The sequence below is a fragment of the Pseudophaeobacter leonis genome (assembly GCF_002087335.1).
GTDB classification, from domain to species: domain Bacteria; phylum Pseudomonadota; class Alphaproteobacteria; order Rhodobacterales; family Rhodobacteraceae; genus Pseudophaeobacter; species Pseudophaeobacter leonis.
On sequence record NZ_MWVJ01000016.1, the window covers coordinates 1 to 56,002 of the forward strand.

Here is a 56,002-nt window from a genome sequence, read left to right on the forward strand (position 1 = left end):
CTCGCTGCCCGAAATCTTTACCGGCGCACTGGTGGCCATGGGTGTCTGTTGGGGCACGGTGGTCGCTGCCGAACTTGTGGCAGCGCAGAAAGAGGCTGGCATGATGATTATCGCCGCGTCCAAATTTCAGCTGACCGATATCGTTATCCTCGGCATCGTGCTGATCGGCATTATTGGCTACGGCATCGATATTCTGATGCGCAAAGCCGAAAATTTCCTGGTGCCGTGGAAGGGACGCAGCTGATCCCATCCGCACATTTTGACTGTCCTGCCTATTTGGACTGTCCTGCAATGGCCCCTGATTTCAGGGGCCATTTCTCCTTGTGCAAAGACAGCCAACGGCCTGCGATGCCCGATAACTGCGCCTTAAGAGGTTCAAGGCTATGGTTCGAGCCAAAGCAGCTGATTTCGCAGATTATAAAGACAGGAAATTTCACAAAGTGGCAGAGGTGGAGGGGCAATCTAACAGATTGAACGAAGCCGCACAAAATGTGGCGTTTGGCTTGCAGCGTGGCGCGTTAGAGCCTCTGTGGCTCGCCTGTGTGGCCATCTGCATTGATCTTCCCGTCTTGATGCTGGCATTTTGGTTCGCGCTGTATGGCGCCAGCCCGGCTGAACAGTTAACCCCAGTGATTGCTGCCGGATGGGCCGCCTGGGGGCTCTCAGCGTCGTAACGATTATGGCGGTGACCGGCGGCTACAGCAGTACAATCATGGCCAACCGAACCACCTTTATCACCCGCACAGCTCTGTCTGTGATCGCCCCACTGCTTGCCTTTCTGGCGCTGGCTCCGATTGCCAATTACAGCGCCACCCTTTTGTCAGCGGTGATCAGTCTGGTCGTGGCGATTTTCCCTACACGCTATGGAGCGCAGATCATCGTCAGATGGATCGTCGAAACCGGATTGATCGCGCCGGGCGGTGATTGCCGGGGGCGGACAAGAGGCAGACCGCCTCATCCGCAGCCTTGGCGCGCGACAGGTCAATGATATCCGCCTCTATGGCATTTTTGATGACCGCGAAGACGCGCGCTCCCCCAAACAGATTTTGGGATGCCCAAAAATCGGCGGATACGACGACCTTGTCGCCTTTGTCCGGGCGTCTGAAATTGATCTGGTCATTATTGCCCTGCCCTGCGCGGCCGAAAAGCGTATCAAATGGCTGTTGGACGAGTTTCGCATCCTGCCTGTTGAGGTCAGACTGTCGAGTTATAGCCATGACTATGCCTTTGCCCGCCCCGGCCAGGTCGCCTTTCTTGAGGGGCTGAAACGAAGTTTTTCACCCAAATGCCGCCTGATCAAACGTCTTTTTGACGTCTTCTTTGCGCTTGCAGCCCTGGCCTTGTTATGGCCGGTTTTGCTGATCGCGGCAGTCGCGATCCGGCTCGAAAGCTCTGGGCCGATATTGTTTCGCCAACTCCGTCATGGCTACAATAACCGGACGATCGAGATCCTCAAATTTCGCTCAATGTATGCGGAGATGGCCGATCCCATGGCGCGGCAGGTGGTGACAAGTGGCGATCCCCGGGTGACCCGGGTTGGTCGCTTTTTGCGACGCAGCTCGATTGATGAGTTACCGCAACTTTTCAATGTTTTACGAGGGGATCTCTCCCTGGTTGGTCCCCGGCCACATGCGGTTGAAGCCATGTCCAGTCAGCAGGAACGCTTTACCAAAATCGTTGACGGCTACTCTGCCCGCCATCGCCTGCCGCCAGGGATTACCGGATGGGCCCAGATCAACGGCTGGCGGGGCGGGATAGATGACCCGCAAAAGCTCACGGCGCGGTTTGAACACGATCTGTTCTACATCGAGAACTGGTCGTTCTGGCTCGACTTGAAAATCCTGTTCCGCACCCCGCTGAGCCTGTTGTCCAGCAAAGGCGCCTATTGAGCGCTCTGCCATCGCCATCCCCCGGCCAATGCGCTATCAGCGAGGCAGAACAGGATGGTTTCAGGGGCTGAAGAGCGGCCTTTCATGGGAAAGCAGACTTGGGTAAGATCGCTTGCAGCAGGCAAGACAGACAAGAATGAAGGCCGCATGACACAAAAATCTGTCGAGCTACGGGTCGATTTCGTCACCGGCGCAGTTGCGCACCGCCTGAAGTTTGGCGGCGGACGCGGGCAGGATATCGCCAAGGCGATGGGGCTGCGCGCCGGCAAGACTCCCTCGATTGTGGATGCAACTGCGGGCCTGGGGCGCGACTCGTTTCTGTTGGCGTCCTTGGGGGCGCAGGTCACATTGATCGAGCGCTCAGCGACAATGCATGCCCTGCTGGCGGACGGCATGGAACGCGCGATGCTCGAAGGCGGCCAGTTTCGCGACATCATCAACCGTATGACCCTGCTCAAGGGGGATGCAAAAGATCTGATCCCAGAGCTGGCCGCCGAGGCCATTCTGATCGACCCCATGCATCCGCCGCGCAACAAATCCGCCCTGGTAAAGCGAGAGCTGCGCCAGGTTCGCGACATTGTGGGCACCGATGAGGACGCCGCGGATCTGGTCAAAGTTGCCCTCAAACACGCCCGTAATCGCGTGGTGTTGAAATGGCCGGCCAAGGCCGACGCCATCGCGGGGCTGCAAAAATGTAGCCACCAAATCAACGGCAAGACGACACGTTATGACGGCTTTATGGTAGGATAAACTCTGCCTGTTATGGCTCTGTACTTACACCAGCCATAGCCTCACCCTGCCAGCTCGCCAGTTCCGCAGCCTGAAGACCGTATTGCTCAAAAGGCGGAATAGTGGTTTGTCTATACACGGCCAGGGTAAAAACGGGGACTGGAAAAGTGGACAATGACGACGCCAAGATCGAGGGCCGCCTGCATGGCGAGCAATTAGAGCCTGAACATCCCGATACGATGTTCCAGCGTTTGATCTATATGCTGCTGATTGCAGTCATGATATCGGTGGCGCAAACGGTGCTCTGGGTGGCGACGCTTGTTCAGTTTGTCGTCATGATGGTCAACAACAGGCAGGCAAACCCACGCCTGGCCGATTTTGGCACCGATCTGGGAATTTGGATCGCCAAGGCCGCCCGGTTCCAGACCGCTGCCAGCAACGTAAAGCCCTGGCCCTGGACCGATCTGGACTGATCTGGACTGATCTTGCATGGGCACGGGACGAAGAGCGACCTTTTGGCGCCCTGCCCGTCTGAGATCTCCTTTGATACAGCTTGCCCTGCCTAGGATGCGCCCCGCAAAGACGTAGACCGGTAATCGCCCGCATCAAACGCACCAAGAAACAAATATGTTTCCCTTTTGTTCTGGCTGGTTATATTAGCCCTGACAACCAGTTTCAGGGGGGTAGCAATGTCCGATCAGCAGCAAAAATATCAGCGCCTCAAATCCCTGCATGCGCAGGATCAGGCCTTTGTCATTCCCAATGCATGGGACGCAGGATCGGCGCGTTTGCTGGAGAGCCTGGGCTTTGAAGCCCTTGCCACCACCAGCGCAGGCTACGCGTTTTCCAAAGGCAAGCGTGACTCCATTGCGGGCCTCAGCCGTGATGAGTTGCTTGCGAATGCGGCCGAAATTGTTGCGGCAACGGATCTGCCTGTCTCTGCTGACCTCGAAGATGGCTTTGGCGTGACACCCGAAATCTGTGCGCAAACCATTCGTATGGCATCAACGCTCGGACTGGTTGGCGGATCAATTGAAGACGCCACAGGTGACGCTGCCTCTCCGATTTATGATATAGAGCAATCGGTTGAACGCATTCAGGCGGCTGCAGAGGCAGCAGCGGGCCTGCCGTTCATTCTGACGGCACGGGCCGAGAACTACCTTTGGGGCAAGCCCGATTTGAACGATACAATCAAACGGCTGCAGGCATTTTCAGAGGCCGGAGCAGACGTTCTCTATGCGCCAGGCCTTCCCGACATCGCGGCAATCAGGACCGTCTGCGCCGCCGTCGACAAACCGGTCAACGTGCTTATGGGGCTGCAGGGCAACACCTATTCAGTGGAGCAGCTGTCAGAGGCAGGCGCGCGCCGTATCAGCGTTGGAGGCTCCTTTGCACGGGCGGCAATTGGCGCTTTGATGCGGGCGGCCGAAGAGGTCAGAACCTGCGGCACATTCACCTATGCTGCAGACGCAATCCCGGATTCTGTTGTCAGCAAATTGATGCTGCAGACCAGCGCTATCTCGCGCCGCTGACGCCACGACCAAAGCGGGGACGTGCTTTGCCCGCCAGGCCTTTGGCCCAGAGCAGGGGTCGGTCAAAGTTATACATATCCAATGCGCAAGTTGAACACATATGGCTTGAAAGCCTTGCCAATCACATAGATTGAGATTGCACCTGAAAGACCCATTTCAGGCCGTTGCACGCCCTTGTAAGGCACCTATTCCTTCCAAAATCCCACCGAGGAAACCTCCATGACGGACTCTACAGAAAACACTGAGAAGGTTCACTATATCTGCCAGACATACGTCGAAAAGGCAGGCCCCGGCGCAGGGATGCTCAGTCTGAAAATAGACAAGCAGCTTCAGTACACCTCAGAGCAACAGGCACAAGAACGCGCCGAACGGGAATTTCGCTCAGACGGCTGCGCAGGCGCGGATGCCTATATGGTCGTCGAGGACCAGAGTTCGGGTGAAGTCGGAGCACCAACCTTCCTGGTGCGGCTTGGGAATGTTCCTGAATTTGATGACTTCTAGCACAAAGCGCCTGTCAGAATTGTGGACTGCGCCCAGATTATCAGTGGGTCGCGCAGATCCCGCATAGCGGGTACTTCCATGTGCCAGCCTTGCTGAAATAGATCACGGCCTGTGGCAAAAGAGGCTCCTACCCCCTCCTAAAGGCAGTGGTAACGCTGCCTGACTGGGCACTTTGTTGCCCAGAGCAGCTGGAAAAACTGGTTAAGAGTCGCGAAGCTGTCGCCAGATTTCACATACTTTTCTTGCTAAAAATGAGGCATACGGAGAGATTTGAAGCCATATAATATGCAAACTTGTCAGAATCGTATAGGTCAGGGTTAATAAACTTGCCCACCCTATAGGCACGCACCGCCCAAAAGGCGGTTTAAAAAAACCTTTGGGAGGAAACCATGGAATTTTTAAGGAACACGGCACTCGGCCTGACCCTTGGCGTAGCCAGCGCATCCTTTGCGGTATCTGAAAGCCACGCAACGGAACTGACAATCGCGATTGTTAACAACGGTCACATGATCAACATGCAGAAAGTTGCCGAAGCCTACACGGCCGATACCGGGGTCAGCCTGAATTGGGTTTCCCTGGAAGAAGGTGTTCTGCGTGAGCAAGTCACATCTGACACCGCAACCGGTGGCGGCCAGTACGACGTTATCAACATCGGCATGCAAGAAGCCCCAATCTGGGGGGCCGCAGGCTGGATCGAGCCTTTGAACTTTGGTGCTGAGTACGATGTTGACGACATGCTGCCCGCCATGCGCAACGGGCTGTCGCATGATGGCACGCTTTATGCGGCACCTTTCTACGGTGAATCCTCCATGGTGATGTACCGCAAAGACCTGGCCGACGCGGCTGGCGTCACGGTTGGCGACAACGATTCATGGGACAACATCAAGACGGCTGCGGCGGCAATGCATAACCCGGATGCCGGCGTTTATGGTGCCTGCCTGCGCGGCAAGCCCGGCTGGGGCGACAACATGGCCTTTGTCACCACGGTTGTGAACTCCTTTGGCGGCGCCTGGTTCGACAAAGACATGCACCCCACGCTTGACAGCGACGAATGGAAAGCGGCGATCAACTTTTATGTCGACCTGCTCGGCACATATGGCCCTCCCGGCTCTGAGGGGAATTCCTTCAACGAAATCCTTGCCCTCTACAACGAAGGCAAATGCGGCATGTGGATTGACGCCACAATCGCGGCATCCTTCCTCGAAGTAGATGGCGTTGCCTACGCGCAGTCGCCAAATGCCGGCAATCCAGTTGGGGCAAACTGGCTCTGGGCCTGGGCCATGGCTGTGCCAACCGGATCACCAAATTCCGAAGCCGCCCATGCCTTTATCGAATGGGCAACCTCCAAAGCCTACATTCAGGCCGTTGCAAACCACCCTGATTTTGGCTGGGGATCCGTGCCAACAGGCACGCGTGCCTCCACCTATGCCTACCCAGAGTTCCAGGCTGTTGCTGGTTTTGCCGCCGCAGAGATGGCCGCCATTGGATCTGCCGCACCTGAAGCCACAGACCTCAAGCCCTATGTTGGGGTGCAGTTCGCGTCGATCCCAGAGTTTCCGGAAGTCGGCTCTGCTGTTGCCCAGGAAATTGCAGCCGCACTTTCTGGTGCAAAATCCGTAGACGAAGCCCTGGCGGCATCGCAAGCGGCGGCTGACGCCATCATGTCCGAAGCTGGCTACTACTAAGCCTCGGCGCATCACACTGGCCTATCAAACTGGCCCGGCAGACAGCTACCGGGCCAGCCTCCTCTCTCCTCACCTCCCCCTTTGTTGCAACGGAAAGGCACCCAATGGCCAACAGATCACTTCCGCGCTTGCTGCAAACCCCAGCCGTTGTGCTGCTGCTGCTCTGGATGCTTGTCCCGCTCAGCATGACGCTTTATTTTTCTTTTATTCGCTACGTTCTTAATAGCTTAAGCCGCCCTGAGTGGACAAAACCAAGCCTGAGCAACTGGCGTGGCCTGGGCAACTACGAATATGTTTTGTTCAAGGCCAAGGACTTTTGGTTTGCCATCGAAAACAGCCTCTTCATCGTTGGCAGCATTCTTGTTCTGACCGTCACGCTGGGCCTCGCCCTTGCCATGCTGGTGAACCGCAGCTTTCCGGGCCGTGGCATTGTGCGGGTGCTGCTGATCTCGCCGTTTTTTGTCATGCCTGCGGTCAACGCCGTGTTGTGGATCAATATGATCCTTGATCCGGTGCTGGGGCTGAATGGCATTGCAGTTGCCGGTCTGAATGGCATCATCGACGGGCTGCGCGACTTTCCCGTGTTGGGCAGTTTCTTCTCGCTCTGGCCAGAGTTTGAACCCATCTCATTCCGCGCCACGCAATCCTCTGCCTATGCCGTCATCATCATGGTGACCTGGCAATGGACGCCCTTTGCCGTGCTGATCTTTATGACCTCGCTGCAGTCCGAGGACGAGAGCCAAAAAGAGGCGGCTATTCTGGACGGCGCCAACGCTTGGTCGCGGTTTCGCAATCTGACCCTGCCCCACCTCGGACGTCCCATCGCGATCGTCGTGATGATCCAGTCGATTTTTCATCTCTCGCTTTACGCAGAGATCGAAATTGTCAGTCGCGGCAATGGCAACAAGAACCTGCCCTATCTGATTGGCGAATTCAGCACCAACAACATTGGCGCCGCAAGCGCGACCGGCATTCTCGCAGTCATCCTTGCCAACATCGTAGCGATCTTTCTGCTGCGCATGGTTGGCAAAAGCCTGATGGATTAGGAGACATATAATGGCTCTCTCAGCACAAACCTCCACTTTCTCCAGGATCTTCTGGCCGCTGCTGGCCTGGGGTATCGCACTGATCTTTTTCTTTCCCATTTTCTGGATGGTTTTCACCAGTTTCAAAACGGATGCCGATGCGGTCAAGCCCGAGCACCTGTTCGCGTTCAAACCGACCCTGGAAAACTACCTGAACATGACCGAGAACTACGACTATTGGCGCTTTGCTGCCAACTCGGTCATCACCTCGGTCTTTGCCACTGTGTTTGCCCTGATCGTCGGTGTCCCCGCCGCCTATGCAATGGCCTTTAATCCCAGCCGCCACACCAAGGACATTCTGGTCTGGATGCTGTCGACCAAGATGTTGCCTGCAGCTGCGGTGCTCTATCCGATGACATTCCTGACCAAGAATTTCCTCGGTATTTTCGACACGCATTTCCTGGTGATCTTTGTGCTCTGCCTCATCAATCTGCCGATCGTGATCTGGATGCTGTTCACCTATTTTAAAGAGATCCCGAAAGAGATCATTGAGGCCGGAAAAATGGACGGCGTCAGCACCTGGGGTGAAATCAAGGCTATTCTTATCCCGCTGGCATGGGGCGGCGTTGCCTCTACCGCACTGCTGACATTCATCTTTTGCTTGAACGAAGCCTATTGGACCGTGCGCCTGACAACCACCGAAGCGGCCACGTTGTCCAAATTGATCGAAGGCAACCGTGCCCCCGAGGGTCTGTTCTTTGGCCGCCTTTCGGCTGTGTCCACCGCAGCCGTTGGCCCCATCATCGTTTTGGGCTGGTTCTGCCAGAAACAACTGGTGCAGGGCCTTACCTTTGGAGCGGTCAAGTGAGCTTGCCTGCCTTTCGTGTCCACACCACAGACGCCGCAAATATGTTGAGATAGGTCATGTCAATCATTCAGCCCGAAATCGAAATTGTTGACCGGAACCGGCATTCTCTGCGGTATCTTGAGCACGGCTGGCCGACCGAATTGTGTCGCTGGCACAGTCATGCGGAATATGAGCTGCACCTGATTGTTGCCACCCGTGGCAAAGCATTTGTGGGCGACTACATTGGGGATTTCTCGCCGGGGACGCTGTTTTTGACAGGGCCAAACCTGCCGCATAACTGGATCACGGACGACGTCTGGAAAACCCCGGTCGACACCCGTGATATGCTGGTGCAGTTCAGCCAGTCCAGCGTCGACAGCCTGGCAGCCGCCTTTACCGAGTTCCGCGAGCTGCGCCAGATGCTCATGACCGCGCAGTCCGGTATTGAATTTCTCAACTTCAACCCAACCTTTGCGCGCGGCCATATGGAAGCAATCCGTGACAGCAAAGGCCCGGAACGCATTCTGGCCTTCATCCGGTTTCTGGTCCGGCTGAATGAACATGCCGAGCGCAAACTACTGTCTGTGGTCAATCACCTGCAGCCTGAAGGCAGTGGCAAGCAAGCCAAAGTAGGACAGGTGATTGACCACATCGTGCAGAACTTTAGCGAGGATATTTCCATTGATGCCGCAGCAAATATGGCGGGCATGACACAGGCCACCCTCCCGCAATTTTCAGGCCACCACGGGGCATCGGTTTGTGGAATTTGTGAACCGTGTCCGCATCGGGCAGGCCTGTGGCATGCTCTATGCGACCGATGATCAGGTGACGGTAATCTGCTACCAGGTCGGGTTTCAGAATCTGGCCAATTTCAACCGCCAGTTCCTCAAAATGAAGGGCATGACGCCGACCGCCTACCGGGAAATGGCTCAGCGGGATCTGACACCTGCACCGGAGGCTTCCTCATGAACACTGTAAACATGCCGCGGATTGCGGCATCGACATATGAGCAGGCTGACTGCGCAATCGGAGTTGTGCACCTGGGCTATGGCGCCTTTCACCGCGCACATCAGGCCGTCTATATCGACAGCTATATGGATCAGTCGGGGGATTTGAACTGGGGCATTGCTGCGGTCAATCTGCGCGCAGCAGAATCCGCAACATTCGCCGAACACCAGGCCGACGACAAAGGCTACCTGCTGAAATCCGTGGCTCCAAACGGAGAGGTTGCGCTTGCGCGGGTGCGCAGCCATGTCGCCTTTGCTGACTGGTCAGCAGAGCGCACCGCAGCCGAGGGCTTTCTGTCCCTCCCTTCGGTTAAGCTGGTCACGATCACAGTGACCGAAAGCGGCTACTATACCGATCCCGACGGCGCGCTGGATCTGGCTGACCCTGTCATTTCGGCTGAGATTGCAGGCAAAATTGCGGGCAGCCAGGGCACAAGTGTCTACGCCTATTTGGCCTCTGCACTACAGGGGCGCAAAGAGGCAATTGACGCGCCGGTAACGATCTGTTGTTGCGACAATATTCGCAGCAATGGCAAGATGTTACAGCGAAATTTCCTGGCATATCTCGCCGCCCGTGGGCTGGATGATCTGCGCAACTGGGTTGCCGAAAACGCAGCTTTCCCTTGCTCTATGGTCGACCGGATCACCCCGCGCGCGACCCAAGAGCTCGCGCAAGATCTGTCGCAACTGACCCAAGAGCCCGTGCAGCATCCGGTGATGGCGGAGGCCTTTGTGCAATGGGTGCTGGAAGATCGATTTGCCTCTGACATGCCCGACCTGGCCTCTGTGGGCGTCACCGTGACCCCGCATGTTGACCCCTTTGAGGAAACAAAAATCAGAGTGCTGAATGGCGGCCATACCTGCCTGACCTATCTGGCAGCCTTGCACGGCATTGAAACCTTTGATCAGGCGATGTCGGTGCCGGATCTGTTTGATCATTTCTGGGCCTATGAAACCACAGAGGTGCTGCCTGCGCTGACGCTTGATCTGCCGTTTTCAAAAGAGGCCTATCTCGACAGTATTGCGGCGCGGTTCAAAAACCCGGCGATTGCCGACACCGTGGCCCGGATCTGCGCCGATGGGGTTGCAAAGTTTCCGATTTTCATCCGTCCGACGCTTGAAGGATGTTTGCGCCAAGGCACCCTGCCCCGGCATGGTATCCGAAGCATCGCCAGCTGGTATGTCTTTGCCCAACACGTGCGCGCCGGAAAGATTGCCTTTGACTATGCAGAGCCAAGCTGGCCGCTCCTCGTATCCATATTACACACCGACACGTTCATTCACTCGAAACAGTTATGGGGCGACCTGCCGGCGCACTATCCCGAATTTGCAGATGCACTGCGTGCTGCGATCAAAGAAATGGAACAATCATGGCCAATTTGACCATCCGCAATCTGCGCAAATCCTACGGCAACATCGATGTGATGCACGGGGTTGATCTTGATATCGAAGACGGCGAATTTGCGGTCTTCGTTGGCCCCTCTGGCTGTGGCAAATCTACCTTGCTGCGGATGATCGCCGGGCTGGAAGAGATCACCTCCGGCTCTGTCGCGATTGACGGGCAAGAGGTGAACGAGATCGCCCCCGCCAAACGTGGCGTCGCCATGGTGTTTCAGTCCTATGCTTTGTATCCGCACATGAGCGTCTACAACAACATGGCCTTTGGGCTGAAGCAGATCAAAACGCCCAAAGGATGAGATCGATCAAAGGGTGAAAGCTGCCGCAGAGGTGCTGCAGATCACCGACTATCTCGACCGCAGCCCGCGCAATCTGTCCGGTGGCCAGCGCCAGCGCGTGGCGATTGGGCGCGCGATTGTCCGCGACCCCAAGGTGTTCTTGTTTGATGAGCCCCTGTCGAACCTGGACGCCGCCCTGCGGGTGCAGACCCGCATCGAGATTTCCAAACTCCATGAGCGGCTTGGCTCGACCATGATCTATGTGACCCATGATCAGGTCGAGGCGATGACCCTGGCCGACAAGATCGTTGTGCTGCGCGATGGTCGCCTTGAGCAGGGGGGCTCGCCCACGGATCTCTATGACCATCCAAGCAACATGTTTGTTGCCGGGTTTATCGGCAGCCCCAAGATGAACTTTTTCACAGCCGACGACCTGCGCCCCGGCCAGGTTCTGGCTGCAGATGAGACCATGGGCATCAGGCCCGAACATCTTTTGCCCTGTGACGCAGACAAAGCCACCCTCACCGGCACGATAGAGCTGCTGGAGAACCTGGGAGAATATGTCCTGGCCCATCTGGTGCAGCAAAGTGGCACGTCTTTTGTCGCCAAGATTGAGCGATCAGACGTGCTGAAACCCGGTCAGGAGCTGTCGTTTTACGCGCTGGAGAAAAATGTTCACCGCTTTGACAGCGCCACTGAGCAGCGGATTTAGGAGCGCGAAAATCACAATGATCCTCTGTTGCGGCGAAGCCCTGATCGACATGATCCCCTCGACCTCACGGACTGGCGAGGCCTGTTTCATCCCAAAATCCGGCGGCGCTGTGTTTAACACGGCCATTGCCTTGGGGCGCCTTGGCTCTGATGTCGGGCTGTATACAGGCGTGTCGGACGATCTGTTCGGCAAACTGTTGCAGGCTGAATTGCACGCAAGCCGCGTCAAAACCGACCATCTCGTCTCGCGCAAGGCCCCCAGTACATTGGCATTTGTCGAGCTGACGGAAGGCCAGGCGACATATACGTTTTATGCCGAAAACTCTGCCGACACATCGCTCACCGCTGCGGATATTCCACAGAATCTAGAGCAGGTCAGGGCGATGTTTTTTGGCGGCATCAGCCTGTGCACAGAGCCTACGGCCTCGACCCTTCACAGTTTGATGCGCAGCCGGTCGGGCGACTGTCTGACAATGATCGATCCAAACATCCGCCCGGCTTTTATCACCGACGAGGCAGGCTACCGCGCCCGTTTGCATGACATGATCGCTCATAGCGACATCCTGAAACTCTCTGATGAAGACCTGGACTGGCTGGCTCCCAACCAGCCGGACACCGCAGAGCAATTAGAGCAGCTGATCGGGGAGCGCGACACATTGGTGTTTGTCACCAAAGGCGCGCAGGGCGGCATGGCATATCGTGGCGCCAAATGCATCGCGCGGGCGCCGGCGTCGGCGGTTTTGGTGGCCGACACAATCGGTGCAGGCGATACCTTCAACGCAGGCATTTTGCATCTGTTGCATGCGCGCGGCGCCCTGAACAAGGATTTCACGTCTAACCCTGACAGCAAGACAGTCGAAGAGGCTCTGAAGTTCGCAATCAAAGTGTCTGGCGTCACGGTCTCACGATCTGGCGCGAACCCACCCTGGGCACATGAAATCTAGCCGGTCCAGTTTTTAACGAGTTGCAGTGTTAATAGTTTTTAACGTGTTCAAGTGTTTATAGCTTTGCTCGACTGCAGTGCCAAAGCAGCGCCTCCTTTTGCAAGACAGGACGCAGAAGCCATTGCCCCAGCCCCAGCCCCAGCCCCAGAGTTGGCTCTCTGGGGCTGGGGCAATGTAAAATCAAAACTTCGCGTCAGGCCAGCCCTCTTGTCAGGCCAGTCCTGTTGTCAGGCAAGTCCTGTTGTCAGGCCAGTCCTGCTATCAGGCCAGTCCTCGTACCGGACGGTCGTTCTCAATATTGAACCTCATGCCATCCAGCAACTCCTCAAGGTCGGGGCGCGCTGCGGGGCCGTTTGAGATATCAACCAGCATCAATGTGCCGTCGGGGCGCAGTCCAAAGGCCCCCGGCTCGGCAAACAGATCCGAGGTTTCCGCCTCAGACAGGGGCTCGGAGACATAAAGCCCCAGCGCGCGCATCTGCGGCACCGTCAGCCCATAGCAAAGATCAAAATCCCAGTTGAATTCTGTCTTGTCCGCCACAGCCTTTACCTTGCTGTCGCAAGAGACAACCACCACGTCCATCACTGCCTGCCACTGGGACAAAACCGCGTTCAGCTTATTCAGGAAACGCTTGCACCTGGGGCAGTGACGACCACGGTAGACAAAAACCATGGTCCAGCGGTCTTTGGCCTGCCCAATGGTGCATGTCTCGCCATTGACCGTTTGGAATTCCATTTTCCCGATAGGTTCACCAACCCTTGGTCTGTGCATAGTCATCTTTCGCCCTGCCATGTTCGTTGCGGTTAAACGAGGTCCAGCCCCGCACACAGGGCACCTAGATGCCCAGCGCAAGTTGTTGAAAACATAAGGTCCAGACTAGCTGGCAAACCCTGCAATCGGCTGCTTGCCCCTTGGTTTCATCTGTCGGCCTTCTCAGGGTTGGATCTGCGCCCATAGGGCTGCGGTGGTTAGGCAGAGCAGTCTGTTTATGAGAACAGCATACCGCCGTTGATATCCACGTTGGCACCCGTCACAAATGCGGCATCATCCGAGGCCAGAAAGACCGCCAGTTTGGCCACGTCCTGCGATGTCCCCTCGCGTTTGAGCGGGGTCACATTGGCCACATGGGTGCGGACTTCGGGTTTGGTAAAGATGTTGTGGAAATCAGTATCGATCATGCCGGGGCACAGCGCGTTCACCCGGATTTTTGGCCCCAGCTCCTTTGCCAGACCACGTGTCAGTGTCATCAAAGCGCCTTTTGAGGCGGCATAGGCCGTCGCACCTGGCCCACCGCCATCGCGGCCCGCCTGCGACGCGAAGCCAACAATCGAGGCGCCCTCAGACATATGCGGCAGACACGCGCGCACCGCCGGCATAAAGGAGGTCAGGTTGATATCCATCACCGCCTGCCAGTGATCCAGGGTCGTCTCTGCCATCGGCACCCGCGCCAGAATGCCTCCCGTTACGTGGATCAGACTGTCGACCTTGCCGTAAGTCTCGACGGTCTTTACCACCAGGGCTCTGACATCTGCTTCCTTGGTCATGTCCCCCTTCAGCGCGACGGCCTGCCCGCCCATGGCCGTAATTTCGGCAACGGCGCTTTCGGCCCCTTCCGCGCTTGCGTAGTAATTGATCACAACATTTGCACCACGACGGGCCAGCTCCATGACGCAGGCCCGCCCGATGTCACGCCCACCGCCGGTCACAATCGCAGTTTTACCCTGTAGATCCATTTTTTTTCCCTGCATTCTTTCCGGGCAAGCGGTGCAACAGCACCCGGTGGCCCATTCAAAATTGACAAAACCTGCGTCTCACCCCAGTCCGCCAGCCCGCCCGGCAGACAGCTGGGAGGCACTGGCGGACATTTTGGGGTCACTGGGAGTCACAGGCACCTCATGACGTCTGTAGCCAAAAACCAGCGCCCCATCAATACAAATTATTACAAATATTTCTGCCCTGAAGCGCCCCCCCCCGCAATGCGCCCAGATGATCGCGGCCTCTGCGATCAACCAGCGCACCACAGTAAGTGGGAGAGTTTTTCCTATGAATATTAGGATATAAGCGCCACATCAGCGCTACAGTCAAAGTCCGTGACCTGCGAAATCAAATCAGCACCGCTGACGTCACGGGACGGCGATGGGTTGACACCCCTCGTGAGAATTTACAAAAAATAACAAGTGAATTTTGATAACGGCTGCCAAATCTGAGCCTGCTCAAGCATCACCACCCCGGACACACCCGACACCTGACTGACATCCGCTCAAGGCGAGGAGCGCCTGTGACAAGACCACCAGCGAGAGTCATTTGTGCCGGATCGCCACGATTTTGTAGCAGCTGATCGGGCGGCTGCGACCAAGGTGAGCTGACTATCCCTCAAACACCCGCTTGCGCGCGCTTTCCACGTGCAGGCGCATCGCAGCCCGTGCCGCATCGGCATCGCCAGCCTTGATGGCATCAAAAATCTGGTAGTGCTCGCGCTGAACCAGCTCAAGCCGCTCTTGCGGTTTGGTCAGCGACAGATTGCGTGTCAACTTCAGGCCCGTCAGGATATTGGCCTTCATCGAGGTCCGCGCCACAGTGAAATACTGGTTCCCCGAGGCGGTGCAGATGGCTTCGTGAAAGGCCTCATCCAACTCCACCCCCAGCGCGCCCTCTTTGATGCACCGATCCAGCTCTTCAAGCTGAGAGCGCATTTTCACAAGATCCGCCTCTGTGCGTCGCTGGGCCGCGAGATAGGCCGCCTCCCCGTCAATGGCGGCGCGAAACTCGAAGGTACGCTGAATATCGGCGATTGAGCCCACCGGGGCAAAATCCAATGCAGCCTCTTCGGGGCGGCGCTGAACAAAAGAGCCTGAGCCCTGGCGGGACACGATCACGCCGTCCTCGCGCAGCTGCTTGAGCGCCTGACGCAACACCGGACGCGACACCTCCAGCTGTTCGCTCAGCACATGTTCTGTTGGAAGCTTGGCACCGACCGGCGCCTCGCCATTGGCAATGAGGGCCAGAATTTTTTCATAGACACGATCCGACAGGGTGCGGTCTCGACCGGACCGCGCAGCCCCGGACGAGATCTTGGTTGCGCCCGCTACCTGTTGTTTTTCTGCCGCCATACCCTAAATCTGTCCATAGTTTCCGGATCTGTTGGTGGGTAGAGACCAAAAATCGAGGCCCCTTCCTGCACCCTTTCCAGGACATAATCCTCAAAGACCGTCATCTCTTCGGTTTCCTGTGCCACTTCTGTCACCAGATGCCGCGGGATGCAAACCACGCCCTCGTTGTCGCCCACAATGATGTCGCCGGGAAAGACCGAGACCCCACCACAGGCAATAGGGTCATTGATCGCAACGGCGTGATGTTTTGTCAAATTGGTTGGCGCACTTGGGCGGGAATGATAGGCTGGCATTCTAAGGGCCGAAATCTCGGGCGTGTCGCGAAAGCCGCCATCGGTCACGATACCCTTACAGCCCCGCTCCTGCAGCCGTGTCACCAGGATACAGCCCGCCGAGGCTGCTGTGGCGTCCTGACGGGAATCAATCACAAAAACCGCGCCCTCGGGGCATTCCTCAACGCCTTTGCGTTGCGGATTTTCGCGGTCGGCAAAAGAGTCCAGACCATCCAGATCCTCACGCGCGGGGATATAGCGCAGCGTATAGGCCGGCCCCACCATATTGGGGCCTGGGTTCATGCGTTGCGGCCCCTGAATAAAGATATTGCGAAAGCCACGGCGAAACAGCGCGGTTGTCAGGGTGGCCGTACTGACCTCTGCCAGCTTGTTGAGCGTCTCGGACGATGGGTTTGTCATTTTGACACCTTCTTTTTTCTTTCAGGTCGGGTTGCGGCAAGCCCGACCTGAAAGGCCCAGACTCACCGCAACCCGCTGTTGTGAGCGCGCAAAACTTTGCGACTACTCAAGCAAGGATGGCAGGTAGAGCGACACGGCCGGCACATAGGTGATCAGAATGAGGGCCGCGAGGATCGCCAGATAGAAGGGCCAGATGGTCTTTAGCGTCTCTTCAATCCTGATTTTCCCCACAGCACAGCCCACAAACAGACAGGTTCCAACCGGCGGCGTACACAGGCCCAGACCAAGGTTGACCAGCAGCATGATGCCAAACTGCGTTGGATCCATTCCCAGATCTTTGACGATTGGCAAAAAGATCGGGGTGCAGATCAGGATCAGCGCCGCCATGTCCATGATCATCCCCAGGATTAGGAGCATCACGTTGATCATGAGTAGGACAAAAATCTTCTCTTCCGAGATCCCCAACATAAAGCTGCTGAGCTTTGCCGGGACCTGATAGAGCGCCAGAAGATAGGCAAAAGAGCTGGCAAACCCGATCAGCACCATCACCATGGCCGTGGTGCGCACAGCCGATAGAACAGAGGTCTTGAACCCTTCCCAGTCGAGACTGCGATAGACAAAGAAGGTCAATAGCAGCGCATAGATCGCCCCAAAGGCCCCCGATTCCGTCACCGTAAACACGACAGACAGGACGCCGCCCACGATGATCACCGCCGTGATCAGGCCGGGAATAGCCGCAAGAGACGCTGCCCAGACTGCCCTCCAGCCCGGGAACTCTTCTGCCGGGTAGTTGTGCTTTACCGCGATGAAATAGGCCGCGATTGCCAGAGACAGGCACATCAGAATCCCCGGAATGACCCCGGCAAGGAACAGTTTGGAGATCGAAATGCCACCCCCGGCCGCAACGGCAAAGATGATCATGTTGTGGCTTGGCGGGATCACGATCCCCGCAATCGACGAGGTCACAGTGACGTTGACCGCATAATCCGCCCGGTAGCCGCGCTCTTTCATCACCGGGATCAGGATCGAGCCCAGCGCAGAGATATCCGCCACTGCCGACCCCGAGATGACGCCAAACAGCATGCTGGAGAAGATATTCACCGAGGCCAGCCCGCCGCGCACATGGCCAACCAGAGCCGAGGCAAAGCGCACCAGACGCATGGCAATACCGCCATGCAGCATCAGCTCGCCGGCAAAGACAAAGAAGGGAATTGCCAGCAGCGAAAACACCGAAATCCCGGAGAGCGACCTCTGGAAGGTGATCAGCAGCGGGAAGCCTTCGAACCAGAAGGCCGAGGCGGCAGCGATTCCCATCGCAAAGGCTACCGGCACACCGAGCACCACGCAGCCGCCAAAAATTCCGAGCAAAATAGCCAGGCCCATAATTATAGTCCGCCTTTTTCTGGGTAGGTTCTGCCCTGCAGCATGCAAATGATCCGGAAGACGGCACGCAGGCCTGTAAACACAAAGACAAGGCCGCCGCACAGGAGTGCCGAAAGTGTTCGGAAGCTTTCGGGGATATCGAGCATGGGCAGCATTGTGCTCCAGCCAAAATTAAACAGCTCGATGCAGGCGATCATCATGATCAGGCCAAAGACAGCCAGAACGATATCAATCAGTATTTTCAGGACACTGCTAATCCTTACGCCCATCGCGTCACGAAACAGGGTCACGCCAAGGTGGGTGTTTTCATGGATACCGGCAGCTGCGCCCAGGTAGGTGATGTAGCAGACAAGCAAGAGCGCCAGTTGCTCGACCCAGGTGGGTGTTGCATTCAACACATACCGGCCAAAAACCAGCCAACCAAATGTCGCGACCAGAATAACAAGAGCGATTGAGGCGGCCAGCATGCACAGGGCACTCAGACCATTCAATCCGCGTTCTGTGCGCGCCATCCAACGCGGGGGGTGCTCCATGAGCCTTTTTCCTTTGACTAATGCGCAATGCGCACCAAAACCCGGAGCGCATCACGTTTGTTTTGGACGCAGGTCAGTCCGCGTTGCGGAACAGATTGACCAGTTCGGTCATCTCAGGGTTCGCTGCCAGATAGCTGTCATAGACTGGCGCCATCGCCGCCTGGAAAGCGGATTTGTCAGCGATTTCATTGACGGTGACACCACCATCAACAACGATCTTCATCGAAGCGGCTTCGCGTTCCTGCCACAGCTTACGCTGCAGCTCGGTCGAGGCGCGACCGGCCTCTTTTACAATGGTCTGCTGCTCAGGTGTCAGGGCATCAAAGGTCTTTTTGCTCATGCACAGGCACTCGGGGATGATCAAGTGCTGCGACATGGAATAGTACTTTGCGACCTCAAAGTGGCTGGTCGATTCATAGGAGGGCGGGTTGTTTTCCGCACCATCGACAACACCGGTTTTGATCGACTGATAGACCTCGGCAAAGGCCATCGGGGTCGCATTGCCGCCCATGGATTCGATCATGCCAACAAACAGATCGTTGTTCATGACCCGCACTTTCATGCCTTCCACATCCGCCGGAGTATTGATCGGCTTGATGGAGTTGTAGAAAGAGCGTGCACCGGCATCATAGTAGCCAAGTGCGACAATGCCTTTGGCTTCCAGCCCTTTGCCCCGCGCTTCACCCGGCGCGCCATCCATCAGGCGGTACATCTGCGGAACGCTTTTAAAGATAAAGGGCAGCGAGACCACATTGGTTTCCGGCACGGCCTGCCCCATTGGCCCAAGGCTAAAGACACCAAAGTCCAGAATGCCGAGACGGAGCTGCTCGATCGCATCTGGCTGCGAGCCCAGAACGCCGGCATGAAAGACCTTACCCTTCACAGAACCTGCGGTTTTTTCTTCGACTTCCGCCATGAAGGCTTCCATGCCGTGCGACACCGGATAGTCCACCACGTGGATGTTCCAGCCGCGCCAATCCTTGGCCTCAGCGCCTACAGGTGCCATCGCCAAAGTTGCTGCTGCAGCAAGGGCAAATGCCCCGCGTCCGATCAATTTGCTCATCATCATCCTGTCTCCTCCTCCAGACAATTTGTCACAAATCAATTCAAGAAATTACAAATATTTACAACTGATAATTTTGGGAGATTTCATAAACCCTCACCCAGACCCCTGGAAAAATGCGAGCTTACATCCACTATATTACTGCTATTAAAGATAAATATACCTGACAGAGAAATCAAACCGCGCCCCTCATGCGGCAACTGCTCAGGGTTAAACACCAGAACTCCCGGCAAACAGGTCAGGCAAAACGCCAATCTGCCGGGGTGACAAATACAGTCAAATCTCCCAGCATCGAGACGGAATCACACCCAGCTGCCGCCGCCCTGCCCCAAGGGGCATGCGATTGCCACTTCCACCTGATTGACAGCAGCTGCTACAACCTGCCCGCCGCAGGCCGCGCCGGATCGGGTGGTGAGCGTGCAGGGCAACGCCTACCGCTAGGACAACCGGTACCTTCTGGACGCACTGGATCTGGACGCACTGGATCACTTTGGCGCCGCCGGGCTGGACGAGCTGCGCGCAAAGGCAGCCCGGCTGATATTGCCAAACCTGTATTATAGGTATATAGGTTTTCAAAATCCAAACACCCGACACCACGCACCAAGATCACGAGATTCGCCATGTCAGAAGACTTTGACACCCTGGATCGCCGCCCGCTGTACACACGGGTTGCCGACAGCATTCTTGCCATGATCGCAGACACTGGCCTGCGCCCTGGCGACAATCTGCCGTCAGAAGCCGCCCTGTGCGAACGTGCCGGGGTCAGCCGGGTTGTGGTGCGCGGCGCACTGGCCCATCTGGCGGGGGCCGGCCACATCAAGCTCTCCAATGGCCGCAAAGCCCAGGTCAATGCGATCAACCCCGACATTCTGGCCGGTACCTTCACCTACGGATTGGCGACCGCTCAGTTTACGGTCAGCAAGGTGCTGGAGGTGCGTCAGGGCATTGAGACCACCATGGCCGCCCTGGCGGCAACAAACCGGACCGAGGCGCAGGTCGCAAAGCTACAAGACCTCTGTGCGCGGATGCAGCAGGCCGTTGGCGAGCCTCAGCTGTTTGCAGAACTGGACTATCTGTTTCACCTCTGCATTGCCGAGGCCACGGACAACCCGCTCTATGTCTATATCGTCAAACCGCTGCGTGAGGTCATCCTGCAGTCGATCACCGCCGGCCGACTGGCACAGCAGACAGAGCGCGAGCAGAACCGCATTGTGAGCGATCACCAGATCATTGTCGATGCCATTGCACAGGGCCATGCCGAGGCCGCAACCAGAGCAATGCAAAACCACTTCTCCGCGGCCAGCCAGGCGGTGCAGCGCACCGATGCAGAGCCCTCTACAGGACCAAACCCATGACCCCCACCCCCTGCGCGCCGCTGGACCTGCTCTGTTTTGGCGAACCGATGTTTGAATTTTCCTGGCTGCAAAAAGACATGATCCGGCCCGGCATTGGCGGCGATGTGTCGAACACCGCCGTCGCCGCCCGCCGCGCAGGGGCCAGTGCTGGGATGCTCACCCATCTGGGGAGTGATAATTTTGGCGACCACATCCTGCAGCTCTATGCCGATGAGGACATCGACGCCTCTCGGATCCTGCGCAAGGATGACGCACCAACCGGGCTCTATTTTATCGACTACGGCCCCGCAGGACACCAGTTTTCCTACCGTCGCGCCGGGTCGGCTGCCAGTCGTGTCCCCCCAGCTGATCTGACACCGGATATGTTTGATCAGGTCGGGGTGCTGCATCTCAGTGGCATCACTCAGGCGATCTCTGACAGCTCCTGCGCCGCCTCGATCCGGGCTGCCGAACTGGCGCGCAAGGCAGGTGCCAAGGTGGCCTTTGACACCAATCTGCGGCTCAACCTCTGGAGCGGCGAACAAGCCCGTGCGGCCCTGGAGACGATCCTGCCACTGGTTGACATCGTCTTTCCCAGCATCGAAGATTCAGAGGCGCTGTTTGGCACCAGTGATGTGAGCGAAATCTGCGACCGGTTTTTGTCATTCGGCGTCGGCATGGTGGTTCTGACCCTGGCTGAAAAGGGCGCAATTGTCGCCACTCCCGACAGCCATGACGTGATTGCGGCCTTCCCCGCTCAGCTGCGGGACGCGACCGGCGCAGGCGATACATTTGATGGCGCCTTTCTGGCCGAATACTGCCAAACCGGTGACGCGCTATATGCTGCGCGGTTTGCCTGTGCTGCAGCCTCGCTCTCGGTCGAAACTGTTGGTGCTGTTGCCTCCATTCCAAAACGCGACAGTATTTTAGCCCGTATGCAACAGGGCCATATGCAGCAAGGTGAAGCCGGATGAAATCCAATCCCGAAACCGCACAAAAGGTCATCCGTGATACCTGCACTCTGGCGCCGATTATGCCGGTTTTGGTCGTGCGTGATGCGGCCCACGCGGCCCCTTTGGCCAGGGCGCTGATCGCGGGTGGCCTGCCTGCCCTCGAGGTCACTCTGCGTACCCCGGCCGCACTGGACGTCATTGCTGCCATGTCACAAATTGCCGGTGGTGTGGTTGGCGCCGGCACCCTGATCACGCCTAAGGACGTGCGAGACGCCAAGGCCGCAGGGGCCGCCTTTGGCGTCTCGCCCGGCGCTACTGATGCTTTGATAGAGGCCTGCCTCACAGAAAACCTGCCGCTGCTGCCGGGGGCCGCCAGCGCCAGCGAGGCCATGCGTCTGCTGGAGCGTGGCTATCAGGTGCAAAAGTTCTTCCCGGCTGAGGCGGCAGGTGGTGCTGCGGCCCTAAAGGCGATTGGCGCCCCCCTGCCGCAAATCAGTTTTTGCCCAACCGGCGGCGTCAGTTTGAAAAATGCAAAAACCTATCTCGACCTGCCCAATGTGCTCTGTGCCGGTGGCAGCTGGGTGGCGCCGGATGCGTTGGTCTCAACTGGTGACTGGGGTGCCATCGAGGCGCTTGCCCGCGAAGCCCGAGAAACCTGTGATACACTGGCCACCTAAAGCCTGGCCACCTAGAACCCGGCCACCTAGAGCCGGGTTTGCCCCCGCGACCCGGCGGGCCTGCCCATTGCGTCTGAAAACGATGACTGGAGACAACATGTCGAAACTGCGCCCCGAAGATCTTCGCTCTCGCAAATGGTTCAACAATCCGGAAAACCCCGAGATGACGGCGCTCTATCTTGAGCGCTATCTGAACTACGGGCTGACCCGCGCAGAGCTGCAGTCGGACAAACCGATCATTGCGATTGCCCAGACCGGCAGCGATCTGAGCCCCTGCAACCGCCACCATATCGAGCTGGCCAAGCGGGTGCGCGACGGGATTATCGCCGCAGGCGGCACCGCAATCGAGGTCCCGGTCCACCCCATTCAGGAAACCGGCAAGCGCCCCACAGCGCTGCTGGATCGCAACCTGGCCTATCTGGGCCTGGTCGAAGCCCTGTATGGCTATCCGATTGACGGCGTTGTGCTGACCATTGGCTGTGACAAGACCACGCCTGCGCTGCTGATGGCTGCGGCGACAGTCGGCATTCCTGCACTGGCGCTCTCGGTTGGGCCGATGCTGAACGGCTGGCACGACGGCAAACGCGCCGGGTCCGGCACCGTGATCTGGAAGGCGCGCGAGCAGCTGGCGGCCGGGGAAATCGACAACGATACCTTTATGGAAATTGCCGCTGCCTCAGCGCCTTCGGTGGGCTATTGCAATACCATGGGCACGGCCACCACGATGAACTCTTTGGCCGAAGCCCTGGGCATGCAGATGCCCGGCGCAGCCGCCATCCCTGCCCCGTACCGGGAGCGCAGCCAGATCAGCTATGAGGTCGGGCGCCGTGTCGTCGACATGGTCTGGGAAGACCTGCGCCCGGATCAGATCATGACCCGCGCCGCCTTTGAGAACGCCATTGTGATCAACTCGGCCATTGGTGGCTCTACCAATGCGCCCATTCACCTCAATGCCATTGCCCGCCACCTGGGTGTCGCACTGGACAATGACGACTGGCAGGCCATTGGTCATGACATCCCGCTGCTGGTGAACCTGCAGCCCGCCGGAGAGTATCTCGGTGAGGACTCCCCCCGTGCCGGGGGGGTGCCCGCCGTGGTTGGAGAGTTGCTGGCGGCCGGGCTGCTGCCCCATCCAGATGCGGTCTGCGCCAATGGCAAGACAATGGCCGAAAACTACGCGCCCTGCCGTAGTGCGAACACCGATGTAATCCGCACTGTCGCCAAGCCGATGCTGACCGCAGCAGGGTTCCTCAACCTCAAGGGAAACCTCTTTGACAGCGCCATCATGAAGACCAGTGTGATCAGCCCCGATTTTCGCAAACGCTACCTGTCAAACCCTGCGGATCTGAATGCCTTTGAGGGGTCGGTCGTGGTCTTTGATGGTCCCGAGGACTATCACAGCCGCATTGATGACCCTAAAGAGGCGATCGGTGAGACCAGCATCCTGGTGATGCGTGGAACCGGCCCAAAGGGCTATCCCGGCGGCGCTGAGGTGGTCAATATGCGCCCGCCTGCCTATCTGCTGAAACAGGGGGTCGACGCCCTCCCCTGTATTGGTGATGGGCGACAGTCCGGCACCTCTGGCTCGCCATCCATCCTAAATGCGGTGCCTGAGGCCGCAGATGGCGGCGGCCTGGCCCTGTTGCAAACCGGGGATCGTCTTCGCATCGACCTCAAACAGCTGCCGCGTCGATATGTTGCTGTCAGAGGCGGAACTGGCAGAGCGCTGCGCGGCACTGAATGCCAAGGGGGGATACCCTTCACCTGCCAGCCAGTCGCCCTGGCAACAGTACTTTCGCGAGATGGTGGAGCCGCTGGATCGCGGCATGACCCTGCGCGACGCCGACACATACCGCAACATTGCCCATAAAACGCTGCCCCGCGACAATCACTAGGCCCGCTTTAGACGCGCTACAGGCCCGCCTGCAAACAGGCGGTCCCCCTATGGCCATTCGGCAAAGGACACCTCCTGGGTGCGCTTGCGGTAGATCGGCGTGTAGGTGCGGCGGAACTGCGCCGGAGCCAGGCTTTCATGGCGGCGAAAAAAGCGGGGGAAATAGGCGGCATCGCTGAAGCCGAGTTTATATCCGATCTCGGCCACCTGCAGGTTGCTGGTGATCAGCAGCGTCTTGGCTTCTTCCATCAATCGCCGCTGCATGTGCCGATGCGGTGGTATGCCGATCGTGCGGCGCACGGCTTCGTTCAACCGGTCGCGCGACACGCCAATGCGGCGGGCATATTCGGCAACGGTCCAGTGGTTTTGCAAGTGCAGCTCCACCAGGTTGAGGAAGCTGTCCGAGATGCGATGCGGCTGTGGCTCGGTCGCCTGAAACGGCGGCGCCGCAGCCCGCCAGATCTCGATCAACAGTAGCGACACGCAATGGTGCAGAACGGTTTCACTGCCGGGTGCCAAGGCGCGCAGTTCGGGCTCGATTTTGTCAAACAGCACGATGCAGGATTGCATCATCGCGGCTGTCATGTCGGACAAAAAGATGCGGCGGCTGACCACCTGGCGCACATGCGCCGAGATCACGTCGGTTGGCAGCGCGCGACCAAGGGCACGTTCAGGCATACGGATCAAAAAACCCCTCGTCCCAGCGGCAAGCGATATGCGGGTGGACCAGCCGGTGGGAGACCAGATCAGACATGGCCCGGCAATATCACGCTCGACCTCGTCAGAGATAAAAGTGCCGCGGCCCGACTCCAGAATCAAAAACGTCGCCCGCCCGCCGGAGGTGGCAAATTCGGTTCTGGTCAGCGCACTCTTGATGCGCTCTGCCTGAATGGTTTGACGTTCCAAAGCCCGCGATGCCCCCTGTGACCTGCCCTCAGATCCGTCAAAAGTACAATTATATCCTCAAAATGTCTATTATCTTGCTGCCTGCGACCGCTTAGGCTTTTGATATCCCCCGCTTCGGGAAAGGCGAGGGATCAAGACTGTGGGTCATATGGGCCACGATATGTCGGGACATCTAGGGAGGAATAAAATGAAAAATTCGCTTTTGGAGGCGGTCTGCGCGACGCGACGCCTCACGACCTGCGCCCTCGCAGCACTTGCACTCGCATCCAGCGTACACGGGGTTGCCGCGCAGGAACGCGACAAAGTAACCATCGGATATGCAGTCTCCAAATCCGGGCCTAACGCAGGCGGCGCCGGGATGACGGTCACCCCCAACTATGAATTGTGGGTCCAGGAGGTGAACGCGGCAGGTGGGCTGAAAATGCCCGACGGCAGCCAGTTGCCCATCGAAGTCATCGCCTATGATGACCGGTCTTCGGCCGAGGAAGTGGTCCGCGCGGTCGAGCGCCTTGCGACGCAGGACAAGGTGGATATCATCCTTCCGCCCTGGGGCACCGGCTTTAATCTTGCGGTCGCACCGCTGATGGCCAAGTTCGGCTATCCACATCTGGCAGGGGCTGCAGTCACCGATAAGGCCTCGGACTTTGTCAAGCGCTGGGACACCAGCTTCTGGTTCATGGGCGGCAGCGCCGACTACGTCTCTGCCTTTACCGATATCCTCGTGGCCGAACGTGCCGCCGGTCGGATCAACGACAAGATCGCCATGATCTCGGTCGCAGACGGCTTTGGCATCGATCTGGTAAAGGCCGCGCGGCCCAGCTTTGAGGCGGCCGGCTTTGACGTCACCTATGACAAGAGCTTCCCGCCCCAGACCTCTGACTTTGCCACCATTCTGAACGAGGCGCAGAGTTCCGAAGCAGACACATTTGTCGCCTTCACCTATCCGCCGCATACTTTTGCGCTGACCAAACAGGCCAAGGTGGCCAGCTTTAGCCCGCCGGTCTTTTACCTCGGCGTTGGCGCTGCCTTCCCTGTGTATCCCAAAATCGCGGATGGATCCGTCGAGGGCATCATGAGCCTGGGCGGGGTCGACCCCAACAACGCGCTGAACAATGCCTACCGCGCCAAGCACCAGGAGGTCGTCGGTCGCGGTGCGGATTACTGGGGCTCAGTGCTGATCTACGCTTCGCTGCAGATGCTGGAGCAGACCGTCGCCCGCGTTGGCCTTGATAAGGCCGCGGTCGCCGCAGAGCTGTCCAGCGGCACATTCTCGACCGTTTTGGGCGCCGAGACCCGTCTGGAAAACAACCAGTTGCGCGCTATCAACTGGGTCGGTCAATGGCAGGACGGCACCTTTGTGGCGGTCTCAGCCGAGGGCGGCGGCAACAAGATGCAGGTCAAACTCCGAAACCCGGCTGGGAATAACCCCACAAACCTGACCAGATATCTCTCGGGCCAGATAGTTTTTGGGCCAGATAACTCTTGAGCCAGTTAACCATTGAGCCAGAGCGCGGCGGAGCGATCCGCCGCCTCTCCTCACCACACTGAATAAGATCGGACTTTCCATGCTCGAACATGTCGTCAACGGGCTTGTGCTCGGCGGCACCTATTCGCTTGTCGCGATGGGGCTCACCATCCAGTACGGCATCGCGAGGATCATGAACCTCGGTTTCGGGGACATGATCATCGCCGCCTGTCTTGCCACCTATGTTCTGTTTACCACCTTGTCGATCAACCCGATCATAGCCTTGCTGATCCTCGCGCCTGCGGGCTATGCGGTGAACAACCTGATTTACCGCGTGCTGATGAAGCCGCTGGTCGCGCGCGCGCCGGACGAAGGCGCCCTTGAGGTCGACAGTATTCTTGTGACCTTTGGGCTGCTTTTTGTGATCCAGGGCCTGCTGCTGGCGCTCTTTGGCGGCGGCTACACCAGCTACAGCTTTCTGAACACGCCGGTCAGTGTTCTGGGCACCGTGGTTGCTGGCAACCGGCTGCTGGCGCTTGTTCTTAGCCTGGTGATCGGCGGAGCACTGGTGATCATTTTGTTCCGCACCCGCTGGGGCATGATCCTGCGTGCGGTGGCACTGGCCCCCAAAAGCGCGCCTCTCTTTGGCATCGACACCGACCGCGCGGCGCGGACCGCCTTTGCCATTGGCGGCGCCATGGCCGCAACCGGTGGCGTGGTTATCTCGATGTTTCAAACCTTTACGGCAACGGCAGGGGTGGTCTTTACCATGAAGGCCCTGATCGTCGTCATCCTCGGCGGCAAGGGCAGCGTGCCCGGCGCCATCGTCGCGGGCCTGTTGCTGGGCCTCGTCGAGACATTTGTCGCCGCCTATGTCGACCCCGGCCTGACGCTGGCCGCCGTTTATACCGTGTTCCTTGTGCTGCTGCTTGTGCGGCCCAACGGCCTCTTTGGAAAGGCGTGACGATGACTACTTTACACGGTTTCGCAGCTGCGGGCGTAGCACTCGTCCTGCTGGCCCTCGCGCCGCTGGTGGTATCCGACTACTGGACCGGCGTTCTGCTGGGCATGACGGGCTATGTCACACTGGCCACCGCATGGGCGCTGTTTTCCGGCCCGACCCGCTATATTTCTCTGGCGACTGTCGCCTTCTTTGGGGTTGGTGCCTACACGGTCGCTGTCCTGAACGAAGTGATGCCCTACCCGCTCGTGCTGCTCTGCGCCGCTGGTATCGGCATGGTCATTGCGTGGTGGTTGGCCTGTCGACCCTGCGCCTTGCCGGGGATTTTGTGATCTTCACCTTTGGGCTGGCCGAACTGGTGCAGATCACCGTCAGCTGGTGGGAGGTCAATGTGACCTACACCATGGGACGCTATATCTTTCTGCCCTTTGAGGGGCGACACATCTACTGGCAGCTGCTGGCGCTTGCGGTCATGACATTCCTGATCGCATGGGCCATTGGAAGGTCGCGCATTGGCCTGGCGCTCAAAGCGCTTGGCGATGACGAAACCGTTGCCGCCCATGCCGGGGTCGATGTGACCCGGATCAAGCTGCTTCTCTTCGTTATTTCGTCAACCATCATCACCCTTGCCGGTGCCATTCAGGCGCCGCGCTGGACCTATATCGAGCCCTCCATTGTCTTTAACCCAACGGTCAGCTTCATGACGTTGATCATGGCACTGCTCGGAGGCCCAATGCGTCTTTGGGGGCCTCTGGTGGGGGCAGTGCCGCTGTTCTTGCTGTTTGAATGGCTCTCTGTCAGCTTTCCGGATCACTTTTCGATCATCCTCGGGCTGCTGTTCATCCTGATCGTCTTTGTCATGCCAAACGGAGTTCTGGCCAAGATCGACGATCTGCGTAAGGGAGACCGGACATGAGCGCGCGTCTAGAAATCACCCACCTGCACAAACGGTTTGGCGGCCTTGTCGCAGTCAATGACGTGTCCTTCACGCTGGAGCCTGGCGAGGTCGTGGGGCTACTGGGGCCAAACGGGTCAGGCAAAACCACGGTGATGAACATGATCTCCGGCGCGCTGCCCTGCGATGGCGGCACAGTACGGGTCGGCGGCACGGACATCACAAAGATGAAGCCGCACAGGGTGGCCAAACACGGCGTTGCACGCACCTTTCAGCTGGTGCGCCCCCTGCCAACGCTGAGTGTTGCGCAGAATGTCCTGCTGTCGCTGGCCTTTGGTCACAAGCGGCACTGGGGGCAGGAGGCACGCGACCTGGCGGAAGAAAAGCTGGCCTTTGTCGGGCTGGCCGGGCGCGGCGATGAGCGGGTCGAAAACCTGACCTACATCGACCAGAAACGCATGGAGATGGCCCGCGCGCTGGCTTCTGAGCCCGATATTTTGTTGTTGGATGAGTGGCTTGCTGGCCTGAACCCCTCTGAGCTGCGCATTGGCATCGACCTCGTGCAGCATCTGCAGCGGACAGGGGATCACCGTCTTGCTGGTGGAACATATCATGGAGGCCGTGCGGGCGCTGTGTTCGCGCTGCATCGTGATGAACGCAGGCCAAAAGATTGCCGAGGGCGCCTCTGCCGAGGTGCTGCAAGACCCCGCTGTCATCAAGGCCTATCTGGGAGACGATCATGCTTGAATTACAGGATGTGACCGTCCGCTATGGCAAGCACCTGGCGGTAAATGCCGCAAATTTTTACGTGGCCAAGGGCGAGGTTGTCGTGGTTCTGGGGGCAAATGGCGCAGGGAAATCGTCACTGCTCAAAGCCATCGCCGGGATGGTCCCCACCGCCGGAGGCAGGGTTACGCTGAACGGCCAGGCCATGAATGGCGTGCCGGCATATGATGTGACCAACCGGGGCATTGCGCTGGTGCCTGAGGGGCGCGGCATCGTGGGGCGCATGACGGTCGAGGAAAATCTGCGACTTGGCGCGACACCGCCGCGCGCCCGTGCCTCTGAGGCCGGACCCTCGCGCAGGTCTTCGACATCTTTCCCCGGCTGGCGGAGCGGCGAAAGCAATTCGTGCAAACGATGTCTGGCGGCGAACAACAGATGGTCGCGATTGGCCGCGCGATGATGTCGAAACCGGAATTCCTGCTGCTGGACGAACCCAGCCTTGGCCTCGCGCCTATCGTGGTCGGCGACATGTTCAAGGCACTGGCGCGGGTGCGCAAAACCGGCGTGGGCCTGCTGATTGTCGAGCAGAACGTAAAGATCAGCCTGCGCCATGCCGACCGGGGCTTTTTGCTCGAAGCCGGTCGGATCACCGGCTCGGGCACCTCGGATGAATTGATGAACGACGCAGCTGTCAGACAGGCCTTTCTGGGCGGCGATCTGGGCGGCGACCTGTAAATGGAGAACAACATGAGCATTTTGGACTTACTGATCGAGGGTGAAAAAGTGCAGGCCGAAGGCGGCCGGACATTCACCCGCAACAATCCCCTGACCGGCGGGGTGGCAACCGAAGCCGCCCGGCCCCAGTCGCGGATGCGATGCGCGCCGCCGATGCAGCCGCGCGCGCCTTTCCCGAATGGTCAACCACCGGCCCCTCGGAACGGCGGCGCCTGTTGTTGGCTGCGGCTGACAATCTCGAAGCAAGCGCCGACCAAATCAGTCGCGCCATGGCGGACGAGTTGGGGGCAACCGCCGCCTGGGCCGGCTTCAACGTCATGCTGGCTGCAGGCATGCTGCGCGAGGCCGCCTCGATGACCACAATGATCAAGGGCGAGGTCATTCCCTCGAACCGGCCAGGTTCCATGGCAATGGCGATCCGCCAGCCTGCCGGGGTGGTCCTGGCCATGGCGCCCTGGAATGCGCCGGTAATTCTGGGCGTGCGCGCCATCGCCATGCCGCTGGCTTGTGGCAATACGGTGGTGATGAAATCCTCGGAACTATCACCGCGCACCCATGCCCTGATCGTCGAGGCGATCCAGGGTGCGGGTTTGCCCAAGGGAGTGCTGAACGTCCTGTCCAATGCACAGGAAGACGCAAACGAGATCGTTGAGGCACTTATCGCCCATTCGGCAGTGCGCCGCGTCAACTTCACCGGGTCAACCCGGGTGGGCCGGATCATCGCCAAACTGGCCGCCGAAAACCTGAAACCCGCACTGCTGGAGCTGGGTGGCAAGGCACCGATGATTGTGCTGGATGATGCCGATCTTGAGGCGGCCGTCGCCGCTGCCGCCTTTGGCGCCTATATGAACCAGGGTCAGATCTGCATGTCGACAGAGCGGCTTGTGGTGATGGACAGCGTCGCCGACGCCTTTGTCGAGAAACTTGCCGCCAAGGTCCGGAGCCTGACTGTTGGCGACCCGCGTGAGGGCAACACCTCGCTGGGCTGTGTCGTGGATAAAGGTGCGGTCTCCCGCATCATGGGGCTGGTGCGCGATGCCGAGGACAAAGGTGCGACAATCGTGGCCGGCGGCCATGCCGAGGGCGTCCTGATGGAGGCCACGCTGATCGACCATGTCACCCCTTCGATGCGCATCTACACCGAGGAAAGCTTTGGCCCCACCGCCTCTGTGGTCCGCGTCGGGAGCGTTGACGAGGCCGTTCGCGTTGCCAATGACACCGAATATGGCCTGTCGGCCAGCATTTTTGGCCGCGATACCGTCCGCGCCATGAATGTCGCCAGGCGGATCGAAAGCGGCATCTGCCACATCAACGGACCCACAGTGCATGACGAGGCGCAGATGCCCTTTGGCGGTGTCAAAGACTCGGGCTATGGCCGTTTTGGCGGCATCGCCGCAATAGAAGAATTCACCACCCTGCGCTGGATCACCATCCAGGACGGCCAACCCCACTACCCGATCTGAGGAGGACTTGATGTTTGATCTTGAAGGCAAAACCTGCCTCATCACCGGAGGCGCCGGCTCGCTTGGACTGGCGGCGGCGCGCCTGTTGCACAGCAACGGGGCACGTCTGGCACTGGTCGATCTTGACCTTGCCGCGCTCGACGCAGCCTGTGACGCAACCTTTGGCGACGCCGCCGCAGAAGTGCTGGGCATTGCGGCGGATGTCACCGACGAAGCACAGGTGCGCCGTGCCCTGTCACGCACGGTAGAGCGCTTTGGCGCATTGGATGTGCTGATATCCAACGCCGGTACATTTGGCACCGTCGCGCCGATCGAAGACTACCCGACCGAGGTCTTTGACCGCGTCATGGCGGTGCATGTGCGCGGGGCTTTCTTGCTGGCAAAATATGGCGTTCCCCATATGCGCACAGGCGGCAGCATCGTGCTGACCTCCAGCGTGGCCGCGACGCGGGGGGATCCCGGCGTCTATGCCTATATCACCGCCAAACACGCGCTAACCGGATTGATGCGCGGGTTGGCAAAAGATCTTGCCCCCCGCGGGATCCGGGTAAATGCCATCGCGCCGGGGCCGGTCTCGAACGGTTTTCAACAACGGGTGGAGGATGGGCTCGGCGCACAGATCGGGCGCGACGGCACCGCATTTTTTGACGAGATGATCCCTCTGGGCCGCCATGGCACGGCTGATGAAATCGCGGCCTCGATGCTCTATCTCGCCTCGGCGCAATCGAGCTTTACCACCGGCCATGAGCAATGGCCGATGGCGGCATGTCAGTGTGATCTGTAACGGGATGTTCTGTAACGGGATGTTCTCTAACCGGGCGATATCTAACGGGGTGATCCTAGCGGAAGAGACTCTCGATATAGGCGGCGCCGATGCCAGTCTTGTCGTAGTGCTCTTTGCACATAGCGATGTACTGATGAACGTCGAAATAGCCATCGGGCTCGCCGTCCTCGTCCAACCAGATCAGCGGGCCCGTGACCTTGAAATGCACCCTCATCGGCTCTGCATGCTCGTAGGCCACAAGGGTATGCCCCTCGCCCGGTGTCTCATAGACAAAATCGCCAGCGGTGGCGATCCAGTCATGTTCCAGATAGCCCCACTTGCCCGAGATCGTATAGGCAAAGACCTCGTGCGGGTGATAGTGCCGGTTCACCAGCCCCGGACCGGTGGCCATAAGCACGTCGCACCACTGGTTCTTGCTCGGCGAGATCCAGAGCGGCTTGGAGAACACCGTTTCGGTGAACGGGACATAGTAGCGCATGTCATCGTCAGCGATATTGGGCAAATACACCTCAGGCTTGGCGTCGGGCTGAAAAACCTTGGTGATGGGTTTGAGATCCCGCCAGAATTCCGATCCGGCACTTTTTGGCTCATCGTTCAAGTCTGTACTCCTTCTCTTGCATGTATGGCTTGCTCAGGAAGCTATTTCGGCAACCAGTTCGGCGGCCGCAGCCTTCAGCACCGCTTGGGCGCGCTGGATAAAACCGGGGTCAAACCGGCTGAGCGTGCCAAAGACCGACAGGGTCAGCGCGCTGCGCCCCGCCCCCTTGATGGGCACCGACACGGCGGCGATGTCGGGCTCGTTGTCGCCCTGGTTCAGCGCGTGGCCCTCGGTCCGCATACGGGCCAGCACCGGCTCCAGGGCGGCAAGCGCCTCAGGGGATTCACCCTGTGCGGTGGCCCATTGCAGCCGGTCTCGCCGCGACATCCCGGCAAGGAACAGCCGTCCCTGTGCCGTACACATCATCGGCAAGGTGGTCCCCGTCCGGATCTGAACCGAGATCGGGCGCTGCGCCAAAGACACCGCCACACAGAGCGGCCCCCGCGGCGTAAAACGACACGCCATCACCGACTCTCCCAGATCCTGCCGCAGCCGGTCCAGCACAGCCTGAAGGTTGGGTGGCAGTAGCGCAAGCGTCTCGGCCTATGCCCCCAAACGCGACAGACGCGGGCCGGGAGCATAGGCGCCCCGGCGCACCACGGTCAGCACTCCGGCAACTTCGAGGGTGGTCAGGAAACGATGCGCCGTGGCGTTGGACAGGCGCAACTCGCGGGCAACGAGTTCGACGGTCAACTCCGGACGGGTCTCATCCAAAAGATCAAGAGCATCAAAGGCTTTCATAACAGACAGGTTGAGCGAGGTGGCCATTGGCAGGGTCTCCGAATGAGGGGCTTGACCAAGATTGCCCAACAATCTCATTCTATACAAATAGAATCTCACTATTTGCAAAAAAGGCAATTCTCGAAAGGATTGTTGAAGGACGAATGAGGCCTGGATTACCGCCGGTGGCGCGATCTTCGGCAAGCTCAAGGCGCTCGGCGTGGACTATGTTTTTGCCAATTCAGGCACAGATTTCCCACCGATCATCGAAGGGCTGCTTGAGGCCCGTCGCGCCGGGCTTGACCTTCCGACCCCCATCACCGTGCCGCATGAGCACGCGGCGGTGTCGATGGCGCATGGCTACTGGCAGGTGACGGGCCGGCCGCAGGCGGTGCTGCTGCACACCAATGTCGGCCTGGCAAATGGTGCCACAGCCGCGATCAACGCATGGTGCGACCAGGTGCCAATGATCCTGATGTCGGGCCGCACCCCGGTGAGCGAGCACAGCCGCTTTGGCGCGCGCACAGTGCCGATCGGCTGGGGACAAGAGATGTTCGACCAGGAAGCGCTGATCCGCGAGACAACAAAGTGGCACTACGAGCTGCGCTTTGCCGACCAGATTGCCGACCTGATGGACCGCGCCTGGGCCATTGCCAACTCGACCCCCAAAGGGCCGGTCTATCTGAGCCTGCCGCGTGAGGTGCTTTGCGAGCCCTGCCCGCGTCTCGGCCTTGATGCGCCCTCGCGCATGGCGCCCGTCACTGCGGCCCCTGACCCCGACACGCTGGCGCGCGCTGCCATGGCGCTGGCGCGTGCAGAAAACCCGCTGATCATTGCGCAGCGCGGTGCGGGAAATGCGGCAGGTTTTGCCGCCCTGCAGAGCCTGTGTGAAACCTACGCCTTGCCGCTGTCGCACTATTGGTCAAACCAGCTGGCCCTGCCCCTGTCGCATCCCTGCCAGGTGGGGGCCGACCCTGGACCCTGGCTGGAAAAGGCGGATGTGGTTCTGGTCCTCGACGCGCTTGCGCCGTGGTTCCCGGACAAGGTCAAACTGCGCGACGACGTAACTGTGATCCATGCCGGACCCGACCCGCTTTTCACCCGCACACCCGTCCGTAATTTCAAAGCAGATATCACCCTGGTCGGGCCAACAGAGCGGGTGATTGGCGCACTTGCGGCGGCGCCGGCAGATCAAAAGGCAGATCAAAAGACGGATCCAAAACGCCTGGCGGCGCGGCGCAAAAGCATCGCAGTGGCAGCGCAAACCGGCCGGAAAAAAACACTCGCGGCAGCACAAAGCGGCTGTGGCGCGCCGATGACCAAGGATTGGGTCAGCCTGTGTTTGGGCCGCGCGATCAAAGCACAGGCTGAACTGCATGGCCGCCGCGCCACGGTCTTTCATGAGTTGGGATGTCCCCTCATGCCGCTGGAGCTCGACCAGCCCGACAGCTATTTCCAAGAGCCGCATTCAGGCGGCCTTGGCTGGGGGTTGCCCGCAGCCATCGGGGCGCAGATGGCCTGCCCTGACCGCCTGATCTTTGCCACCATGGGCGACGGCAGCTACATGTTTGCCAACCCCACCGCCTGCCATCTGGTGGCGGAAGCGCAAAACGTGCCGGTGATCGTTCTGGTTCTCAACAACGAGGAATGGGGCGCTGTGCGCCATTCGGTAGAGGGGCTGTATCCCGAGGGCGCCTCGCGTGCCTCAAACGAGGTGCCGCTGACCTCGCTGCGGCCCAGCCCGGACTTCACCCGCACCGCCCAGGCCAGCCGCGCCTGGACCGAGACGGTCACCGACGGGGACGACCTGCCAGCCGCGCTTGAGCGCGCCATTGAGGTGGCGACCAACGAGCGCCGGCAGGTGCTGCTCAACATCGCCATTGCAAGAACTGCGCCACATTGAACGGGCGCATCCTATAAAACCAAGGGAGGATACCATGAAGATCATCAAGACACTTGCTGCATCGGCCATTGCCTTAGGACTGGCAACCGGAGCGGCCACGGCGCAGGATATCCAGCTTAAACTGCACCATTTCCTCAGCCCCAAGGCCCCGGCCCATAGTCAGATGCTGGCCCCCTGGGCCAAACGGGTTGAAGAGGCCTCCAATGGCCGCGTGTCGATCGAGATCTTCCCGTCGATGACGCTTGGGGGCAAGCCGCCGCAACTGCCACGTCAGGCGCGTGATGGGGTGGTTGACCTCGTTTGGATCGTCAACGCCTATGCGGCCGGGGCCTTTCCACGCACCGAAGTCTTTGAGCTGCCCGGGGTGCACCAGGGCGACAACGCCGCCGTCAATAAGGCCATGATGGCAATGTATGACGACTACCTTGCGGAAGATTTCAAGGGCGTCATCCCAATGTTCCAGCACGTCCACCAGGGCCAGGCCATGCAGATGGCCAGTGACCAGATCCGCAGCCCAGCCGATCTGGCAGGCAAGAAGATCCGCGTGCCATCCCGCACCGGCTCCTGGGTGCTCGAAGCGCTTGGTGCATCTCCTGTGCAGACCTCGGTGGGAGAGATCCCAGTGGCCCTGTCCAAGAAGGTAATCGACGGGGCCTTGATCCCCTGGGAGATTATTCCGGCCCTCAAAATTCACGAGGTAACGGACTACCAGATCGAAGGCCCCGGCGGCAAACGGCTGGGTACAACCTCGTTTTCAGTGCTGATGAACGAAGCCAAATGGGACAGCCTGCCCGCGGATATCCAGGCCATCTTCCGTGAGGTCTCGAACGCGGACTGGCACGCCGAGGTTGGCAAAGTCTGGGCAGAGGCTGACGCCCACGGCATCGAGGTTGCCGTCAACAGCGGCAACACGCATATCCAGTTGACCGAAGAAGAATGGGGCGCTTTTGACGCGCGCACGGCCTCTGTTGTTGACCGCTGGATAGCCGACATGGACGCCAAGGGCATCGACGGGCGGGCGCTGTATGATCGGGCGGTCGAGCTGGTGAACCAGAACATGGCCTCCAACTGATGGCAGCGAATGCGGGCGCGGGGCGGCTTCGTCCCGCGCGCCTTGTGATCGAGGCCTGGGCGCTATTTGGCGGCGCTGTGCTGATGGCCGTGGTCGCGGTCAATGCCTGGTCGATCCTTGCCGGATGGCTGATGAACCGCCCCTTTCCCGGAGATTTTGAGCTGACCGAGATGGGCACCGCCATCGCCATCTTTGCCTTTCTGCCCTATTGCCAGCTGACTGGGGCGAATGTCTCGGCAGACATATTTACCATGCGGGCCTCTGCAAGACAGGTCGCAGTCATGTCGCTGCTGGCGGCGCTGGTCGCCTGTGCCTTTGCCGCGTTGCTCAGCTGGCGCATGTGGCTGGGTCTGGTGGACTACAGGACCTACACAGAGTTTACCGGCATTCTGGAAATCCCGATTTGGTGGGCCTTTGTGCCTGTGCTGATTTCCTTGCTGCTTTTGCTGATGGCTGCAGTCATCACCCTGATTGAGGCCATCGCGGCCATCCGACCCTCCCGGAGTACCTGACCTTGGATAACCTTATGATCGGCCTTGCGGGCCTCGGTGTTCTTGTAGTGTTGATCGGCATCCGGATACCGATTGCCTATGCCATGATCTTTGTCGGCGGCATTGGCACGGCCATGCTCAACGGCTGGCCTATCGTGCTGAACCAGCTAAAGGATCTCGCCTACGCGCAATTCTCGACCTACGATCTGTCTGTGGTGCCGCTGTTTATCCTGATGGGCGCCATCGCCTCGCGCACGGGCCTCTCTGCCGATCTGTTCCGGGCAGCAAATGCCTGGCTGGGCTGGATGCGAGGCGGCGTCGCCATGGCAGCAATTGCAGCCTGCGCTGGATTTGGCGCGGTTTGCGGATCCTCCCTTGCGACCGCGTCAACAATGGGACGCGTGGCATTGCCAGAGCTCAGGAAATACAAATATTCCAACCGGCTTGCTACCGGCACCGTTGCAGCCGCTGGCGTGCTGGGCATCCCGATCCCGCCCTCGGTCGTGCTGATTATCTATGCGATCATCGTCGAGGCAAATGTGGTCACCATGTTCATGGCAGCCCTTCTGCCGGGCCTGATCGCTGTCGCCTTTTTCATGCTGACCATCTTTGCCTATACCAGTCTGGTCCCCAGCGCGGGCCCTGCCGGGCAACGCTCAACACGCGACGAACGCCTTGTGGCGACCATGAACATATTTCCGGTCCTGGTTGTCTTTGCAGCGGTGATCGGCGGTCTTTACTTTGGCCTGTTCAACCCAACCCCCGCCGCCGCTGCGGGTGTGGTCATGGTCGCCCTGATCGGCCTGTTGCGCCGCAAACTGACGCTGGCCGAGACGCGCGACGCACTCTTGGAGACTGCGAAGACCACCGGCATGATCTTTCTCATCCTGCTTGGCGCGGAACTGCTGAAGATCTTCATGGCACGCGGCGGTGTTCCGCAGGCCATGGCAGAGATGATGGCCGGATCAGGTCTTGCGCCCATGACCACGCTAATCCTGTTGCTGACGGCGCTGATCCTGCTCGGCTGCCTGATGGACAGCCTGTCAATGATCCTCCTAGCGATCCCCTTTTTCTGGCCTGTCCTGGTAGAGATCAACGGCGGGGACTGGGTCGCGGCCGCCGACAGCCCCTTTGGCATGACGACCGAAGATCTGAAGATCTGGTTTGGCATTTTGGCGCTGATCGTGGTCGAACTTTGCCTGATCACGCCGCCAGTCGGCATGAACGTCTTTATCATCTCGGCGCAGACAAAGGATGTCCCGATGCGCGATACGTTCCTGGGGGTTCTCCCCTTCTTTGCCGCCGAATTGCTGCGCGTGATCGTTCTGCTGGCAGTGCCGGGCCTGGTCTTTTGGCTGCCGCGCTTGATCGGCTCGTGATCGGCGCGTGATCACAGCTGGATTGCTGCGCGGCGCACTCCGCCTGTTGCAGCCCCTTCGAAACACCTGAAGAGCGAGGCCCAAAGTGCTTGGAAAACCACGCGCCTGTCTTGCAACGACAGAACGTCGCAGCGACGACTTGTGGCCTTCCCACTGATCGCATACTAAGTCGTCGCTCCCCTCGCGCTGGAATGCGCATGACGAGTACCCGAACATTGAAAACACATTTTTAGATTGCGCATCCACCTCCCCCGCCCTGTAAAATGCTCAACAGATCACCTTTTTAGAGATTGCACGTATGAAAAAATCCAAGGCGGCTCTGACCACAAAAAACAGAAAACTGAGCCCATCTCGATCGAACTCTTCAGATCGACCAAATGACGGCCTGGTATTTAGTGCAATTCCAACAAACCATCAGATCACCACGCTTTTAAAGAAGGGAAAATTGTCTCCCAGTTTAGTTTGGCCTGGCCGCACCATCTTTACGGCAGAAATGAAACGTGTTCTCGCAAACAAATCCCGCGAAATGTGGCATTCCACGTCGGGTGAACCGCGGATTGGACGTAAAAAGTGGATTGTCAACAATTTGGCTGATCCGGACAGATACCCCCATGCCCTTAAGTTTCTGGCTGAAAAAACTGCGGGTTCTGAAACGAAAATATTTAACCACCCCAATGCAGTCCTGGGTACACGCCGTGACAAAATATCGGAAACCCTCTCGGGTATTCAGCACCTTACGGCCCCGAAATGCATTCGGTTTCGTGCCACCCATCCAAACCATTTCCAAGACGCCTTTCAGCGTGGAGGGTTTGAATACCCAGTCCTGATACGGCCTTCCGGGTCACAAACGGGGCAAAATCTCTTGTTCATAGGGTCTAAAAATGAGTGGGATAAAATCTACTCCATTCCCTGGGGTGGCTGCAATTTATTCATGACGCAATGGGTGGACTTTCAAAGCTCAGATAATGAGTGGCGAAAACTGAGGCTATCCATAACGCCATCTGGGGTGCGTTTGAGACACATTCTTTTTGGATCCTCCTGGCTCATCCATTCTGTTGAAAGAGATGAGGCGATGGTTCAAAAAGAAGTGGGAATTCTTAAACACGCAGGCGAATGGGAAAAGCTGCAACAGTTGGGGAAATCCATTCGGGAAAAAGTTGGCCTTGATTTTTTCGGAGTGGATATCGGCTGGAAATCAGACACTGAATTTGTACTCTTCGAAGCAAATGCAACTATGTCAATTCTGTCCTATCGGCTCATGCCAGAATTCCAGAGAGACGTTTACGTCAATAACATAAAAAACATTGAAAAAGATGTCTGGCAAACCCTGGAGGCGACAACAGGTTCAACCCTGAGATAGCCGCGACACGCACCGCGTGACCAAATGCTCTGCCGCTGCAGGCTCACAGCCCCCTTGGCGATGCCCTCAACAGTCGAAGACACCGCGCTGCTGTCAGCCCCTATCGGCTGTGTTGCACATATCGACTGATGGGATGCGAAACCAGCGACGCGGCCCAACCTGTGCAGTCTCAAACCACTGATCGTTACTCCAGATCAGGGTCAGAAGGCGCAAACACTGTAGATCGCCTCAGCAGTTCCGTCGGACGAGAGTCCATTGCGAGGAAGGAACTCTGCAACTCGATTTTGAAAACTGTCGGGGGGATTGTTTTAATGGTACCACCTGCCCGGTTCGAACGGGCGACCTCCTGATCCACAATCAGGCGCTCTAACCAACTGAGCTAAGGCGGCACTGGGGGCGATTTAGCCTAGAGAAAACCAAAGCGCAAGAGGATTATAGCACAAGTTCCCAGCTTTGTTCGATCAAATCCTGACCAAACGAGTGCACGGGTTTGCTGGCAACCAATTGCCATCCAAAAGCCGCATATAGCGCGCAGGCGGCCTGGTGGCTTTCATGGGTCCAAAGCTGCATGTCGCGATACCCGGACCCGCGTGCAAAATCCATACATTGGCGTAACAACAGCTTTCCGAGGCCCTGGCCGCGCGCCTCGGGGGTCAAAAGAAACAGGCGCAATTTTGCAGTTTGTGCAGTTTGACGCATGCAAAAAATAGACCCCAACCGGTCGCCGCCGCGGTGCGCAATCCAACCCTGTTCACAGGCTGGATCATGCGACTCACAAAATTTCTGCAAAATATCGGCAACCAAGGGGCCAAATGTCATATCAAACCCCTCCTCCCGCGTATAAACATCCTGGTGGCGCGCCACCAGCCATTGGCAATCTGTCGGTACGAATCGGCGCAGGGCTACATCTGTCATACCCTATCAAAACCCAGAGCCCGCTTGCGTTTCAAGCTTTTGCGGGCTAGCACCAGAAACGAGCAATACATCGCTGCGGCAGGAGTGCAAAATGGGTATCAATAGCGAACGCGATATCGAGGCGAACATGCAGATCGGCCCGACCGATCAGGGTATGGTGCGCCTTTTCATCGAGGCCGAGGGGGTCGAGATTCCGATGGATTTTGAACCTGAAGAGGCCGAAGAAATTGCAGATGAGCTGCGTGCAGCGGCCCAGGCCGCGCGTCTTGTAGCGGGCTAACGAAACGGCCCTATGGGCTGGGTTCAGGGGATACCAACGTCACGCAGAGGCCTGGTCCATCCATTAGACCGCCCACTGGCCGCCCCCTAGACAGTTCCACTAGACCACCCACTGTCCGTCCAGACCAGGACGCGGGTCGCGCAGGGTTTGCGGACGCCGCGCCGCGTCCCTGGCAAATTTCTGGATCAGTTTGCGGCGGCGGGCAGCGGCCAGTTTCGCCTCTGGTGCCATGCGGATCACCTCTGCATCATAGTCATCAGCAATGATCACCCCACTCGCCTCTGGCAACAGCTCAACCGGGAAATCCATATCCACGGCCCAGAAATACCGGTCGCACCACTCAAGATATCCCTGCCATTTGCTGTCAGACTGAAAATCGGCGCGGCTGGATTTACACTCGATCACCCAGAGCTCCCCCTTGGGCCCCAGCCCCACAACATCTACCCGTAGCCCCCGCGTCGGCACGAACTCTTCCAGCGAGGAGAAGCCAAGGGCGGTGAGATGGCGTGATACGCCACGGGCAAGACGCTGTCCGGGTTGCAGAAGTTCAGTCATGGCCCCAACGTGAACAAAAGGGAAACAAATTACAAGCCTAGGGAAGGTACTACACAGGTTTTTGTCGCCTCCGGACAGCCCTGCCTTCTCTTCCCCTTGATTTACCGCAGGCGGAGGACTACCTGAGAAGCGTGGCGGGTTCTGCCCTTTCAGTGACCGGCAGCATTCCAGTGGCCTTAAGCAATTCCACGGGAGCTGGCTCTGTTCGGACCCTGGTCCGTTTATCTGGCGCCCACCTGTACATACAGGTCCCCGGGAATCAAAACCGCACGTCTGTTTGGTGGTCCCGTCACAGTTTCTGCCAGAAGGCTGAGAAAAACCCGCGCCTCAGTGCTGAGAGCGCGGGTTTTTCTATTCTAAACGTCCCTGGCGCTTTGCCAGATAATTCTAACTGGCCACCTCGGCAGGCCAGCCCGCGCCTCCCTTCAACGCCGCGGCGATTCTGGTGCGAGCGGGTTTTTTGGGCCTCAACCGCAACCCGGATCGGTTTGAGCTGGCTCACCACCGGTGTTCCGCGACGAGGGCCGCCGTCATTGCCTGCCATGGACATGATCACATAGGCAAACTGCACACCGGCAAAGACGATGCCATTCATGAACCACAGCAAAAACACTGCCAGAATTCCATCGCTTGACTGGCTGACCAACCCCCAGAGGTTCATCACATTAAACCAGAGCAAAAGCGCGACGAAACCCGCCGAAATCGCAAAATGATAATGACGTTTTTGATGTAGAGCTTCACCAGTTTGGGCATGATATCCTCACTCATTTTCACAAAAGAGCTTAGCACTGCGCCCCGTGAGGTCCAGCGCTTCTGCGCATATAGGTGGATTTTGGCCTAATGCAACCCGCGCAGCCGCCCGAAAGCCGGCCAATCCGGCCCCCTCGACGCGATTGATCACCAAACCTGCCAAGACAGGACAGGACAGGACAGGACAGGACAGGATAAAGAAACACGCGCCACAGTGATGCAGCGCGTTTTTTCTTTTGTCAAAAAGCAGAGCTGTTTCAGAAGGCTTCGGGCTTTGCCTCACGCGCCATATGGTCCAGCACGCCATTGACGAATTTCGATTCCTTGCCTTCAGGAAAAAAGGCGCGGGCAATATCAACAAACTCGTTGATCACCACTTTGGGCGGGGTCTTTGACTGGGTCAGCTCGGCTCCGGCAGCCCGGAACAAGGCCCGCAGGGTGGGGTCGATACGGCCAATGGGCCATTTCGCCACCAGCGCCCGGTCCGTCATCTGGTCGATCGGTGCCTGAAAATTCACGGCATCTTTCAACAACTTACGAAACAGGGTGGTGTCGCCCTCGGCCATTTCGTCGTCTTCATAGACAGCCCCAAACCGATGGTTTTCGAATTCAGCGATCACCTTGTCAAAGGTCTGGTCACTATGCTCCATCTGAAACAGCGCCTGCACGGCATAAAGCCGGGCTGCTGATTTCATCTGGGTCTTGCCGTTGCCCTTGGGGGCTGCGTCAGAATTGGTCATGCTGTGCGGGGTCCGTTTTCTGTGCCAGCCAGCAGAATGGCTTCGGAAGGCGCCTTAAAGCCGACTCCCTTGGTCTGGGCGCCCCATTTACGCGTCAGTGCGATCAGATGCAAGGCCGCAGCTGCAGCTCCGCCGCCCTTGTTTTGATCACCGGGATCGGCGCGCACCTCGGCCTGTTTGCGGTTCTCGACTGTCAGGATGCCATTGCCAATGCAGAGCCCCTGCAGACCCAGCAGTTGAATGGCGCGACTGCTGTCGTTGCAGACCGTTTCATAATGGGTGGTTTCGCCGCAAATGACGCAGCCCAGCGCCACAAAGCCATCAAAGTTAGCACTACCGTCCGCAATGGCGATTGCCGTGGGAATTTCCAGCGCCCCAGGCACCTGAACCACCTCATAGCTGCCGCCAGCCGCCTCGATCTCGGCAACGGCGCCCGCCAGCATATTGTCGGCGATATCTTTGTAGTAGGGCGACATGACAATGGCCAGTTTCACCGGCTTTTCAAAACTTGCGCGTGGCATGATATAGTGCTGTTCGTGTCCGGCCATATTACGTGTCCTTCAAAATGGGGCGGGTGCCGGTAATCGACAGGCCATAGGCGTCGAGGCCAAGATAGGTTGTCGCAGGCGAATCCGTCAAAAGCTCCAGCTCCTCAACCCCCAATTTCGACAGGATCTGTGCGCCAAGGCCGGTTTGCTTGATGGTGCGCGGCCCGTCGTCCTCGGGCGCATAAAGCGCATGGCGCGGCTCGCGGAACAGGCAGACCACACCGCGGCCCTCAGCGGCGATCAGCTCCATGGCGCGGGGCAGCTCGCGCACCGGTTTGGGGCCAAGGCCCAGAATATCCGAGGCTTCGTGCAACGCATGGGTCCGGGTCAGCACCGGGCCTGCAGTGGTGATATCGCCTTTGATCAGCACCACATGTTCAACCCCGTGGGTCTGGTCGGTAAAGATCCGCATCTCCCAGTCGCCACCAAATTCCGACGTGACCGTGCTGCGGCTGGTTTCGACAACCAGATTGTCATTGCGCGACCGGTAGGTGACAGATCCGAGATGGTTCCGATTTTCAGCCCATGCGTTGCGGCATAATCCACCAGGTCAGGCAGACGCGCCATAGTGCCGTCCTCGTTCATGATCTCGCAAATCACCGAGGCCGGGTAGTGCCCCGCCAGACGCGACACATCACAGCCCGCTTCGGTATGCCCTGCCCGCACCAGCACGCCACCGCGCCGTGCCCGCAGCGGAAAGACATGGCCCGGCGTGGCGATATCGGCAGAGCTTTTGCCAGGATCAATCGCCGTGGCCACGGTATGCGCACGATCCGTCGCGGAAATGCCAGGGTGACGCCCTCACGCGCCTCAATCGACACGGTAAAGGCGGTCTCGTGGCGCGACGAGTTGTGCATCGCCATCATGGGCAGGCCCAGCTCTTCGATCCGCTCGGCAGGCAGCGTCAGGCAGATCAGCCCGCGCCCATGGGTGGCCATAAAGTTGATCGCAGCAGCATCGGCAGCCTGTGCCGGGATCACCAGATCGCCCTCGTTCTCGCGGTCTTCATGATCCACCAAGATGAACATCCGCCCCGCGCGGGCCTCGGCAATGATGTCTTCAATCGGGCTGATCGCCGCGCGCAAACGGGCCTCGACGGGTCCCGGTGTTTCAAAGCTCATGTTACAGCCTTTCGATACGCATGCCTCAGGGCGCCATCGCCCGGCAGGTTACCTGAGCGAAATAGCCCACCCAGCCTGCAAATGCCAGCCCCACAAACCGCAGCCCTCAGGCTGAAGAGGGCGCCAAGACTGAACTGGCTGGACTGAGCGGGCTAGACTGAACTGGCTAGACTGAACTGGGGCAAAAGGGCTAAATTGGATACAATATGCATCAACAGGAGAGCCAGCCCATGCGCGCATCCCGCATTCTTCAGGCCGTGGACGCCCATGCCGAGGGTGAACCTGGCCGTGTCATCACCGGCGGCATGCCCCTGCTGCGCGGCGCAACTGTGTTTGAGAAAAGGCAGGATATGGCGGCAAACCATGATGACATTCGCCTGCAGATGCTACGTGAGCCACGCGGCAACCCAGGTCTGTGCGGCAATGCCATCGTGCCGCCCTGCCATCCGGATGCGGACGCAGGCTTTATTATTTTTGAGCAGAGGGAATACCCGCCGATGTCTGGCTCAAACACCATCTGCGTGGTCACTGTGCTGTTGGAAACCGGAATTGTGCGCATGGTCGAGCCGGTGACCGAGCTCACTCTGGAGGCTCCGGCCGGGTTGATAAAGGTGCGCGCCGACTGTCGCGATGGCAAGGTGACCCGGGTAACCTTTCGCAATGTCGCGGCCTTTGCCATGCATCTGGATGCGCCGGTCGAGGTCGCAGGCCTTGGCACCCTCAAAGTGGACGTCGCCTGGGGCGGCATGTTCTTTGTGCTGATTGACAGCGCCATGATCGGGCTGGACCCCAGCGCTGAAAACGGCGCCGAGATCGTGCGGATCAGCGAGGCCATCCGCCACGCCACGGCCGAACAGCTGCCCGTCAGCCACCCGGACAACCCGGCGATCACGGGCCCCAGCATCACCAACCTTTGGGCTGCGCCGCAGGATCCCGCCACCCATGGCCGCGGCGCTATCACCATCTCGACGGGCAGGTTTGACCCCGCCCGCCCGCAAGAGGCCAGCGGCATCCTCGACCGCTCTCCCTGCGGCACCGGCACCTGCGCCAAAATGGCCGTTCTGCACGCGCGCGGACAATTGGGGATTGGCGAGGATTATGTCAACGCAGGCCCGCTGGGGACCACCTTTAAAGGGCGCATTCTGGAGACCACCCAGGTTGGCCCTTACCCGGCCATCGTGCCCAGCCTCTCAGGTCAGGGCTGGATCTACAGCCTCGCCTCCTACACGCTAGACCCCAGCGACCCCTTCCCCAGGGGCTACACCGTTGGCGATATGTGGTGACGCGCGCGCCGCGACAGCGGCGCGCGCCCGGCCCAACCGGGGCGATTTAATCTTTGATTCAATCGAACTGGGCGGGAGCCCCTGCTTCCTGAGCGAACGCGCAAAATGACGCCCCAAACATAAAAAAGCCCGACACGGTTGCCAGGCCTTTTTCCTCTGCAGAGTTCAGCTCACAGGACTATCCGGCCAGGGCTATCCGGCCAGCGTAATCCAGCCAGGGCTATCCCGCCTCGTGCAGCCGTGCGACATAGCGGGCACGCGTATCAATCTCCAGGTTCACCTGATCGCCCAGCGCCACATCGCCCCAGGTGGTGACCTCTTTGGTGTGGGGAATGAAATTGATGCCAAACTCACAGCCCTCGACCGCGTTAACAGTCAAAGAGGTGCCATTCAGCGCCACCGAGCCCTTAGGGGCGATAAACCGTGCCAGCTCTTTTGGCGCCCGCAGGGTGACGCGGGTGCTGTCGCCCTCATCAACCAAGGCCACCACCTCGGCAACCCCGTCCACATGGCCAGAAACGATATGGCCTCCCAGCTCATCGCCAACCTTCAAGGCCCGCTCCAGATTGACCCGTTTGCCAACCTTCCAGGCGCCGATATTGGTCTTGGAAACCGTCTCAGCCGAGATCTGCACATCGCAAAAATCCGCCCCCAGCTCAATCACCGTCAGGCAGACCCCATCCGAGGCAATCGAGGCCCCAAGATCAATGCCCCTGGTATCATATCCGGTTGTGATCCGGGCGCGCAGATCACCCTGCTGGTCCAGCTGCGCAATGGTTCCAATGTCAGTGACGATACCGGTGAACATGGGGCCTCTCCTGGGCTTGGGTCGGGGACGTGGCTTAGGTCGGGGACGTGGTTTGGGGCGGGACCTAGCGACGGTTGGGACGTGGCGACGAATGCGAATTTCCCGCCCAGAGGTAGCCGAGGCGGCCAGCCTTCACAAGACCCCGAAAACCCGGACTGGACTGGACCAGACTGGCCCGGATCAGAATGGACTGGATGATTTGGCCAAACCAGCTCTTGTCGGCGCATCTTAATTGCCCTGAAAGCACCACCGCGCTATTGCCATCTAACCGGGCCCGGTCGCTCCAGTCATAGTTTCGCCCTAGTCCGGCGCTATATTTCACTGACCCCGACCCAACTTGTGCTGTCCCAACATGCAACATCCTACTCCAGATCAACGCGCCTTCCTGTTTCTGCAGGGACCACATGGACCGTTTTTCAACGGCCTTGGAGAGATGCTGCGCACCGCAGGATGTGCTGTTTGGCGCATCGGGTTCAACGCAGGCGATCAGACCTTTTGGCGCAACAAACGCAGCTATCTGGGCTTTCGCGGGCAGATTTCAGACTGGCCCGCCTTTTTTGAACAAACCTGTCGCGACAAACAGATCACCGATATCGTGCTCTATGGCGACACCCGCCCGATCCATGCCCAGGCCATAGCCGCCGCCAAGGCCCTGGGCCTTCAGGTCCATGTTTTTGAAGAGGGCTACCTGCGGCCCTATTGGGTCACCTATGAGCGCGATGGCTCTAACGGAAATTCACGCCTGATGCAGACCACCGTTAGCGAGATGCAGGCCGCACTGGAACGCTCGGATCTGGAGGCACCCCTGCCGCCGTCCCATTGGGGCGATATGCGCCAGCATGTGTTTTACGGCGCGCTGTATCATTGGTTTGTGATGTTCTGGAACCGCAGCTATCGCAACTTTCAGCCGCATCGCGCCCTGCCGGTCACCCGCGAATTCCAGCTCTACCTCAAGCGGTTGCTGCTGATGCCGCTGCAGGCCCTCGAGCGGCGCCGCGCCACCCGCCGTATTCGCAATGGGGGTTTCCCCTATCATCTGGCGCTTTTGCAGCTGGAACACGACAGCTCGTTTCAGATGCATTCACCGTTTGACAGCATGGGCGATTTTCTGGCCGAGGTCCTCTCCGGGTTTGCCGCTGGCGCGCCGCGCCACCACCATCTGGTAATCAAGGCCCACCCGTTGGAAGATGGCCGCAGCCCGATCCGCCGCGAGCTGCGCCGTCTGGCGAAGGCCCATGGCATAGAGAACCGCGTCCACTATGTGCGTGGCGGCAAGCTTGCCGAGCTGCTGAACGAAGCCCGGACTGCCGTCACCGTCAACTCTACGGCCGGCCAGCAGGTTTTGTGGGGGGGCATTCCGCTCAAAAACTTTGGCGCGGCCGTCTATGACAAAGAGGAGTTCACCTCGGACCAGACCCTGGCGCAGTTCTTTGCCACCCCGGCCCGGCCTGACAATCGCGCCTACAAGGACTACCGCCGCTATCTGCTGGAGACCTCACAGGTTCCAGGCGGGTGTTATTCTCGCTCCGGTCGGCGCCAACTGCTGCGCCATGTGGTCGACATGATGCTCAGCCCGCATGACCCCTATGATGCCCTGCGTCATGGCACAGCGGCTCCGCGGCAACAGTTATCCCTGGTCCGGTGAGCGAAACCTCTCGCAAGACTGGATTTTCTCCTGATACCGCGTTAGTCTGGCTAAAAAACTGAGGCAGAATAATAATAGGTCGAGGAGACCGAGCAGTGAAAAACGTACCCCTTCGCTGGGCACGGCCCTTTGCGATTCTGGCTGCACTGGCGCTGGCCGCCTCTTGCAGTCTGCCTAAAGTCGGCCCCAATAAACGTGAAATTTTCGCCGGATCCGTGCAAAAAGAAGGCGATGCCTTTATCGTATCCGTCAATGACCGCGTGACCCGCGCCACGGCTGTTGTTCCCGCCCTCGGGTTCTCAGAGAGCTTTGTCAATGCCGGCCGCCTTACATCAGACACCATCCGTCCGGGCGACGTGCTGGGCCTGACAATCTGGGAAAACGTCGACGACGGTCTGCTGGCAAGCGAAGCCACCAATGCCACCGCTCTCGAAGAAGTGCAGGTCGACAGTGCCGGCTATATCTTTGTGCCCTATGCTGGCCGCCTGCGCGCCTCGGGGAACACCCCCGATCAGCTGCGCGAAGTCATCACCAAAAAGCTAGAAGACCAGACCCCGGACCCACAGGTGCAGGTGCGCCGCGTGGCGGGTGATGGCTCCACCGTCAGCCTGACCGGCGCGGTTGGCGGTCAGGGCGTCTATGCCATTGAGCGCCCAACCCGGACTCTGTCAACTATGCTGGCCCGGGCCGGCGGCGTGGCGATTGAGCCTGAGATTGCCCAGATCACCGTGATCCGGGGATCACAACAGGGCAAGATCTGGTTCCAGGATCTGTTCAAGCACCCAGAGCTGGACATCGCCCTGCGCGGCGGCGACCGCATTCTGGTTGAAGCCGACAGCCGTTCCTTTACCGCTCTTGGTGCCACCAGCGCGCAGGCACGTGTCGCCTTTGAGAGCCAGGACCTCTCCGCTCTGGAAGCGATTGCACAGGTCGGCGGCCTGATCTCAACCACCTCTGACCCGACCGGCGTCTTTGTGTTTCGCAATGAGCCCGCAGAAATTGCCAATCAGGTGCTGGGACGCGATGACCTTATCGGTGCGCAGCGCATGGTCTATGTCCTGAACCTGACCCAGCCAAACGGGTTGTTCGTCGCCCGCGATTTTGTGGTGCGTGACGAGGACACGCTTTATGTCACCGAAGCACCCTACGCCCAGTGGACCAAGACGATCTCGCTGCTTGCCAGCCCGCTGACACCGCTTGCCAGCGTCCAAACCCTGTTTGGCAGCTAATGGTATGACCGGCTCATCAGCCACATCAAAAATCACATCAAAAGCCGGGGGCCAGGGCTCTCGGCTTTTTGTTTACAATGGGGGGTTTCTGACCCAAACGCGGCTGCGGCGCATCCTTGGCCTGGCTGGCTATCAAATCCGCCTCGGCCTGCCGCAGACGGGTGATTATGTCGGCATATGGGGCAACTCTCCCACCGCGCATCGCGGCCGCAGCAGTTTGGCAAAACACGGCGCCAAACTGCTGCGGGTCGAAGACGCCTTTCTGCGTTCCATCCACCCGGGCCGCTCAGGCGAGCCGCCGCTGGGATTGCTGCTGGACCGCAAGGGGCTGTATTTCGACCCCTCCGCCCCTTCCGATCTGGAAGAGCTTTTGGCCACTCACCCGCTGGATGACAGCCATATGATGCGGCGTGCCCGCAACGCCATTGGTCGTTTGCAGGACGCGCATCTGAGCAAATACAACAGCTTTTCTCCCGAGGCGCCAGTTCCGGACCCCGGCTATGTTCTGGTGGTGGACCAGCTGCGCGGGGATGCATCGGTCACGGCGTCTAGGGCGGATCGTGCCCGCTTTTGTGAAATGCTGGTTTTCGCCCAGGAGGAGAGCCCCGGCGCCCGCATCCTGATCAAAACTCACCCGGAAACGCGCGAAGGCCATCGTCCCGGCCATTTCACCGACAAGGACGCGCAGGGACGCATCTCGCTGTTCAGCGCCGCCGTCTCGCCCTGGGCCCTGCTTGAGGGGGCAATTGCCGTCTACACGGTCTCTTCTCAGCTCGGCTTTGAGGCCATTCTTGCCGGCCACAAACCCCGCGTCTTTGGTCAGCCCTTTTATGCAGGCTGGGGCCTCACCCAGGACGAAGACCCGGTCACGCGGCGGCAACGCAAACTGACGCGGGCGCAGTTGTTTTCGGCAGCGATGTTTCTCTATCCAACCTGGTATGATCCTTTCACCAACCGGCTTTGCGCGCTGGAGCGGGTGATCGACTGCCTTGAAGCCAGCGCCCGGGCCCGGCGTCAGGACAGGGCGGGCTGGACGGCCTCTGGCATGCGGCTGTGGAAGCGCAAGCCGCTGCAGGGCTTCTTTGGTCAAACGAAGAGATTGCAATTCACTGAAGAGCCGGAAAAAGCCCGCAAAAGCGGTCGCAACTGGATGGTCTGGGCTGGCAAGGCCACCAAGAGCCACGCCGGGGCCACCCATGTTGAAGATGGCTTTTTGCGCTCGCGTGGGTTGGGCGCCAAACTGGTGCCGCCGATGTCTTTGGTGCTGGACCGTCAGGGCATATACTATGATCCGCGCCAGCCGTCAGATCTGGATGACCTGATCGCAAAACGGGCTGACCTCGGCCCCTACGAGGCGCTGCGGGCCGAAGCGCTGGTGCAGCAGCTGATCCGCAACAGCCTGTCAACATACAACCTGACCGGCGAGGTGCCTGATCGCCCCCCGGCCATCGCATTCTGGTGCCGGGGCAGATCGAAGACGATGCCTCGATCCTGGCCGGATGCGGCCGCATCAAGACCAACCTCGCGCTGCTGCGCGCTACCCGCAAAGCCAACCCAAAGGCCGTTATCATCTACAAACCCCACCCGGATGTCGAAGCGGGCCTGCGTCCGGGGGAAATCGTGCCAGAGCACCTCGCTGATGTGGTGGCCAGCAACAGCGACCCCATGGCGCTGCTGGATATGGTGCAGGAGGTCTGGACCATGACCTCTCTGCTCGGGTTCGAAGCCCTGTTGCGGGGCGTCAAGGTAACACCGCTGGGCGTGCCGTTCTATGCCGGCTGGGGCCTGACGCAGGACAAACGAACAGCGCCCGCCTGGCGCAAGGCCCGCCCCGAGCTTCTGGGCCTCGCCCATGCCGTCCTCATTGACTATCCGCGTTACTTTGACCCCATCACCCGCCAGCCCTGCCCGCCCGAAGTGGTGGTCGAGCGCTTGATCTCAGGCGTTCAGCCCAATCCGGGCCTTGGCAACAGGGCCTTGGCAAAACTGCAGGGGGTTTTTGCCACCTATGCACATCTTTGGCGGCGGGGCTGAACACACCGGACGCATCACAGCCGATCTCCGCCAACCTCACAGCCAATCTCAGCTGGCGCGTTGCCAGCGGTGCATTACATCCGCAGCAATCGGGCCAACCTCAATCAGATCAAATCTGTTGGCCGCCTCAAGACTACCAAGCCCCAGCGCGCCAATCGAGGGCAGGCCCTCAGCGCCAATGCCAAGCCCGGCGGTAAAGCCAATCAGCTCGTCCACCAAATCAAAGGCAAGCAGCGAGGCCGCCAGGGCACTGCCCCCTTCACAAAACACCCGGGTCAGCCCGGCCTTGCCAAGCTGTTGCAAAATATCATGCGCGTCCAGTTGTATGCCGCGACTGGCACAGGGCAGAAGACGCGCGCCCAGGCCCTCCCAGGCCTGTTTGCGTTCCATATCAGCCCCCTGCCCATGGCAGAGCCAGAGCGGTACATCCCGCGCTGAGCGGGCCAGCTGGCTGATCAGCGGCAGATCCAGATGGCGCGAAATCACCACCCGCACCGGCTGATGCGCGACGCCAAGATCACGCACGGTCAGCGATGGATCATCCGCGCGCGCCGTGCCTCCGCCAACCATGACCGCATCGTGCCGCGCCCGCATGGCATGCACCGCACGGCGGGCTTCTGGTCCGGTGATCCATTTGCTTTGGCCCGTCCCGGTGGCAATGCGCCCATCAAAACTGCTGGCCATCTTGAGCGTCACCAGCGGGCGCCCCTGTTCTGTCTTGAAGAAAAATCCTGCGTGGTCACGGGCGGCCTCCTCGGCCAACACCCCGGTTTTGACCGAGATTCCTGCGCGGCGCAGCATCTCAAACCCCTGCCCCGAAACCCGGGGATCACTGTCGCCGATCGCCGCGACCGCCCGAGACACACCAGCGTCAATCAAGGCCTGGGCACAGGGGGCAGTGTTGCCCTGATGCGAGCAGGGCTCAAGCGTCACATAGGCGGTCGCGCCCTGCGCCAGAGCGCCAGCCTGTGCCAGCGCTTCGGTTTCGGCATGCGGACGCCCTCCGGGTTTGGTCCAGCCGCGCCCGACAATGCGCCCCTCGCGCACCACCACACAGCCCACGGCTGGGTTAGGCCAACAATTGCCCTCCCCGCCCCGCCCAAGCGACAGGGCCAGGGCCATATACCTGGTATCCGTATGCGTCACGTTTCGTCCGCCAATTCCTGTCAGCCTCACACCCGGATCGGGCCAATACAGATCGGGCCTGTATCAATCAGGCCCGTGTCAATCAGGCCTGTTCCAATTGGACCTGTAGCGATCCGGGCATTGCTGAGCCTCGTCCGTTGAAATACTGCCGCAGTCACCTCTTGTGCACCGCGACAGAGCGCTCTCTTTTGTGTGGGGTTCACTCTTCTCCGGGAGGAACCTGTGGCCGCAATTCGTGGACAAAATCCTCAAAATCATCAGCCGCCTGGAAGTTTTTGTAAACGCTGGCAAAGCGCACATAGGCCACGGTATCAATCCGCGCCAGGGCCTCCATCACGATCTCGCCGATCTTGCTCGAGGAGATATCCGCCTCGCCCATGCTTTCAAGTCGGCGCACAATGCCAGAGATCATCTGATCAATCCGCTCCGGGTCAATCGGGCGTTTTTGCATCGAAATACGGATCGAGCGCTCTAGCTTGTCGCGATCAAAATCTTCGCGTTTGCCGTTGGTTTTGACCCCCACCAGACCGCGCAACTGGACCCTCTCATAGGTGGTAAAACGGCCGCCACAGGCAGGACAAAAGCGGCGCCGACGGATCGATACGTGATCCTCGGCCGGGCGAGAGTCTTTAACCTGAGTGTCGATATTCCCGCAAAACGGACAGCGCATCTGCCGATCCCCTTTTCTCAATACCTATCATTTGTGCCAAAATCTGCACACTTATCCACAACTATAGGCCAGCCGCTAGGAATTGGGTAGAGGAGAAATTCAACCGCTAGATCAAGCGGCTCAAAGGCTGATATGCGCCAAAACCTTGCGACGATGAGGTGCTTCGCGGTGCTCAAACAGGTAGACCCCCTGCCAGGTGCCCAGGGCCAGCTCTGCATTTGTGACAGGGATAGACCGGCTGACGGGCAGCATCGCCGCCTTGATATGCGCGGGCATATCGTCCGGCCCCTCATAAGTATGGCGCAGATAGCGCATTGAAGGGTGATCGGACGGCGGCACCAAGCGGGTAAAAAACGCCTGCAAATCGCCCTGGACCTCAGGGTCGGCGTTTTCCTGGATCAACAAAGAGCAGGAGGTGTGGCGGACAAACAGCGTCACAAGCCCGCAGGAGATTGCAGCCTCTGCCAGCCAGTGCCGTAAATCTGCGGTGAACTCATACAGGCCCGGGCCCTGCGTGCTAATTTCAAATTGCTTTTGCATGCATCAAATCTGTCGCGGCAGGCAAGATTTCGCAAGAGCAACCCACCGCGTTCCCGATCAATGAAGCCGGAAAAACCGATCCTCGAACCAGTCCGTGCAGTAGCTCCGCGCAGTCGCTGCATTCAGATTGTCACCCAGTGCCTTTACGCTCAACGACAGGCGCGGCGTGGTATCACTGCCCGGAGGGGGTGTCAGGGAAAACTGAACTGCTTTGCGCCCGGGACGGTGTACTGACGGGCCAATCCCCTGCCAGATATAGATCCGCTGGGTCGCTTGGGTGCGCAGCTGCCCTAAGGCAAAATCACCAATGCCGCACCAATAATCCTGCGCCCCGGAGCCGACACGGCTCACAACCTCCCAGACACCCTCGGAAACCGGCAGCACTTCGTGACGGTTCCAGGCCCACCAGGCCTGCGCGCTATAGGGAAAGCAGGTCAGCGCCACCAGAGCCGCTGCGAAAATGTCTTTTTCAGCCTGCGGCTGCTTTCAATATGTGCCACAGGTTCAGCCTCCCAGCTCACTAAATCCCAGCTCTCTAAATCCCAGCCCTCAGCATCCCGGCTTTCAGCATCCCACCCCTCAGCATCCCAGCAGTACTTCGGTCGAGATCAGAGTGTAACAGGATCTGCCCAAACGGCCAAATGAGCCTAACGTCAAAAGCCCGCAGGCAATTGATTACAAAAGTTGAACGCATCGCGCACCCGCATATTGTCGCCCCGCGCCAGTGAGTTGACGCTGCCATAGCTGTTTGCAGCAGGGGATCCGGCAAGGCTGGACTGAAGGGTAAACTGTAGCGCAGAACGCCTGTTTGTCGTCTCGCTGGGCCCACGCTCCCGAAAGATATAGAGCTGTGCCTGCCAGGGGGCCTTTAGCGCCCTATGGGCATAGTCCCCTGCGGAGCACCAGAAATTACGACCCAGCCCGCCGCCCCGCGGCACCACCTCAAAAACCGTATCAGAAACCGGATTGACGCGGGCGCCATCCCGTGAGGTAAAGGCCGAAACCGGACCGGCAAAGACAAGGCCTGAGAGGCTGACCGCGAAGACTGCCAAAGATAGTTTTTTCATAATACCCTCACTCATACAAAATTGGTGCGGCATCGAGCCTGCGCCTGCAGGATATACAGTCTCAGGCACAGCTCCAGTAACGGTTATGTGCGACACGCAACTGTGAGATAGCAGCAGTCGGCCATCTTCCGTTGTTTAATCAGGCCTGCGCAACGGCAGTGGCCCGGAAGAGCAGAGCGCGGCCCTGTCCGGGCTCCTGTCCGCACTCCTGCCCCTGGCGCAGGCAGGGGCGCGGGCTCGCAGTGCGCTGCTGTTTCGGCCTCACCAGAATGGGCTGAGCCCTGATCAATTGCGCGCAATTGGGGTTTGCATGCAATAGGTATTGGCTTGTTGCACTGACATACTGTCACCGGCCTTGATCCCCAGCGCCAACCATCCCTGCGGCGGCGGAGCTACGCCAACTTCGGCCGGGGAAAGAGTGTACTGAACAGCAGAGCGTCGCCCGGTGGTGACACTGGTGCTGCGGCCCTGCACCACATAGATGCGATCTGTCCAGGACGCGCCTTTGACCCGGCGGGCGTATTCCGATGCGCCACACCAAAAGTCACTATATGAACCAGAGCTTTTTGGGATGACCTCAAAAACCAGATCATCAACCGGATTGACCCGCACACCGCGCGCCGTGGTAAAGGCTTCGGCGCTAAGCGGGGCCATCAGCGTCGCAGTCAGGCCAAATGCAATGAGTGTATTTTTCATAAAATGCTTTCCCTTGTCTTGGACCTACATAGGAAAACTATGGCTGGGTTCCAAGGGGAGGCGCCAAAAGATGGCTCCACCTCTGCCCTGAAGGCAGCCAAGAAGAGCGCTCAGGCGCATGCCGGACCAGAGGATAAAAGAGGACCAGGGACATATCAGAGGATAAGGGCTTGCCTCGCGCCATCACTCATCGGCCTTTGTGCCTTTGGGTTAGCTATGCTCTTTTACAGCGCTGCCGGGAAAGGGAATAATCTGAGCTCCCAGCCCCCTGCCAAGGCTTTGCTCCAACACGTTCAACACTGCGGCATCTGGCGCGTCGCCCTGATCCGGGC

At 59.1% G+C, this 56,002-nt stretch carries 58 protein-coding genes, 1 tRNA gene and 6 pseudogenes (1 of these 65 cut by a window edge); 39 read left to right on the forward strand and 26 right to left on the reverse strand.

Annotated features, from left to right (window positions below):
• The 15 genes and pseudogenes from B4968_RS05415 to B4968_RS05475 form a co-directional block, all read left to right on the forward strand.
• Positions 1 to 244: pseudogene (locus tag B4968_RS05415) on the forward strand (ABC transporter permease); the annotation flags it as partial.
• A gap of 139 nt (positions 245 to 383) precedes the next feature.
• Entirely contained in the window at positions 384 to 674 is a 291-nt protein-coding gene (locus B4968_RS24095) for a hypothetical protein (RefSeq protein ID WP_241525586.1), read from the forward strand.
• Positions 675 to 920: 246 nt separating this feature from the next.
• Positions 921 to 1,889, forward strand: coding sequence for an exopolysaccharide biosynthesis polyprenyl glycosylphosphotransferase (locus B4968_RS05420; protein ID WP_241525587.1), 969 nt, complete (start codon positions 921 to 923; stop codon positions 1,887 to 1,889).
• 147 nt (positions 1,890 to 2,036) lie between these two features.
• Positions 2,037 to 2,639, forward strand: a complete 603-nt coding sequence (locus B4968_RS05425; protein WP_083097422.1) for a class I SAM-dependent methyltransferase — start codon at positions 2,037 to 2,039, stop codon at positions 2,637 to 2,639.
• Positions 2,640 to 2,785: 146 nt separating this feature from the next.
• On the forward strand, positions 2,786 to 3,091 hold the full coding sequence (locus B4968_RS05430) for a DUF4389 domain-containing protein (RefSeq protein ID WP_083097268.1): 306 nt from the start codon (positions 2,786 to 2,788) through the stop codon (positions 3,089 to 3,091).
• 216 nt (positions 3,092 to 3,307) lie between these two features.
• The gene (locus tag B4968_RS05435; RefSeq protein WP_083097271.1) at positions 3,308 to 4,150 is read left to right on the forward strand and encodes an isocitrate lyase/PEP mutase family protein; all 843 of its coding nucleotides are present in this window, start codon (positions 3,308 to 3,310) and stop codon (positions 4,148 to 4,150) included.
• Positions 4,151 to 4,369: 219 nt separating this feature from the next.
• Positions 4,370 to 4,651 (forward strand): hypothetical protein, encoded by a 282-nt coding sequence (locus tag B4968_RS05440; protein WP_083097273.1) that lies wholly within the window; start codon positions 4,370 to 4,372, stop codon positions 4,649 to 4,651.
• Between the two features lie 389 nt (positions 4,652 to 5,040).
• Positions 5,041 to 6,336, forward strand: a complete 1,296-nt coding sequence (locus tag B4968_RS05445) for an ABC transporter substrate-binding protein (RefSeq protein WP_083097275.1) — start codon at positions 5,041 to 5,043, stop codon at positions 6,334 to 6,336.
• Positions 6,337 to 6,440: 104 nt separating this feature from the next.
• Entirely contained in the window at positions 6,441 to 7,382 is a 942-nt protein-coding gene (locus B4968_RS05450; RefSeq protein ID WP_083097277.1) for a carbohydrate ABC transporter permease, read from the forward strand.
• Positions 7,383 to 7,392: 10 nt separating this feature from the next.
• On the forward strand, positions 7,393 to 8,229 hold the full coding sequence (locus B4968_RS05455) for a carbohydrate ABC transporter permease (protein WP_083097279.1): 837 nt from the start codon (positions 7,393 to 7,395) through the stop codon (positions 8,227 to 8,229).
• 56 nt (positions 8,230 to 8,285) lie between these two features.
• Positions 8,286 to 9,029 carry a cupin domain-containing protein gene (locus tag B4968_RS05460; protein ID WP_241525588.1) on the forward strand — a complete coding sequence of 248 codons (744 nt, stop codon included), beginning with the start codon at positions 8,286 to 8,288 and terminating at the stop codon, positions 9,027 to 9,029.
• Positions 8,977 to 9,177, forward strand: a complete 201-nt coding sequence (locus tag B4968_RS24100) for a helix-turn-helix domain-containing protein (protein ID WP_241525589.1) — start codon at positions 8,977 to 8,979, stop codon at positions 9,175 to 9,177. Before B4968_RS05460 ends, B4968_RS24100 begins: the two co-directional genes overlap by 53 nt.
• Complete coding sequence (locus tag B4968_RS05465) at positions 9,174 to 10,598, forward strand: mannitol dehydrogenase family protein (protein ID WP_083097288.1); 1,425 nt, start codon at positions 9,174 to 9,176, stop codon at positions 10,596 to 10,598. Before B4968_RS24100 ends, B4968_RS05465 begins: the two co-directional genes overlap by 4 nt.
• Positions 10,586 to 11,603 (forward strand): annotated as a pseudogene (locus B4968_RS05470) (ABC transporter ATP-binding protein). Before B4968_RS05465 ends, B4968_RS05470 begins: the two are co-directional and overlap by 13 nt.
• Positions 11,604 to 11,619: 16 nt before the next feature.
• Positions 11,620 to 12,546, forward strand: a complete 927-nt coding sequence (locus tag B4968_RS05475; protein WP_083097293.1) for a carbohydrate kinase family protein — start codon at positions 11,620 to 11,622, stop codon at positions 12,544 to 12,546.
• A 261-nt stretch (positions 12,547 to 12,807) separates the two neighbouring features.
• Here B4968_RS05475 and B4968_RS05480 read toward each other — a convergent pair whose 3' ends face one another.
• The 7 genes from B4968_RS05480 to B4968_RS05515 form a co-directional block, all read right to left on the reverse strand.
• The gene (locus B4968_RS05480; protein WP_338153214.1) at positions 12,808 to 13,338 is read right to left on the reverse strand and encodes a redoxin domain-containing protein; all 531 of its coding nucleotides are present in this window, start codon (positions 13,336 to 13,338) and stop codon (positions 12,808 to 12,810) included.
• A gap of 194 nt (positions 13,339 to 13,532) precedes the next feature.
• Positions 13,533 to 14,279 carry an SDR family NAD(P)-dependent oxidoreductase gene (locus tag B4968_RS05485; RefSeq protein WP_083097424.1) on the reverse strand — a complete coding sequence of 249 codons (747 nt, stop codon included), beginning with the start codon at positions 14,277 to 14,279 and terminating at the stop codon, positions 13,533 to 13,535.
• Between the two features lie 633 nt (positions 14,280 to 14,912).
• The gene (locus B4968_RS05495) at positions 14,913 to 15,656 is read right to left on the reverse strand and encodes a FadR/GntR family transcriptional regulator (RefSeq protein ID WP_083097300.1); all 744 of its coding nucleotides are present in this window, start codon (positions 15,654 to 15,656) and stop codon (positions 14,913 to 14,915) included.
• Entirely contained in the window at positions 15,632 to 16,348 is a 717-nt protein-coding gene (locus B4968_RS05500) for a ribonuclease activity regulator RraA (protein ID WP_083097303.1), read from the reverse strand. The genes B4968_RS05495 and B4968_RS05500 overlap by 25 nt, the downstream gene beginning before the upstream one ends.
• 102 nt (positions 16,349 to 16,450) lie before the next feature.
• Positions 16,451 to 17,731, reverse strand: coding sequence for a TRAP transporter large permease (locus B4968_RS05505; RefSeq protein WP_083097306.1), 1,281 nt, complete (start codon positions 17,729 to 17,731; stop codon positions 16,451 to 16,453).
• A gap of 2 nt (positions 17,732 to 17,733) precedes the next feature.
• Positions 17,734 to 18,264 carry a TRAP transporter small permease gene (locus B4968_RS05510; RefSeq protein ID WP_241525591.1) on the reverse strand — a complete coding sequence of 177 codons (531 nt, stop codon included), beginning with the start codon at positions 18,262 to 18,264 and terminating at the stop codon, positions 17,734 to 17,736.
• A gap of 73 nt (positions 18,265 to 18,337) precedes the next feature.
• Entirely contained in the window at positions 18,338 to 19,333 is a 996-nt protein-coding gene (locus B4968_RS05515; protein WP_083097311.1) for a TRAP transporter substrate-binding protein, read from the reverse strand.
• A gap of 614 nt (positions 19,334 to 19,947) precedes the next feature.
• Here B4968_RS05515 and B4968_RS05520 point away from each other — a divergent pair.
• The 4 genes and pseudogenes from B4968_RS05520 (at position 19,948) to B4968_RS05535 (ending at position 24,186) form a co-directional block, all read left to right on the forward strand.
• A complete protein-coding gene (locus tag B4968_RS05520) occupies positions 19,948 to 20,682 on the forward strand; it encodes a FadR/GntR family transcriptional regulator (RefSeq protein WP_083097313.1) in 735 nt (244 codons plus the stop codon).
• The gene (locus tag B4968_RS05525) at positions 20,679 to 21,635 is read left to right on the forward strand and encodes a sugar kinase (RefSeq protein WP_083097314.1); all 957 of its coding nucleotides are present in this window, start codon (positions 20,679 to 20,681) and stop codon (positions 21,633 to 21,635) included. The genes B4968_RS05520 and B4968_RS05525 overlap by 4 nt, the downstream gene beginning before the upstream one ends.
• Positions 21,632 to 22,291 carry a bifunctional 4-hydroxy-2-oxoglutarate aldolase/2-dehydro-3-deoxy-phosphogluconate aldolase gene (locus tag B4968_RS05530; RefSeq protein ID WP_083097315.1) on the forward strand — a complete coding sequence of 220 codons (660 nt, stop codon included), beginning with the start codon at positions 21,632 to 21,634 and terminating at the stop codon, positions 22,289 to 22,291. The genes B4968_RS05525 and B4968_RS05530 overlap by 4 nt, the downstream gene beginning before the upstream one ends.
• Positions 22,292 to 22,388: 97 nt before the next feature.
• Positions 22,389 to 24,186, forward strand: a pseudogene (locus tag B4968_RS05535) (IlvD/Edd family dehydratase).
• A 47-nt stretch (positions 24,187 to 24,233) separates the two neighbouring features.
• On the opposite strand, the gene B4968_RS05540 reads toward B4968_RS05535, so the two are convergent.
• On the reverse strand, positions 24,234 to 25,091 hold the full coding sequence (locus B4968_RS05540) for a helix-turn-helix domain-containing protein (protein WP_083097316.1): 858 nt from the start codon (positions 25,089 to 25,091) through the stop codon (positions 24,234 to 24,236).
• Between the two features lie 187 nt (positions 25,092 to 25,278).
• Between B4968_RS05540 and B4968_RS05545 the strand changes: the two genes are divergently transcribed.
• The 10 genes and pseudogenes from B4968_RS05545 to B4968_RS05575 all read left to right on the forward strand — a co-directional run bounded on the left by B4968_RS05545 (position 25,279) and on the right by B4968_RS05575 (position 32,120).
• On the forward strand, positions 25,279 to 26,577 hold the full coding sequence (locus B4968_RS05545; RefSeq protein WP_139792590.1) for an amino acid ABC transporter substrate-binding protein: 1,299 nt from the start codon (positions 25,279 to 25,281) through the stop codon (positions 26,575 to 26,577).
• Positions 26,578 to 26,656: 79 nt separating this feature from the next.
• The gene (locus B4968_RS05550) at positions 26,657 to 27,520 is read left to right on the forward strand and encodes a branched-chain amino acid ABC transporter permease (protein ID WP_083097318.1); all 864 of its coding nucleotides are present in this window, start codon (positions 26,657 to 26,659) and stop codon (positions 27,518 to 27,520) included.
• 2 nt (positions 27,521 to 27,522) lie between these two features.
• Entirely contained in the window at positions 27,523 to 27,849 is a 327-nt protein-coding gene (locus B4968_RS24105; protein ID WP_241525592.1) for an ABC transporter permease, read from the forward strand.
• Complete coding sequence (locus B4968_RS05555; RefSeq protein ID WP_241525593.1) at positions 27,804 to 28,433, forward strand: branched-chain amino acid ABC transporter permease; 630 nt, start codon at positions 27,804 to 27,806, stop codon at positions 28,431 to 28,433. Before B4968_RS24105 ends, B4968_RS05555 begins: the two co-directional genes overlap by 46 nt.
• Positions 28,430 to 28,870 (forward strand): annotated as a pseudogene (locus B4968_RS25595) (ATP-binding cassette domain-containing protein); the annotation flags it as partial. The gene B4968_RS05555 and the pseudogene B4968_RS25595, both read left to right, overlap by 4 nt.
• A gap of 193 nt (positions 28,871 to 29,063) precedes the next feature.
• Positions 29,064 to 29,159 (forward strand): ABC transporter ATP-binding protein C-terminal domain-containing protein, encoded by a 96-nt coding sequence (locus B4968_RS25600; protein ID WP_338153216.1) that lies wholly within the window; start codon positions 29,064 to 29,066, stop codon positions 29,157 to 29,159.
• A complete protein-coding gene (locus B4968_RS25125) occupies positions 29,152 to 29,598 on the forward strand; it encodes an ATP-binding cassette domain-containing protein (protein WP_277620922.1) in 447 nt (148 codons plus the stop codon). Before B4968_RS25600 ends, B4968_RS25125 begins: the two co-directional genes overlap by 8 nt.
• Positions 29,574 to 29,873 carry an ATP-binding cassette domain-containing protein gene (locus tag B4968_RS25130; RefSeq protein ID WP_277620923.1) on the forward strand — a complete coding sequence of 100 codons (300 nt, stop codon included), beginning with the start codon at positions 29,574 to 29,576 and terminating at the stop codon, positions 29,871 to 29,873. Before B4968_RS25125 ends, B4968_RS25130 begins: the two co-directional genes overlap by 25 nt.
• Positions 29,874 to 30,013: 140 nt before the next feature.
• Positions 30,014 to 31,336, forward strand: coding sequence for an aldehyde dehydrogenase (locus B4968_RS05570; protein ID WP_338153215.1), 1,323 nt, complete (start codon positions 30,014 to 30,016; stop codon positions 31,334 to 31,336).
• 10 nt (positions 31,337 to 31,346) lie between these two features.
• Entirely contained in the window at positions 31,347 to 32,120 is a 774-nt protein-coding gene (locus B4968_RS05575) for an SDR family NAD(P)-dependent oxidoreductase (RefSeq protein WP_241525594.1), read from the forward strand.
• Positions 32,121 to 32,175: 55 nt separating this feature from the next.
• Here the strand turns inward: B4968_RS05575 and B4968_RS05580 are convergent, their stop codons facing one another.
• From B4968_RS05580 to B4968_RS05590, 3 genes are read right to left on the reverse strand one after another with little or no spacing between them, the layout of a single operon-like run.
• Positions 32,176 to 32,718 carry a 2,4'-dihydroxyacetophenone dioxygenase family protein gene (locus B4968_RS05580; RefSeq protein ID WP_083097321.1) on the reverse strand — a complete coding sequence of 181 codons (543 nt, stop codon included), beginning with the start codon at positions 32,716 to 32,718 and terminating at the stop codon, positions 32,176 to 32,178.
• Positions 32,719 to 32,751: 33 nt separating this feature from the next.
• Entirely contained in the window at positions 32,752 to 33,222 is a 471-nt protein-coding gene (locus B4968_RS05585; RefSeq protein ID WP_083097323.1) for an IclR family transcriptional regulator domain-containing protein, read from the reverse strand.
• A 39-nt stretch (positions 33,223 to 33,261) separates the two neighbouring features.
• Entirely contained in the window at positions 33,262 to 33,486 is a 225-nt protein-coding gene (locus B4968_RS05590) for a helix-turn-helix domain-containing protein (RefSeq protein ID WP_161492548.1), read from the reverse strand.
• 127 nt (positions 33,487 to 33,613) lie between these two features.
• On the opposite strand from B4968_RS05590, the gene B4968_RS05595 reads away from it, so the two are divergent.
• The 5 genes from B4968_RS05595 (at position 33,614) to B4968_RS05615 (ending at position 39,643) form a co-directional block, all read left to right on the forward strand.
• The gene (locus B4968_RS05595) at positions 33,614 to 35,341 is read left to right on the forward strand and encodes a thiamine pyrophosphate-requiring protein (RefSeq protein ID WP_083097329.1); all 1,728 of its coding nucleotides are present in this window, start codon (positions 33,614 to 33,616) and stop codon (positions 35,339 to 35,341) included.
• Positions 35,342 to 35,375: 34 nt separating this feature from the next.
• Positions 35,376 to 36,413, forward strand: a complete 1,038-nt coding sequence (locus B4968_RS05600) for a TRAP transporter substrate-binding protein (protein WP_083097332.1) — start codon at positions 35,376 to 35,378, stop codon at positions 36,411 to 36,413.
• Positions 36,413 to 36,925, forward strand: coding sequence for a TRAP transporter small permease (locus tag B4968_RS05605; RefSeq protein ID WP_083097334.1), 513 nt, complete (start codon positions 36,413 to 36,415; stop codon positions 36,923 to 36,925). Before B4968_RS05600 ends, B4968_RS05605 begins: the two co-directional genes overlap by 1 nt.
• Before the next feature lie 14 nt (positions 36,926 to 36,939).
• Positions 36,940 to 38,283 (forward strand): TRAP transporter large permease, encoded by a 1,344-nt coding sequence (locus B4968_RS05610; RefSeq protein ID WP_083097427.1) that lies wholly within the window; start codon positions 36,940 to 36,942, stop codon positions 38,281 to 38,283.
• Between the two features lie 298 nt (positions 38,284 to 38,581).
• Positions 38,582 to 39,643, forward strand: coding sequence for a hypothetical protein (locus B4968_RS05615; protein ID WP_139792596.1), 1,062 nt, complete (start codon positions 38,582 to 38,584; stop codon positions 39,641 to 39,643).
• 312 nt (positions 39,644 to 39,955) lie between these two features.
• On the opposite strand, the gene B4968_RS05620 is transcribed toward B4968_RS05615, so the two are convergent.
• Positions 39,956 to 40,032 (reverse strand) — tRNA-His (locus B4968_RS05620).
• A gap of 43 nt (positions 40,033 to 40,075) precedes the next feature.
• Positions 40,076 to 40,558: a GNAT family N-acetyltransferase gene (locus tag B4968_RS05625; RefSeq protein ID WP_083097338.1), complete on the reverse strand. Its 483-nt coding sequence runs from the start codon at positions 40,556 to 40,558 to the stop codon at positions 40,076 to 40,078.
• Between the two features lie 91 nt (positions 40,559 to 40,649).
• On the opposite strand from B4968_RS05625, the gene B4968_RS05630 reads away from it, so the two are divergent.
• Complete coding sequence (locus B4968_RS05630; RefSeq protein WP_083097340.1) at positions 40,650 to 40,838, forward strand: DUF6324 family protein; 189 nt, start codon at positions 40,650 to 40,652, stop codon at positions 40,836 to 40,838.
• A gap of 99 nt (positions 40,839 to 40,937) precedes the next feature.
• Here the strand turns inward: B4968_RS05630 and B4968_RS05635 are convergent, their stop codons facing one another.
• The 5 genes and pseudogenes from B4968_RS05635 to ribB all read right to left on the reverse strand — a co-directional run bounded on the left by B4968_RS05635 (position 40,938) and on the right by ribB (position 44,552).
• Positions 40,938 to 41,393, reverse strand: coding sequence for an MmcB family DNA repair protein (locus tag B4968_RS05635; protein ID WP_083097343.1), 456 nt, complete (start codon positions 41,391 to 41,393; stop codon positions 40,938 to 40,940).
• Positions 41,394 to 41,682: 289 nt separating this feature from the next.
• On the reverse strand, positions 41,683 to 42,054 hold the full coding sequence (locus B4968_RS26045; RefSeq protein ID WP_420916470.1) for a hypothetical protein: 372 nt from the start codon (positions 42,052 to 42,054) through the stop codon (positions 41,683 to 41,685).
• Between the two features lie 346 nt (positions 42,055 to 42,400).
• Positions 42,401 to 42,883, reverse strand: a complete 483-nt coding sequence (nusB, locus tag B4968_RS05645; RefSeq protein ID WP_083097346.1) for a transcription antitermination factor NusB — start codon at positions 42,881 to 42,883, stop codon at positions 42,401 to 42,403.
• Positions 42,880 to 43,431, reverse strand: coding sequence for a 6,7-dimethyl-8-ribityllumazine synthase (locus B4968_RS05650; protein ID WP_083097349.1), 552 nt, complete (start codon positions 43,429 to 43,431; stop codon positions 42,880 to 42,882). The genes nusB and B4968_RS05650 overlap by 4 nt, the downstream gene beginning before the upstream one ends.
• A gap of 1 nt (position 43,432) precedes the next feature.
• Positions 43,433 to 44,552, reverse strand: a pseudogene (ribB, locus tag B4968_RS05655) (3,4-dihydroxy-2-butanone-4-phosphate synthase).
• 230 nt (positions 44,553 to 44,782) lie between these two features.
• On the opposite strand from ribB, the gene B4968_RS05660 reads away from it, so the two are divergent.
• Positions 44,783 to 45,835, forward strand: a complete 1,053-nt coding sequence (locus B4968_RS05660) for a proline racemase family protein (protein ID WP_083097351.1) — start codon at positions 44,783 to 44,785, stop codon at positions 45,833 to 45,835.
• Between the two features lie 220 nt (positions 45,836 to 46,055).
• On the opposite strand, the gene B4968_RS05665 is transcribed toward B4968_RS05660, so the two are convergent.
• Positions 46,056 to 46,643 carry a riboflavin synthase gene (locus B4968_RS05665; protein ID WP_083097353.1) on the reverse strand — a complete coding sequence of 196 codons (588 nt, stop codon included), beginning with the start codon at positions 46,641 to 46,643 and terminating at the stop codon, positions 46,056 to 46,058.
• A gap of 352 nt (positions 46,644 to 46,995) precedes the next feature.
• Here B4968_RS05665 and B4968_RS05670 point away from each other — a divergent pair, with 352 nt between their 5' ends.
• The 3 genes and pseudogenes from B4968_RS05670 to B4968_RS05680 all read left to right on the forward strand — a co-directional run bounded on the left by B4968_RS05670 (position 46,996) and on the right by B4968_RS05680 (position 51,551).
• Positions 46,996 to 48,288: a capsule polysaccharide biogenesis protein gene (locus tag B4968_RS05670; RefSeq protein ID WP_083097355.1), complete on the forward strand. Its 1,293-nt coding sequence runs from the start codon at positions 46,996 to 46,998 to the stop codon at positions 48,286 to 48,288.
• A gap of 95 nt (positions 48,289 to 48,383) precedes the next feature.
• The gene (locus tag B4968_RS05675; protein WP_083097358.1) at positions 48,384 to 49,517 is read left to right on the forward strand and encodes a polysaccharide biosynthesis/export family protein; all 1,134 of its coding nucleotides are present in this window, start codon (positions 48,384 to 48,386) and stop codon (positions 49,515 to 49,517) included.
• Positions 49,518 to 49,521: 4 nt separating this feature from the next.
• Positions 49,522 to 51,551 (forward strand): annotated as a pseudogene (locus tag B4968_RS05680) (capsule polysaccharide biogenesis protein).
• A gap of 48 nt (positions 51,552 to 51,599) precedes the next feature.
• Here the strand turns inward: B4968_RS05680 and ribD are convergent.
• The 7 genes from ribD to B4968_RS05715 all read right to left on the reverse strand — a co-directional run.
• Complete coding sequence (gene ribD, locus B4968_RS05685) at positions 51,600 to 52,697, reverse strand: bifunctional diaminohydroxyphosphoribosylaminopyrimidine deaminase/5-amino-6-(5-phosphoribosylamino)uracil reductase RibD (protein ID WP_277620924.1); 1,098 nt, start codon at positions 52,695 to 52,697, stop codon at positions 51,600 to 51,602.
• A gap of 199 nt (positions 52,698 to 52,896) precedes the next feature.
• On the reverse strand, positions 52,897 to 53,367 hold the full coding sequence (nrdR, locus tag B4968_RS05690; protein WP_083097362.1) for a transcriptional regulator NrdR: 471 nt from the start codon (positions 53,365 to 53,367) through the stop codon (positions 52,897 to 52,899).
• A 120-nt stretch (positions 53,368 to 53,487) separates the two neighbouring features.
• Positions 53,488 to 53,907, reverse strand: coding sequence for a secondary thiamine-phosphate synthase enzyme YjbQ (locus tag B4968_RS05695; RefSeq protein ID WP_083097364.1), 420 nt, complete (start codon positions 53,905 to 53,907; stop codon positions 53,488 to 53,490).
• Positions 53,908 to 53,964: 57 nt separating this feature from the next.
• A complete protein-coding gene (locus tag B4968_RS05700) occupies positions 53,965 to 54,351 on the reverse strand; it encodes a hypothetical protein (protein ID WP_241525596.1) in 387 nt (128 codons plus the stop codon).
• A 209-nt stretch (positions 54,352 to 54,560) separates the two neighbouring features.
• Complete coding sequence (locus B4968_RS05705) at positions 54,561 to 54,974, reverse strand: hypothetical protein (RefSeq protein ID WP_241525597.1); 414 nt, start codon at positions 54,972 to 54,974, stop codon at positions 54,561 to 54,563.
• A gap of 285 nt (positions 54,975 to 55,259) precedes the next feature.
• Positions 55,260 to 55,670: a hypothetical protein gene (locus tag B4968_RS05710; RefSeq protein ID WP_083097372.1), complete on the reverse strand. Its 411-nt coding sequence runs from the start codon at positions 55,668 to 55,670 to the stop codon at positions 55,260 to 55,262.
• Between the two features lie 210 nt (positions 55,671 to 55,880).
• Positions 55,881 to 56,002, reverse strand: the final stretch of a protein-coding gene (locus B4968_RS05715; RefSeq protein ID WP_083097375.1) for a hypothetical protein. 187 nt of this gene lie beyond the right edge of the window; 122 of the gene's 309 nt are visible here — the last part of the coding sequence; the start codon falls outside the window, past its right edge — the gene reads right to left on this strand; its stop codon occupies positions 55,881 to 55,883.

Coding starts and splice junctions, on each gene's coding strand:
- B4968_RS24095 (WP_241525586.1), top strand. CDS start 384: ATGGTTCGAGCCAAAGCAGCTGATTTCGCAGATTATAAAGACAGGAAA.
- B4968_RS05425 (WP_083097422.1), top strand. CDS start 2,037: ATGACACAAAAATCTGTCGAGCTACGGGTCGATTTCGTCACCGGCGCA.
- B4968_RS05435 (WP_083097271.1), top strand. CDS start 3,308: ATGTCCGATCAGCAGCAAAAATATCAGCGCCTCAAATCCCTGCATGCG.
- B4968_RS05440 (WP_083097273.1), top strand. CDS start 4,370: ATGACGGACTCTACAGAAAACACTGAGAAGGTTCACTATATCTGCCAG.
- B4968_RS05445 (WP_083097275.1), top strand. CDS start 5,041: ATGGAATTTTTAAGGAACACGGCACTCGGCCTGACCCTTGGCGTAGCC.
- B4968_RS05450 (WP_083097277.1), top strand. CDS start 6,441: ATGGCCAACAGATCACTTCCGCGCTTGCTGCAAACCCCAGCCGTTGTG.
- B4968_RS05455 (WP_083097279.1), top strand. CDS start 7,393: ATGGCTCTCTCAGCACAAACCTCCACTTTCTCCAGGATCTTCTGGCCG.
- B4968_RS05460 (WP_241525588.1), top strand. CDS start 8,286: ATGTCAATCATTCAGCCCGAAATCGAAATTGTTGACCGGAACCGGCAT.
- B4968_RS05465 (WP_083097288.1), top strand. CDS start 9,174: ATGAACACTGTAAACATGCCGCGGATTGCGGCATCGACATATGAGCAG.
- B4968_RS05475 (WP_083097293.1), top strand. CDS start 11,620: ATGATCCTCTGTTGCGGCGAAGCCCTGATCGACATGATCCCCTCGACC.
- B4968_RS05480 (WP_338153214.1), bottom strand. CDS start 13,338: ATGGCAGGGCGAAAGATGACTATGCACAGACCAAGGGTTGGTGAACCT.
- B4968_RS05485 (WP_083097424.1), bottom strand. CDS start 14,279: ATGGATCTACAGGGTAAAACTGCGATTGTGACCGGCGGTGGGCGTGAC.
- B4968_RS05495 (WP_083097300.1), bottom strand. CDS start 15,656: ATGGCGGCAGAAAAACAACAGGTAGCGGGCGCAACCAAGATCTCGTCC.
- B4968_RS05500 (WP_083097303.1), bottom strand. CDS start 16,348: ATGACAAACCCATCGTCCGAGACGCTCAACAAGCTGGCAGAGGTCAGT.
- B4968_RS05505 (WP_083097306.1), bottom strand. CDS start 17,731: ATGGGCCTGGCTATTTTGCTCGGAATTTTTGGCGGCTGCGTGGTGCTC.
- B4968_RS05510 (WP_241525591.1), bottom strand. CDS start 18,264: ATGGAGCACCCCCCGCGTTGGATGGCGCGCACAGAACGCGGATTGAAT.
- B4968_RS05515 (WP_083097311.1), bottom strand. CDS start 19,333: ATGATGATGAGCAAATTGATCGGACGCGGGGCATTTGCCCTTGCTGCA.
- B4968_RS05520 (WP_083097313.1), top strand. CDS start 19,948: ATGTCAGAAGACTTTGACACCCTGGATCGCCGCCCGCTGTACACACGG.
- B4968_RS05525 (WP_083097314.1), top strand. CDS start 20,679: ATGACCCCCACCCCCTGCGCGCCGCTGGACCTGCTCTGTTTTGGCGAA.
- B4968_RS05530 (WP_083097315.1), top strand. CDS start 21,632: ATGAAATCCAATCCCGAAACCGCACAAAAGGTCATCCGTGATACCTGC.
- B4968_RS05545 (WP_139792590.1), top strand. CDS start 25,279: ATGAAAAATTCGCTTTTGGAGGCGGTCTGCGCGACGCGACGCCTCACG.
- B4968_RS05550 (WP_083097318.1), top strand. CDS start 26,657: ATGCTCGAACATGTCGTCAACGGGCTTGTGCTCGGCGGCACCTATTCG.
- B4968_RS24105 (WP_241525592.1), top strand. CDS start 27,523: ATGACTACTTTACACGGTTTCGCAGCTGCGGGCGTAGCACTCGTCCTG.
- B4968_RS25600 (WP_338153216.1), top strand. CDS start 29,064: ATGAACGCAGGCCAAAAGATTGCCGAGGGCGCCTCTGCCGAGGTGCTG.
- B4968_RS25125 (WP_277620922.1), top strand. CDS start 29,152: ATGCTTGAATTACAGGATGTGACCGTCCGCTATGGCAAGCACCTGGCG.
- B4968_RS25130 (WP_277620923.1), top strand. CDS start 29,574: ATGGTCGCGATTGGCCGCGCGATGATGTCGAAACCGGAATTCCTGCTG.
- B4968_RS05570 (WP_338153215.1), top strand. CDS start 30,014: ATGCGCGCCGCCGATGCAGCCGCGCGCGCCTTTCCCGAATGGTCAACC.
- B4968_RS05575 (WP_241525594.1), top strand. CDS start 31,347: ATGTTTGATCTTGAAGGCAAAACCTGCCTCATCACCGGAGGCGCCGGC.
- B4968_RS05590 (WP_161492548.1), bottom strand. CDS start 33,486: ATGGCCACCTCGCTCAACCTGTCTGTTATGAAAGCCTTTGATGCTCTT.
- B4968_RS05600 (WP_083097332.1), top strand. CDS start 35,376: ATGAAGATCATCAAGACACTTGCTGCATCGGCCATTGCCTTAGGACTG.
- B4968_RS05605 (WP_083097334.1), top strand. CDS start 36,413: ATGGCAGCGAATGCGGGCGCGGGGCGGCTTCGTCCCGCGCGCCTTGTG.
- B4968_RS05610 (WP_083097427.1), top strand. CDS start 36,940: ATGATCGGCCTTGCGGGCCTCGGTGTTCTTGTAGTGTTGATCGGCATC.
- B4968_RS05615 (WP_139792596.1), top strand. CDS start 38,582: ATGAAAAAATCCAAGGCGGCTCTGACCACAAAAAACAGAAAACTGAGC.
- B4968_RS05625 (WP_083097338.1), bottom strand. CDS start 40,558: ATGACAGATGTAGCCCTGCGCCGATTCGTACCGACAGATTGCCAATGG.
- B4968_RS05630 (WP_083097340.1), top strand. CDS start 40,650: ATGGGTATCAATAGCGAACGCGATATCGAGGCGAACATGCAGATCGGC.
- B4968_RS05635 (WP_083097343.1), bottom strand. CDS start 41,393: ATGACTGAACTTCTGCAACCCGGACAGCGTCTTGCCCGTGGCGTATCA.
- B4968_RS26045 (WP_420916470.1), bottom strand. CDS start 42,054: ATGAACCTCTGGGGGTTGGTCAGCCAGTCAAGCGATGGAATTCTGGCA.
- nusB (WP_083097346.1), bottom strand. CDS start 42,883: ATGACCAATTCTGACGCAGCCCCCAAGGGCAACGGCAAGACCCAGATG.
- B4968_RS05650 (WP_083097349.1), bottom strand. CDS start 43,431: ATGGCCGGACACGAACAGCACTATATCATGCCACGCGCAAGTTTTGAA.
- B4968_RS05660 (WP_083097351.1), top strand. CDS start 44,783: ATGCGCGCATCCCGCATTCTTCAGGCCGTGGACGCCCATGCCGAGGGT.
- B4968_RS05665 (WP_083097353.1), bottom strand. CDS start 46,643: ATGTTCACCGGTATCGTCACTGACATTGGAACCATTGCGCAGCTGGAC.
- B4968_RS05670 (WP_083097355.1), top strand. CDS start 46,996: ATGCAACATCCTACTCCAGATCAACGCGCCTTCCTGTTTCTGCAGGGA.
- nrdR (WP_083097362.1), bottom strand. CDS start 53,367: ATGCGCTGTCCGTTTTGCGGGAATATCGACACTCAGGTTAAAGACTCT.
- B4968_RS05695 (WP_083097364.1), bottom strand. CDS start 53,907: ATGCAAAAGCAATTTGAAATTAGCACGCAGGGCCCGGGCCTGTATGAG.
- B4968_RS05705 (WP_241525597.1), bottom strand. CDS start 54,974: ATGAAAAAACTATCTTTGGCAGTCTTCGCGGTCAGCCTCTCAGGCCTT.
- B4968_RS05710 (WP_083097372.1), bottom strand. CDS start 55,670: ATGAAAAATACACTCATTGCATTTGGCCTGACTGCGACGCTGATGGCC.